Below are 57,671 nucleotides of genomic sequence, written 5' to 3' on the forward strand. Positions count from 1 at the left end.
CGGCTCTGGGCCGCTGAACGGCGGCCCAGAGGCAATGTTCAGTGCGAGACTTGCTCAAGAAATATCAGCTTCAATGGCTCGCTGAGCAAATCATCCGCCGTTGCGGCAAACCGCTGAAAGTACGGCGTCGCAAAATGCGCATCGAGTGCCGCCTGGTCCTTGAAGGCTTCGCGCATGTAGAACGTGCCGGGTTCGTCCCGCAGTTCAAACAGCACATAGTCAAGGTTCCCGGGTTCCGTCCGCGTAGGCTCCACCAGCGACAACAAGCCTTCCTTGAGCGCCTGTTGTTTACCGGGTTTGGCCTTGAGGACTGCGATCGATACCAGCGGCGTGTTCATGACGGTAACTCCGTTAGAAGGCGGGTTTGCGGATACGCTGCTCGCGACAGCAATCATCACTGCGCAGAGCCAGTATCCCAGGGGTTTCAGGGTGGTTTTCATGATGGGTACTCCGTGTGGAATGCGACCATCTTTACTCGCTCAGCCACAAAGAAGAACCGACAAAACGCGCTAACACTTTCATCCCCGGATTGAAAATGAACCCACGTTTTCTTGATTAGAAAAGCAGTCGTTATTTATGCCCAATCAAACCATCAAGACACCCTGCGTCGGCCTGTGCTCCACCGTCTACGGAGACCTGGTGTGCCGGGGTTGCAAGCGTTATCACCATGAAGTGATTCAGTGGAACGGCTACAACGCCGAGGAGAAACAGGCGGTGTGGTTGCGCCTGGAACACCTGCTGGTGCAGGTGATGACCAGCAAGCTGCAGGTGCTGGACCCGCAGCGTTTGCGCCAGCAACTGGAAGACCGCAAGATCCGGTTTGTGCCCCACCAGTCGCCGTATTGTTGGGCGTACCAGTTGATTGCCCGGGGCGCGCGGGTGATTTCGAAGCTGGATGCGTATGGGTTGGCGCTGTTGCCGGAGTTTCGCGAGCGAAGTCTGGCGGATTTGCGGGATGCGATTGACCGGGAGTTTTTTCTGTTGTCCGAGGCGCATTACGAGCGGTATATCGCGCCGGGGTTTCTGCGGGAGTCGTTTGGGGCGCCGTTGATAGCCACGCTCTAAGCCACACCACGAAAAAATGTGGGAGCTGGCTTGCCTGCGATGGCGGTGTATCAGTCAAAAAAGATGCAAGCTGACCCGCCGCTATCGCAGGCAAGCCAGCTCCCACATTTGATCTTCTTCGCTCAGGAGGCCCAAGACGGCTCGCGATCGGTCTGCAATGCGTACCGCTCGATCGCCTGCTGACACACGCCCCGCTCCAGACTCCCCTGCTCCACCAACGCCGTCAGTGCCGCCAGCACGATGTGATGGCGGTCCACCTCGAAGAAATCCCGCAACGCGGCCCGGGTATCGCTGCGACCAAAACCATCCGTCCCCAGCACGGTGTACGCCGAATCCACGTACGACCCAATCATCTGCGGCACCGCCCTTACATAGTCAGAAACCGCCAACACCGGCGCGCCCTTTGGCAAACAGGCCGCCAGATGGCTGTGCCGCACCGGTTGTTGCGGATGCAGGCGATTCCAGCGTTCCACTTCCCGGGCGTCTCGGGCCAGTTCGCTGAAGCTGGTGACACTGAAGACTTCAGCTTCAATCTGCCAATCGTCCGCCAGCAATTGCGCCGCTGCCTGGGCTTCACGCACCAGCGTGCCCGAGCCGAGCAAGCGAACCTTGCCATCGGGCTGCCCGCTAAGCCGGTACATGCCTTTGATGATAGCCGCTTCGACACCTTCCGGCAGGCTCGGCTGCGGGTAGTTTTCGTTCATAAGGGTCACGTAGTAGAACTCGTCCACATCGTGCTCCAGCATCTGGCGCATGCCGTGGTCGAGGATCACCGCAAATTCACCGGCAAACGCCGGGTCGTAGGCGCGGCAATTGGGCACGGTGGCAGCGGTCAGGTGGCTGCTGCCATCCTGGTGCTGCAAGCCTTCGCCGCCCAGGGTGGTGCGCCCGGCGGTGGCGCCCAGCAGGAAGCCACGGGCACGCTGGTCGGCGGCGGCCCAGATCAGGTCGCCGACGCGCTGGAAACCGAACATCGAGTAGTAGATGTAAAACGGCAGCATCCGCAGGCCATGCACCGAATAGCTGGTGGCCGCCGCTACCCAGGAGCTGATGGCGCTGGCTTCGCTGATGCCTTCTTCAAGGATCTGCCCGTCGGTGGCCTCGCGGTAGCTGAGGATCGAGCCAATGTCTTCCGGCTCGTAGCGCTGGCCGACACTGGAATAGATGCCGATCTGCTTGAACAGGTTGGCCATGCCAAAGGTGCGCGCCTCATCGGCGACGATGGGCACGATGCGCGGGCCGAGGGCCTTGTCCTTGAGCAGGTTAGTGAGCATGCGCACAAAGGCCATGGTGGTGGACATTTCCTTGCCGTCCGCCTGGGTGGCAAATGCGCCGTAACCCGACACCGGCGGAACGCTCACCGCAGGCGCCTGCTGGCCACGGCTCGGCACATACCCGCCGAGGGTGGCACGGCGTTGGTGCAAGTAGCGCATTTCGAGGCTGTCTTCGGCCGGCTTGTAGAAGCTCAGGGACTCGGCCTGCTCATCCGACAGCGGCAACTGGAAGCGATTGCGGAAGGCGATCAAGGCATCGCGGTCGAGCTTCTTCTGCTGGTGAGTGGTCATCTTGCCCTGCCCGGCCTCGCCCATGCCGAAGCCCTTTTTGGTCTGGGCCAGGATCACCGTCGGCTTGCCAGTGACCCGGCGTGCGGCGTGATAGGCGGCATGGATCTTGACCATGTCATGGCCGCCGCGCTTGAGGCGGTCGATCTGCTCGTCGCTCATGCCTTCAACCAGTTTGGACAGCGCCTCGCTTTGGCCGAAGAAGTGTTCGCGGTTGTAGGCGCCGTCCTTGGCGGCGAAGGTCTGGAACTGTCCGTCCACGGTCTGCGACAAGGTGCGTACCAGCGAGCCGTCAGCATCCTTGGCCAGCAAGGCATCCCAGTCCGAGCCCCAGACCAGCTTGATCACGTTCCAGCCGGCACCGGCGAACAAGGCTTCCAACTCGTCGATAATTCGCCCGTTGCCCCGCACCGGGCCGTCGAGCCGTTGCAGGTTGCAGTTGACCACCCAGGTCAGGTTATCCAGGCCTTCACGGGCGGCCAGGGTCAGGGCCGACATGCTTTCCGGCTCGTCCATCTCGCCATCGCCGAACACGCCCCACACGTGGCGGTCGGTGGTGTCCTGCAGGCCGCGATGCTGCAGGTAGCGCATAAACCGCGCCTGGAAAATCGAGCTGATGGGGCCAATGCCCATGGAGCCGGTGGGAAATTGCCAGAAGTCCGGCATCAACCACGGATGGGGATAGCTGGACAGGCCACGGGCGCCCACCTTGCCGGCACCGATTTCCTGGCGATAGTGGGCCAGGTCAGCCTCGCTCAGGCGGCCTTCAAGGAAGGCGCGGGCATAGATGCCCGGGGCGGAGTGCGGCTGGTAGAACACCAGGTCGCCGCCGAAACTGTCGTTGCGGGCACGGAAAAAGTGGTTGAAGCCTACCTCAAACAAATCCGCCGCACTGGCGTAGCTGGCGATATGCCCGCCCAGCTCGCCATAGGCCTGGTTGGCGCGTACCACCATGGCCAGCGCGTTCCAGCGCACCACCGAGGCCAGGCGCTCTTCGGTGGCCAGGTCGCCGGGGAACGGCGGTTGCTGCTCCACGGCGATGCTGTTGATATAGGGCGTGCCGTGCCGGGGTTTCCAGGCGATGTGCGGTCCGCCGCCGGCCTCAGCCAGCATGTCGAGGATCTCTCGCGCCCGCTCCGGTCCGGCATTGGCCACCAGGGAGGCCAGGGCATCGCGCCATTCGGCCAGTTCTTCCTGGTCCATCGCTGTCTGACTCACTGCACTCGCGAAACCGTTCATGGGCACCTCCGGGCTTTTTTTCCAGTTTATGTCGGCGCCAGGGGATTTTTTGACTGTTATACGCAGCCTCTCGCATCCTTTTGAGCACAAATCACTGCCAATCGACCAATTCAAAGCACGTTGTGCTTCAAGCCCCGAAAACCCCGCAATTGTGTTTAAAATGCCGCCCGCTCAATGACCGACGCTGCCCAATGACCCCAGACGCACTCGCCACCCTGCACACCCATTTGCTGACCGCCCTGCAAACCGTCCCCGCCGAGACCCGGCGCCTGTTTCACGGGCGTGGCCGCTGCTGGCCGGGCCTGGAGCAATTGACGGTGGATTGGCTGCAAGGGGTGGTGCTGGTCTCGCTGTTCAAGGAGCCTGAAGCTGCGGAGCTTGAAGCGTTGAAGCAGATGCTGGTGCAGATCGACTGGTCGTCCTACGGCGCTCACACCGTGGCGCTGCAACACCGTTACCTGCCGCAAAGCACCACCGAGTGGCTGCTGGGCGAGGCCGTTGACGAACTGACCATCACCGAGGGCGGGCTGCGTTACCTGATCGACCTGGGCAAAAAACAGAACAGCGGGCTGTTCCTCGACATGCGTTATGGCCGCAACTGGGTGCGTGAACAGGCTCAAGGCCTGCGGGTGTTGAACCTGTTCGCCTACACCTGCGGGTTTTCCGTGGCCGCCATCGAAGGCGGCGCCGAGCATGTGGTGAACCTGGACATGGCCCGTGGCGCACTGAGCCGTGGTCGCGACAATCACCGCCTGAACGGCCATGACCTGAGCAAGGTGACCTTCCTCGGCCACGACCTGTTCAAGTCCTGGGCCAAGGTCACCAACTGTGGCCCGTACGACCTGGTAATCATCGACCCGCCCTCGTTCCAGAAAGGCAGTTTCCTGCTGACCAAAGACTACCAGCGCGTACTGCGCCGCCTGCCGGATTTGCTCACGGCTCAAGGCACAGTACTGGCGTGCATGAACGACCCGGCGTTCGGCGAAGACTTCCTGATCGACGGCGTAACCCGCGAAGCGCCTGGCCTGCGCTTTGAGCAGCGGCTGGAAAACCCGCCGGAATTTCCCGATATCGACCCGCAAAGCGGCTTAAAAGCGTTGGTGTTTCGCCAAGGCTGATGCCGAAACGTCCTACGCTTGCTACGCTTACCATTACGCCGGGTGGTGAACCTTATCCCACCCTTCCCGGTCGATACCTGCACACTCTGGCCAGATTCGACGGTGTTACCCCGTCGGCTGCCCTGTTTCACCATTTTGGAGAACGCCCCTGTGATATCGACCCTGCATGTAGCCCGTCTCAAGGCCTGGGGCGCCCACGGTTTTACCGCGACCGGCGTAGTACTGGCCTTCCTGGCCACCCTGGCACTGCTCGACAACCAGCCCAAGGCCTGCCTGTTGTGGCTGGGCCTGGCCCTGATCGTGGACGGGGTGGACGGCTCCCTCGCGCGACGAGTGAACGTGCAAACGGTGCTGCCAAGCTTCGACGGCTCGGTATTGGACCTGGTGATTGATTACCTGACGTACGTGTTTATTCCGGCGTTGTTTATCTATCGCTATATCGCCCTGCCGGACTTCACCCCGTTGTTTACGGTGTCGGTGATTCTGGTGTCGTCGCTGTTCTGCTTCTGCAACGTCAACATGAAGAGCAAGGACAATTACTTCCAGGGCTTCCCCGCCGCCTGGAACGTGGTCGCGCTGTGCGTCTACATCATCCAGCCGGATGCCTGGATCACCTTGCTCACCGTGATCGTCCTGGCGCTGTTGACCGTCACGCCGATGAAGTTCCTGCACCCGTTCCGGGTCAAGCGCTTCATGCCGCTCAATATCGCAGTGACCACTATCTGGTTGCTGTGCAGCCTGCTGCTGGTGATCGATTTCCCGTACACCAATCGCCTGACCCTGGGCCTGTGGTTGCTGATGTCGGCGTACTTCCTGGGGATTTGCATCTGGCGTACCGCACTGGAGTGGGTCGAAACACATAAATAGCCAAGCGGGCACGGTTGAAATGTGGGAGCGGGCTTGCTCGCGAATGCGCAGTGTCAGTCACCGGATAGAGTGGCTGATCCACCGCATTCGCGAGCAAGCCCGCTCCCACATTGGGAATTCATCCCATGACGCTCTGCGTCACCCTTGCGGCAGCAGGACGCGGAGCGTCCAATACGGCATTCCCACGCAGAGCGTGGGAACGATCATAGTCGCAGGCCCACACGCTAATCGGTAAGATACCGGCCTTTCGCGCAGCCCTTGCTGCGCCTTGCCGACTAAGTCTTGCCCATGCCCTTCGAACTCAGCGTTGACCTCACCACCCTGGCGATCCTCGCCGTGGTTGCCTTTATCGCCGGTTTCATCGACGCCATCGCCGGCGGTGGCGGCCTGCTCACCACGCCTGCCCTGCTGACTGCCGGCATGCCGCCCCACCTGGTGCTGGGCACCAACAAACTCAGCTCCACCTTCGGCTCGGCCACCGCCAGCTTTACCTTCTACCGGCGCAAGCTGTTTCATCCGCGCCAGTGGGTGCATGCCATCGTCGGCACGCTGATCGGCGCACTCACCGGCGCCGTCGTCGCCCATTACCTGCCCGCCGAAACCCTGAACAAGATGCTCCCGGTGATTGTGTTCGGCTGCGGTTTGTATTTGCTGTTCGGCGGCACGCCCAAGGCGGCGCTGGATAACGACGCGCCGATCAAGAAGAAATGGCAATCCACCCAAGGCTTCGGCCTGGGCTTCTACGATGGCGTGGCCGGCCCCGGCACCGGGGCCTTCTGGACCGTGAGCACCATGCTGTTGCACCCCATCGACCTGGTAAAGGCCAGTGGCGTGGCGCGCAGCATGAACTTCGTCAGCAACGCGGCGGCGCTGACGGTGTTCATTTTCAATGGCTCGGTGGACTGGATTGTCGGCCTGTGCATGGGCATATCGGTGATGTGCGGCGCGTTCTTTGGCGCACGCAGCGCCATCAGCGGCGGCGCCAAGTTCATTCGCCCGGTGTTCATCACCGTCGTGCTCGGCCTGACGGTGCGCCTAGCCTGGCAGCACTGGTTCAGCGTGGCCTAAGCGACGGGCCAGGTAGAGGTCGATCAGGTAGCGCGCAATCGAGCGGGACGCCGGCAACGGCGGCAGCTCATGGATATTGAACCACTGCGCGTCTTCGATCTCGTCGGCCTGGGGCACGATGTCGCCGCCGGCGTACTCGGCGTGAAAGCCCAGCATCATCGAGTGCGGGAACGGCCAGCACTGGCTGCCCATGTACTGGATGTTCCTGACCTCCACCTGCACTTCTTCACGCACTTCGCGAATCAGGCAGTCCTCGGCCGACTCACCCGGCTCGGCAAACCCCGCCAGGGTGCTGTAGACGCCTGTGACAAAGCGCGGCGAACGGGCCAGCAGGATCTCGTCGCCACGGGTCACCAGCACGATCATGCTCGGCGAGATACGCGGGTAGCTGCGCAGGTCACAGGCCTGGCAGAACATCGCCCGCTCCCGTGGCACCTGCACCATCGCCTGGCCGCAGCTGCCGCAGAAGCGGTGTTCACGGGCCCAGGTGCCGATTTGCGCGGCGTAGCCGAGAACTTTGTACAGCGTGTGGTCGCCTTGCAGCATGAACGCCCGCAGGCCCTGCCAGCCGCAACCCGGTACATCGGCTGGGCTATTGAGCTCCAGCAGGTACACCGGCTCGCCGTCCAGATGGCCGATGCCGTGCTCGGCAAACACCGAGAGGTCCTGGCGCTTGAGCCATTCCCGGGGAAACAGCGGGCCGTTCTGGTCGTGTAAAAAGCCTTCACGGCTGCGGGCCACGGCCCAGCCGCCCGGGGCGTCGTTGTCCAGCAGCGTTGTGGTAATCCAGCCTGGGGTCATGTTCAGTCAATCCACGAAGTCGGGTTTCTGCTTGCTCATATGGGCCGCGATGGCCACGCGCAGGTCGTTGGATTGCAACATAGCTGAGTTCCAGGTGGCAACGTATTCCAGGCCGTCATTGATCGTGTGGTCGCGCATGTAGCTGATCATCGCCTTGGTGCCGGTGACCGCGATAGGGGATTTGGCAGCAATTTCCCGGGCGATGTCCATCACGCCGGCCAGCAGGCTCTGGTGATCGCTGTACACGCGATTCACCAGGCCGATGCTGCGGGCCTCTTCGGCACCGAACTGGCGGCCGGTGTAGGCCAGCTCGCGCAGCATGCCGTCGCCGACGATGCGCGGCAGGCGTTGCAGGGTGCCGACGTCGGCGGCCATGCCGATATCGATTTCCTTGATGGAGAATTGCGCGTCTTCGGCGGCGTAGCGCATGTCACAGGCGCTGATCAGGTCGATGGCGCCGCCGATGCAGTAGCCGTGGATCGCGGCGAGCACCGGCTTGCGGCAGGTGTCGACGGCGTTGAAGGAAGCTTGCAGTTCGAGGATCTTGCGCCGCAGCAGACGCGCGTTACGGCCTACGTCCTTGCCGAATTCGTTGGCCACCGAGGCCAGCATCATCAGGTCGATGCCGGAGGAGAAATGCTTGCCGGCACCACTGATGACTACGGCACGCACCGCGTCGGTGTCTTCGACCCATTGGAAGATGTCGATGATCTCGGTCCAGAACGCTGCGTTCATCGCGTTGATCTTTTCCGGGCGGTTGAGCTGCACATGGGCGACGTTGCCGCTGAGTTCGACGACAAAGGCTTGGTATTCGGACATGGCAGTGATCCTTGACTGGCGGCTGGAATAAGGGCCGAACTATATCAAGGGTGTGTGACGGCAGGTAAGGCTGTGCATGCGCCAAAAGCGGGACTGAAGACCGATGAAGATCACATGTGGGAGCTGGCTTGCCTGCGATGGCGGAGTATCAGTCAACAACGATGCAAGCTGACCCACCGCTATCGCAGGCAAGCCAGCTCCCACAATGGTTTTGTGGTGTTCTTCAGCTCGGCAGCCAGAGCCGGAACCGGGCGCCGCCCAACGGCGAGGCTTCTGCCGTAAGGGTTCCGCCCTGGGCCTCCAGCGCCCGCCGGCTGATGGCCAAGCCCAGTCCAAACCCGCCGGTGGCGCGGTCACGGCTGCGGTCCAGCCGGTAGAACGGCTCGAAGATCCGCTCCCGCTGATCGACCGGAATACCAATGCCGTCATCGTCCACCCAGATCTCACAGCCCTTGGGGCACACCTTCACGCCCACCTGAATCCGCCGCTCGCAATAGCGCATGGCGTTGCGCAGCAGGTTTTGCAGGGCCCGGGCGGTCAGGCGCGGGTCCAGGGTGAAGCGCTCCACCGCGCAATCCAGCACCACATCCATCACGATATCCGGGTTTTCCAGCTCGTCGTCGACGCTGCCCAGGATGCTGTCGATGAACTCATCCAGCACCACTTCCACCTGCTCGGGTGTTTGCGCCGGGTTTTGCAGGCGGCTGTAAGACAGCAGCTCCAGCACCAGCTCGTCCAGCTCACGAATGTGCGCCACCAGCCCCTGCAGGCGCTCGCGGCTGGCCGCAGGTAGGTCGTCGGACAGCGCCAGGGCCAGGCCGAAGTCCAGGCGGGTCAGTGGCGTACGCAGTTCATGGGAGACCGCATTGAGCAAATCACGCTGTTGATTGAGCAACTGTTCGATGTCGTTGGCCATGGTGTCGAACACCGCCGCCAGGCTGCCGATGTTGGAGCTGGGGGGGATTTTTGTGCGGGCCGCAAGGTTGCCTTGCCCCAGTTGCGCGGCGGTGTTTTTCAGGCGTTCCAGGTCGCGCCAGTGGGGCCGTAGCCAGACCAGCAGGCACGCCAGCAGCGCCGCGCCGATCAGCACGTTCATGCTCCAGTACAACAGGTTCATGTCCAGCGGGTCCGGCGGGACCGAGACCTTGACCACCAACTGGTCGTCCAGGGGTGAACTGACGTCGTCCGCCCAGCCCCACTCCCCCAGGCGCACCACCATCTGGTTCTTTTCGAGCAGGCGCTGCTCTTCCGGGGTGTAGCTGGCGTCCTGGATGCGCAGCAGTTGCACCTTGAGCGGGGCAAAATCCGCCGACAGACGCACGGTGACATTGGCCCACTGCTCCACCGGCACCCGCTGGTATTCCTTGACGATCAGGCTTTGCATCCCCCGGGACTGCTCGATGTTGTAGCTCATGTAACGGTGTTCAAACAGCTGGATCACCGCCCGCGGAACCAGGTAGATCGCGGCGGCGAAGGTGACGATGGTGATCAGGTACAGCCGAATCAGGACGCGAAACATGGCTCAGCATTCCCACTCGGAACGGCTGAACAGGTAACCCTTGCCCCACACGGTCTTGATCTTGCGCGCCTCGCCTGCGTGGTCATCGAACTTGCGCCGCAGCTTGGAGATCGCCACGTCCACCGAGCGGTCGGTGCCGTTGAATTCGATGCCTCGCAGGCGTTGCAGGATCTGGTCGCGGCTGAGCACTTCGCCGGCGTGCCGGGCCAGCACCACCAGCAGGTTGTATTCACCGCTGGACAGCTCAACCGGCTGGTCGCGCCAGGTCACGGTGCGTTCCGACAAGTCGATGCACAGATTGCCCATCAGGATCTGGTCGTTGGCCACCTGGGGTTCGGTGAGGCTGCTGCGGCGCAGCAGGGTCCGTACACGGGCCAGCAATACCCGGGGCTCGCAGGGTTTGGTGACGTAGTCGTCGGCGCCCATTTCCAGGCCGAGCACCTGGTCGTGGCTGTCGTCCCGAGCGGTAAGCATCAGGATCGGCAGCGTGGCCGAGTCGGCCCGCAGCAACCGGCAGACTTGCAGGCCGTCGAGGCCCGGCAGCATCAGGTCGAGGATCACCAGGTCCGGTGGATTGAGCCGCGCGCGCTCACGCACATGGTCGCCACGGCTGAGCACGCTGACGTGATAGCCGTTGCGTTCCAGATAACTGGCGATTAATTCGGAGAGCGCGGCGTCGTCTTCCACCAGAAGAATGTTGGGCATGGTATTTCCAAATAATACAATTTCTGAGTAGTACGCAAATCCAATGTGGGAGCGGGCTTGCTCGCGAAAGCGGTGTGTCAGGCGCCGTATGCGTTAACTGAAACACGGCTTTCGCGAGCAAGCCCGCTCCCACATTTGATCTTCGGTGTCAGGAAGATCGTGTAAGGTTCGGCGGTTATGAAGGATATACGCCCGCGTGCATCTGTGGGCCGCACCTTACATTTCTTCACACACCACCTACAGAGCTTCACAGCACTGTGGCGGGGGCGACCGTAGGATGCGCCAGTCAATATTGGGATATGAGCATGTCGAAGAATCTGTTTGCGCCGTTTTGCCTGTTGGCCCTGACACTGGCGCTGAGCGCGTGTGGCAAGCCGGCGGACGAAGCTGCCGAGGCACCGCTGGCCAAGGTGCGGATCGAAACCCTTGAAGCCAAGCCCCTGTCCATCACCAGCGAACTGAGCGGGCGCATTGCCGCGCCGCGCATCGCCGAAGTGCGCGCCCGGGTGGCCGGCGTGGTGTTGCAGCGGGTGTTCAAGGAAGGTCACGACGTGAAACAGGGCGATGTGCTGTTCCGGATAGACCCGGCGCCGTTCAAGGCCGACCTCGACAGCGCCCAGGCCAGCCTGCGCAAGGCCGAGGCCAATGCGTTCCAGGCACGCCTGCAAGAGCAGCGCTACAGCCAACTGGTGGAAGGCAACGCCATCAGCGGCCAGGAATACGACAACGCCCGCGCCGCCGCCCGGCAAACCGCAGCCGATGTGGCCGCCAACCAGGCTGCCGTACAGCGGGCCAAGTTGAACCTGGGCTATGCCACGGTCACCGCGCCGATTTCCGGACGCATCGGCCGCGCGCTGGTGACCGAAGGCGCCCTGGTGGGCCAGAACGAAGCCACGCCAATGGCGCTGATCCAGCAACTGGACCCGATCCACGCCGACCTGACCCAATCCACCCGCGAGCTGAATGACCTGCGCCGAGCCTTCCGCGCCGGGCACTTGACGCAAGTCGGCCAGGACCAGGCCAAGGCCACGCTGATCCAGGATGACGGCAGCCTGTACCCGCTGCCGGGCAAGTTGCTGTTCGCCGAGATCAGCGTCGACCCGGGCACCGGGCAGATCATCTTGCGCAGCGAATTCCCCAACCCGGACCTCGACCTGCTGCCCGGCAGCTTTATCCGCGTACGCCTGGAGCAAGCCGTCGACCAGCAAGGCATCAGCGTGCCGCAACGGGCGATCACCCGCGACAGCGCCGGGATTCCGATGGTGTTGCTGCTGGACGCCGAGCAAACCGTGAGCCAGCAACCGGTGGAACTGGGCTCGGTGGTCAATGACCGCTGGGTGGTCAACAGCGGCCTCAAGGCTGGTGACCGTATCGTCGTCGAAGGCCTGCAACACGCCCGCCCTGGCGAAAAAGTCCAGGTTGACGACAGCCCCGCGCCAATCGCCCAGGTATCCGGCCAGTAAGAAAGGGATAGTTCACAATGCCGCAGTTCTTTATTGACCGCCCGATCTTCGCCTGGGTGGTCGCCCTGTTTATCCTGCTGGCCGGCGCCCTCGCCATCCCGCAGTTGCCGGTGGCGCAGTACCCCAACGTCGCGCCGCCGAAAGTCGAGATCTACGCCGTGTACCCGGGTGCCTCTGCGCAAACCCTGGACGAAAGCGTGGTCAGCCTGATCGAGCAAGAGCTTAACGGCGCCGATCACCTGCTGTATTTCGAATCCCAGAGCAGCCTCGGTTCGGCCACCATCACCGCGACCTTCCAGCCGGGCACCGACCCGGAGATGGCCCAGGTTGACGTGCAAAACCGTCTCAAGGCCGTGGAGCCGCGTCTGCCCCAAGCCGTGACGCAGCAAGGCTTGCAGGTGGAGAAAGTTTCCGCCGGCTTCCTGCTGCTGGTCACCCTGACCTCCAGCGACGGCAAGCTCGATGACGTGGCGCTCAGCGATTACCTGGCGCGCAACGTGATGAACGAACTCAAGCGCCTGGACGGCGTGGGCAAGGCCCAGCTGTACGGCGCCGAGCGTGCAATGCGAATCTGGATCGACCCGCAGAAGCTGATTGGTTTCAACCTGACCCCCGCGGACGTCAACGCGGCCATCGCGGCGCAGAACGCCCAGGTGTCGGCGGGCAGCATCGGTGATTTGCCGGGCACCAAGACTCAGGAAATCACCGCGTCGATCCTAGTGAAAGGCCAGCTGTCGACCCCGGCTGAATTTGCCGACATCGTGCTCAAGGCCAATCCGGACGGTTCAACCGTGCGCGTCGGTGACGTGGCACGGGTGGAAATCGGCAGCCAGGAATACCAGTTCTCCACCCGCCTGAACGGCAAGCCGTCCACTGCGGTCAGCGTGCAATTGTCGCCGGGGGCCAACGCCTTGAGCACCGCGACCCTGGTGCGGGCGAAGATGGACGAACTGGCGCGCTACTTCCCGGCCAACGTCGAGTACAAGATCCCGTACGACACTTCGCCGTTCGTGAAGGTCTCGATCACCAAGGTGGTGTATACCCTGGGCGAGGCGATGTTGCTGGTGTTTGCGGTGATGTTCCTGTTCCTGCAAAACATCCGCTACACGCTGATCCCGACGCTGGTGGTGCCGATCGCCTTGATGGGTACTTTCGCCACCATGCTGTTGCTGGGCTTCTCGATCAACGTGCTGACCATGTTCGGCATGGTGCTGGCCATCGGTATCCTCGTGGACGATGCGATTGTGGTGGTGGAGAACGTCGAGCGGATCATGGTCACCGAGGGCCTGTCGCCCAAAGAGGCTACGCGCAAGGCCATGGGCCAGATTACCGGGGCGATTGTCGGCATCACGCTGGTGCTGGTGGCGGTGTTCCTGCCGATGGCGTTCATGCCGGGTTCGGTGGGCGTGATCTATCAGCAGTTCTCGTTGTCGATGGCCACCTCGATCCTGTTCTCGGCGTTCCTCGCCCTTACCTTGACCCCGGCCCTGTGCGCCACCTTGCTCAAGCCGATTGCCAAGGGCGAGCACCATGAAAAAGGCGGCTTCTTCGGCTGGTTCAACCGGCGCTTCGAGCAGTTCACCGACCGCTATGAAGGCTGGGTGGCCTACGCCCTCAAGCGCAGTGGCCGCTACCTGCTGATCTATCTGGTGCTGGTGGTGGGTCTTGGGGTGTTGTTCGCCCGCCTGCCCTCCTCCTTCCTGCCGGTGGAAGACCAGGGCTACACCATCACCGACATCCAACTGCCGCCGGGTGCGAGCAAGAACCGCACGGTGCAGGTGGCCGAGCAGATCGAGGCGCATAACGCCGGCGAGCCGGGTGTGGGCGATACCACGATGATCATGGGCTTCAGCTTCTCCGGCTCGGGGCAGAACGCGGCGCTGGCATTTACCACGCTCAAGGATTGGTCGGAACGCAGCAGCAAGGATTCCGCCGCCGCCATTGCAGACCGTGCCAACGCGGCCTTTACCGAGCTGAAGGATGCGATCGCCTACGCGATCCTGCCGCCGCCGGTAGATGGCCTGGGCACTTCCAGTGGTTTCGAGTTCCGCCTGCAAGACCGGGGTGGCGTGGGCCATGCCGCATTGATGGAGGCCCGTACCGAACTGCTGGCCGCCGCCGAGAAAAGCCCGATCCTGGCCAACGTGCGTGAAAGCGCCCTGGCCGAGGCGCCTCAGGTGCAGCTGGAAGTTGACCGCAAGCAAGCCAACGCCCTGGGCATTTCCTTTGCCGACATCGGCAACGTGCTGTCCTCGGCCATCGGCTCGGCCTATATCAACGACTTCCCCAACCAGGGCCGCATGCAGCGGGTGGTGGTGCAGGCCGAAGGTGATCAGCGTAGCCAGGTGGCGGACCTGATGAAAATCCATGTGCGCAACAACGCCGGGAAGATGGTGCCGCTGTCGGCCTTCGTCGAAGCGCGCTGGATCCAGGGCCCTGCCCAGTTGACGCGTTATAACGGCTATCCGGCCATCGCGATTTCCGGTGAATCGGCGCCGGGCCACAGTACGGGCGAGGCGATGGAAGAGATTCAGCGCCTGGTCAGCCAGTTGCCTGCGGGCCTCGGCCAGGAATGGACTGGCCTGTCGTTGCAGGAGCGCTTGTCCGGCTCCCAGGCACCGCTGTTGCTCGGCTTGTCGCTGCTGATCGTCTTCCTGTGCCTGGCGGCCTTGTATGAGAGTTGGTCGATTCCGACCTCGGTGTTGCTGGTGGTGCCCCTCGGCGTGCTCGGCGCGGTATTGGCCGTGAGCTTGCGCGGGATGCCCAACGATGTGTTCTTCAAGGTCGGCCTGATTACCATCATCGGCCTGTCGGCAAAGAACGCGATCCTGATCATCGAGTTCGCCAAGGACCTGTATGACCAGGGCGAAGACCTGATCGATGCCACGCTCAAGGCTGCACGCCTGCGTCTGCGGCCGATCATCATGACGTCCCTGGCGTTCATCCTCGGCGTGGTGCCTCTGGCGATCGCTACCGGTGCCAGCTCGGCGAGCCAGCAGGCGATCGGCACCGGGGTGATCGGCGGGATGGTTACCGCGACGCTGGCAGTGGTGTTTGTGCCGGTGTTCTTCGTGGTGGTGATGAAGCTGGTGAAAAAGCGCCACAAAGACAGCTGAACAAAGGACTCAGGTGGGCTAAGGTAACGCAAACCCTGGCCCATCGAGTTCCCATGCCCTTCCTCGCCCGCACCCACCCTCGCCTGTCCACCGCCGCCGTATTGGGCCTGGCGGTGGGCCTCCTGGCTCCGGCCGATACGATCATCAGCAAAATCCTCATCGGCTGGAACGCAGGCGTCTGGACCTACCTGGTGCTGATGCTCTGGCTGACCAGCCACTCTCGCGCCGACGATGTAAAACGCATCGCCGAGATCGAGGACGAGAACGCCGGCCTGGTGCTGTTCATGGTGTGCATCGCGGCGATTGCCAGCCTGGCGACCATCACCTTGAACCTGGTGGGCACCAAGGACCTGAGCGATAGCCAACGCCTGTTGCACTACGGCTTTACCGGCCTGACGGTGGTGGGCTCATGGTTGCTGATCGGGGTGATTTTCAGCGTGCACTACGCGCGGCTGTATTACACCTGGGACGGCCCGGAGCCGGCGTTGCGTTTTGCCGAGGATTTGCGCACTCCCAATTACTGGGACTTCCTGTACTTCTCGTTCACCATCGGCGTGGCGGTGCAAACCGCGGATGTCGGGGTTGCCACGCGCACCATGCGCAAGGTGGTGCTGGGGCAATCGTTGATCGGATTTCTGTTCAATACGGCGATTCTGGGGTTCTCGATCAACATTGCCGCCGGGCTGTTTGGTTGAGCTGCACAAAACTTCTAGACGAGCGCCCGCCCGGGCGCGCTAACTGGCGACAACGTTTACCTGTCATCGGTGCTTTATGACCGCCCATAACTGGATCGACCTGTCCCAGGACGCCGACACCGGCATCGAGACCCTGCGTGCGCATTTCGAGGGCCATGCCTACGATCCGCACTGGCACGACAGCTACCTGGTGGGCGTCACGGAGCAAGGCGTGCAGCAATTCAATTGCCGCAGCACCCGGCACCAAAGCACCCCCGGCAAGGTATTTCTGCTGGAGCCAGGGGAAATCCATGATGGCCACGCCCCCACCGAAGCCGGGTTTACCTACCGCATGCTGTACCTCGACCCGCAGTGGTTGCAGCGGGAAGTGGCGGCGGTGTTCGAGGAAGCCCCGGCCAACAGTCAGCTGGGGTTTGCCACCACCCTTGCCAGCGATCCTCGCCTGGCGCTTGCCACCAGCCAGGCGTTTCAAAGCCTGCACGACGGCGAGCTGCGCATCGTGCGCCAACACGCCCTCGACTACTTGCTGGAACGCCTGACCGGCCAGTTGCACTGGCGCCAGCGCTATCACCAGGACCCGCGCCTGCCTCTGGTGGCCCATAAGGCCCGCGAGTACCTGCACGCCCATCTGCATCAGGACGTCGGCATGGATGAGTTGGCCCTGGCAACCGGCGTAGACCGCTTCCGCCTGACCCGTGCCTTCAAGAGCGCCTTCGGCCTGCCGCCCCATGCCTATCTGGTGCAACTGCGCCTGGCCCGTGCCCGCCATTTGCTGGCCAAGGGCGAACAACCTGCCGAGGTCGCCAGCAGCCTGGGCTTTGCAGACCAAAGCCATTTGGGCCGCTGGTTTGTGCGGGCCTATGGCATGACACCGGCGGCGTACCGCAAGCGCTGCTCAAATCTTCCAGACAGGTAGCGGGCCGCTTGTGAAGATCGACTCCATTGCCTTGCTGATTGGAGTCACACCACTATGTTCCCTACCCTGCTGCCCTTTCTGTTATTCGCCTTCGTCGCCTCCATCACCCCCGGCCCGACCAATATCCTGGTGTTGAGCAACAGCGCGCGTTATGGGCTCAAGGCTGCATTGCCTATCGTATTGGGTGCTTGTATGGGCGCGGCGGGGATTGTGTTGCTGGTGGGCTCGGGCGTGGGCCAGTCGCTGGCGCAATTGCCCAGAGTGCAGGCCGCGATGCAATGGGTGGGCGTGGCCTGGCTCAGCTATCTGGCCTGGCAGATCTTCCGCGCCCCGGCCGAAGCCATCGACCCGAACACCCCGCAAAAACGCCTGGGCCTGGCGGGTGCCGCCAGCCTGCAATTGATCAACCCCAAGACCTGGATGATGGCCCTGGCGGTGGTCAGTGTGTTTGCTGGCAACGGTGAGGCGCGCCAGAGCCATGTGCTGTACCTGTCGTTGGCGTTTTTTATGATTTCGTTGCCGTGCCTGGGGGTGTGGGCTCTGCTGGGGGTGGGGTCGAGCCGGGTGTTTCGCTCGATCAAGGCCATGCGGCGTTTTAACCAAGGCATGGCGTTGCTGTTGTTCGGCTCCGCCTGGCTGAGCGTTTTAGCGGTGGCATAGAAAAGGCGACGAATGGCGAGCAAACCTGTGAATTCTGACAGTTGTGGGCAAGGCGTTAATGGCGCTGAATAAAGCCACTTGTCAAAAAGCACGGGCCAGGCCGGGTATCAGGACCTGCGGGAGCACGCCATGTCACCACCCGTTCCGTTAAATAAGAACCTGATCCTGAATGGAAACTTTATCGACCATGGAACCCACTGGACAGCCACCGCGACACTTCCCGGCAGGGTGGATTTTTCCCAACGCAGTTGCATCGTCAGAACTCAAGGAATGGCCGAGCAAACGGTGCGGGTGGTTGACGCAACGGCCTATACCCTCAGCCTGTTTACGCTGATTACTTACAGAGGTACGGGCTCCATAACGGTGGTTTTTCAGCCTTCGGGGGTGAATGAGTCAATATCGATGTCCGGCAATCAAGGCTGGTTGCGTCAGTCATTAACGTTCACGCCTCCCACAGGCACTGTCAGCGCAACCGTGCAATTGACAGGAACGTCGGGGGACGTCTGGTTCGATAACGTCAGGCTGGTGGAGGAAGAAGGCACGACCATACCGATTGAGTTGATCCGTAACGGGGACTTCTCACGCAACAGCGATGAATGGACTTCGTCACCGCCGCCCAATTTGGCGACCTTCCACGATCAACGGTGTCAGCTGAATCTCGGCGCTTATATCGAGCAGGACATCAGGGTCGTTCCCGGGCAGGCGCTTGTCTTCTCTATCGATGCGCAAACGCCAACCGGCGGCCATGGGCTTGTAAAGTTTCATATAGCCCCCGATCACGTACCTGAGCTCGAGTTACGCGGAGAGGGAGGCTGGGACACATACACCTACTTATTCACCACCCCCGCCGGGGTTCATGACATGACGCTGCAAATACAGGGCATTACTTTTCTGGTCGTCGACAATATTTCAATAAAAGCAATGGAATGAAAGCGCGTGCAAACGAGGCAAACGTAGACCGTCGTATTTAACAGGCTTGTCCCAAGTGGGTAATGATCCCATCACAGGACATTTATTGACGATAGCGGGAGACTATAACCATGAGTACTGCAACTGCATCTGCGGTAAGTGAAAACAGCCGATCCACTGCCCAAGTTTACTTCCAGGGAACGATCGCGACTCAGGCGTTCAAGGACGACTTCCCCAAACATGAACTCAAATCCGATTATTGGTGGGTTGAGGCCACTCAGCGGGATTTAGGCATTGGCAACCGCCGGCGAATCGTTGTTTTCAAGTATCTGGCGGATCGGGAAACATTGCCCTCCGGCCGGTACACCCTGAGGCCCGACGAATCCGACGAGCGTTTTTCGGTTATTTATATGGAGCTCAATGACGCGCCACCTCCCGCTTATACAGCCGAGCGCGGCACGATCGAGTTTATCCATAACGAGCAAACCAACCATGTCAGTGGTGCCTTGGACGTTTACTACGTTGACGTCGGCGGGCAGGAGCAGCGTATGCAAATCCTGTTCAATGTTTGACCCACAAAAAATGCCCCGGAAACCGGGGCATTTTTTTATCACTTGATCCAGGGCATTGTTGATTACCAGCTATAACGCACGCCCACGTTGGCACCCCAGGGCTGATCAATACGCTTGCCTTTCGCATGTTCAAAGTCGGCATGCAACTGCAGGTTCTGGGACAAGGACACCGCAACCCCCGCACCGAATTCCGCACGGCTGCCCGAGAGATCGTTATTGAACGCCTGGTTATTCACCGACACCTTGTTGTTCTTGGCAAATTCATGAGCGACCGCACCGCGCAAGTAAGGCTGTACAACGCTACCGCTATCGAGCACAAAATCACGGCCGACAGTCACCCCCAATTTACCCAGGACCGAGTGGGTGTGATCGCCCTTGGCCTGCATCCCGTTATCCAGTTGGTAGCTCTTGCCCTTGGCAGTCATCACCGACGCTTGGGCAAACGGTTCAACGAAGAACCCATCATCTAACCTGATATTACGCCCGACCTCTGCCGAAACACCCAAGGCATTAGTAGCGTAGTCACCCTTAGCCTGTGTGCCATCGCTCAACCCCACCTTGGAGTCATTGCGCAGGTGGTTCACCTTGGCCACACCGTCAAAGTAGTAGCCACTGTCTTCGTCCATCCAGGTGGCGTAGGCACCAACGTAGTAACTTTTGATAGTGCCCGACGTTCCACGGCCAACATCCAGATCTGATTCGCTATGACCGGCCATGACCCCCAACAGCCATGGACTGTCCATCACCGGCATATCCGCACCGAGGGAAAAACCGCGTTGCGATTGCGTGTAGCCATTGCCTGCACCGCCTTTCGCCTCGTACTTGTTGCCATAACTGCGGACCCATCCGCCGGACTCGGCACCGTTGTGACGCAATTCACCCATGCGGCTACGCAGAGAGGACAGCTCGCCATACCACACAGTCGGTGCGGCATTGAACAGCGCCAGTACCGAGCGGGTGCCAGGGCTGATGACCCGCGACGACGGGTCGAGGAACCAGTCGTTGCCGTCTTGCTTGAGCCCATAGGACCACGCCCCCACATCGACCGCACCGCCTACCAGCGAAAACTGCGCATCACCGCCACCGGTATGCACAATACGCACCTCACTCGCACTGACCGGCTCGACGCCGCTGCTGGATAGCAGCAATTGATGGTTGCCGCTGGCGGAACCCGTGATGTTGAGGAAGTCGGTCAAGCCCCGAGCAAAATCGGTGCCCATCACAAACGTGCCGTTACCGGACAGGCTGGCCAGGTCCAACTGGTAAAAGGCGTCACTCGCACCAAACCTGATCATCCCGTCCGACAGGTTCAATGCGCCGACCTGGCTGTTGCCGGTCATGTCCCACAGCGACTGGCTACCGATACTCAACGACGAAACATTTTCCAGGCGACCGGTCAACGCGGCGCGGTTCTGCAAGTCCAGGTGTGTGATACTGCCCGACTCAACAATCACGTTGCCCATCAGTTGGCTGTTGTCGACCCGTACCGTGGCCGAAGACCCATCCTTGACCTCAAGGAGGTTGCCGTTGCCACCGGACAGTGTCGAGCCATTGAGCACCTCAATCGTTGCATTGGCCCCTCTACCCGACAGACCTCTCACCACAATCGCCGCACCGGTTTCGCCGGTCACGTGGGTATTGTCCAGTACCAAGCTATTGGCAAGCACACTACGGGGTTCATTCGTCAGGACTACACCATTGAGGCCGCCCGTGATGACACTTTGGCGGGCATGGGCCTCTGCGCCCTGCAACTGCAAACCGAAACTGCCAGCGTCTATACCCTGCAGGATGCTGCGGTCCAGGTTCAGCACGCTATGGCCTCCGACCACCGCGCCACCGGTAGCCCCGGAAACCACGCTGTCATTGACGGTCGCGCTGGAACCCACGGTGGAGCCTGAGAAACGATTGACCACCAACCCATGGTAGTCGGCACTGGAAATCACGCTGCCATTGATCAACGCATTACTGCTGTACAGCGTGATTCCCGAATTGAAATCACCCTGCGCCACAACGCGACTGGAGTCCACATTGACGTTCGAGCCCGCCTGCGCAACAACGGTGCCGAGGACGGTACTCGACTCGCTCAGGTTCAGGTTGGAGCGGGCGGCATAGACGCTCTCGGTGCGTCCCTCTATCACGTTGAGTGTGGCATTTTCCAACGTATAGCTGTCGAGCACGTCGTGAAAGTCAATGGTCTCGGTTCGATTTTCGATCAGCCTTGCCTGAGCGTGCGGGGCGAGAGCCAACAATGATGCAATCGACGCGACTTTAACCACGACGGCCAAAGGATTTAACTTAAAAAGAGACTGGGTAATCATGATCACTCACTCGTTGAACAGGCGTTCCATCACAGAAAAATTCGGCCTGTTTCGAATGCAGTGGAAACTGGCCAGTTACGGCCCGCAAAATTACCGATGAGCGCTAACGATAGATGTAGGAATTATCTGAACACCCTAAGGAAAACCGCGTATCAATGGCGGGAATGGAGAAACGTAACGACGCAAGGAAGCTCCTGACAGGTGAATAGCAAAGGGCGCCTAAGCGCCCTTTGGACAACACGTATTACGCTTCATCCTCCCCGAGAACCGGCAGTTCCTCGCAGTACAGCGGCGGCGTAGCCCGGTTTGCGAACAGCGTCCTTGTAAAGCCCTTCTCAGACGGCTCCTCAACGCCATTCACCGTCGCAAAGTATTGAATGGTGACTGAGTTGCGCCCGGCAGGCCTGATGACGGTGGTGTAAGGCTCAATCGTCAGGAAGAAACCATTTGAAACCATATCCGGTGTCAACGGGTCCGAGTCGAACGGTACAGGATCCCCCAATGGCATAGTGCCGGCCTCGTCGCTGCACACCTGCCATTCCAGGCGGACGACAGCGCCATTCTGGAAGTAGGTGGTATTGCCCGGCACTCTGACACGTGCGGAAAAGCTGAACGGATTCAGGTCCGTACAGCCCATACTCGCACCAGCCTTGACGAAAGTCGGCTTCTCCATGACGACTACGTTGGCCTCGACCACGACATTCTGGGAACGAGATCGCTGGAGGTTGTCATTGACGTCCCAGCTCAAGGTATAGAACACCGGAATCGTGCCATTGCCAACCTCCTTGATGATTGACCAAGGCACGGTGAGGGTAACGGTGTCTCCACCGGTTTCGCCATCCAGCTCGGTTGGATCGAAGGGGTGCGCAAAACTGCCCCAATAACCGGTAATGGTGATACCGGGTACCGGCGGAGGAACCTCCCACAGCACGATCTCGACGGTCGCGTCGTTACCGAAATCGCCCGGCAGCAAACGGTTTTCCTCGTCGGGGTCACTGCCGTACACGGTCACCAGGTTGAGCCGAGAGTTTTCCGGGTCTGGCGTCGGGTCGGGGCCGGGGCCGGAAAGATCCACCTTGATGGTTAGCGTGGGCGCGGGGTATTCGTTGCCGTTACGATCAACCACGTAATCGATAACCGTGTCCTCCTCCCCGGTGCCGGCACCATACACGTCGAAGATGATATCGGTATCAACCGGCAGCCTTAGAGGAAACGGCGTGTAATCCCTGACGTTGAAGCGCCCCACGCTTTCGCCGCCCCAGGTGAGGTCAATGACATCCAGCTCCTCTCGCGCATTGGCGTACTGAAGAATTTCCACCGTCACGCCACCGGGCTCGTGAGCATCCGCCAGATCAATCAGCCCGTCAGCCGGCAACAGCGCCAACGGCACCCTCGCCTGCAAAGGATCAGGAACCCCCACCAAGTTCAGCCGGACGGGGCGGGGAACAGATTCCCTGCTTTTGTTACCGGCCAGGTCTGTCAGGATATAAAACAAATAGTAGGCGCCCGCTTCCAGCACTTCGATCCGGTCCCATGGAATAACAAACTCAAGGCTATCTTCCACCGGCACTGTGTCGATCGGTGTAGCAAGCTGCGATGAGGAATACTCCGAGAAATAGACGGTGATCGTGTCACCGTCTGCTCGACCATAGTTCTCGTAATTCGGGTAGGTGCAAACCAATCCCTCATCATGCTCGTCTACATAGAGTTCGTCGATTTCCGGCCCCAGGTCTGTCGGTAATAAAGGAGCAAACGGATGGATATCGTGCTCTTCATCGTCGTCGACATTGAATTTATAGGGTGCCGTCAGATCCACCGCCAATGGCGCGGTGTCTGACTGCGTAGGGAGACTGCCTTCATACAAGATATAGGCAATTTCATACTGCCCCTCATTCAGGCGGGAGGCAGGAATATCCTTTTCAATAATGTCGCCCACATTGATTGCACCGGCTCCCGAATAGCGAAACGTATACAGAGGTGCTCCCCAATTTGTCACACCGCTATCACGCATCACCAATTCCAGCCGGGCTTCTATAGCAGGTACTTCAAGCGACGGGGCTACAAACGTAACGGGAAGATTTCTTCTTGAAGCCGCTGCCGAGATCAGCCCGTCTGCGTTTAGCGAGCTGAACGTCGGCGCCTCAAACTCAAAAATACCGCCCCCATACTTGGAGACATACTCTCGATTGAGTTTTCGAGAGGCAAGCGCGGCCTGTTGCTTTTTATTAAAGATAGTCATCTACGTTCTCCATAAGCGAATTATTAACGCCGGTTACCACTTCAATGTCACAGACGAAACGAGAAATCGCTCGCCTTGAACCGAATAGTTGGCCCCGCCTCTAAAACACTTGAGACCACTATCGAAGCTCAACTTTATGACTGGGCTGACTCACAAGCTCGCCAGGCTAGTCCTGCTCCCCATCTTCGTCAGGACCGCAATAACGCCCACTGGAATAGCGCTGATCAATCTTGACTTGCCGCTCTCGTGCCCGGCCTATGATCCTGGTGCCACGGAGCACTTCGTAAGACACCAGTGCCGAACTCCCCACGCTTGCCGGATTGTCCGACCGTATGGGTTTTATCTTTTCTTCATAGTTATCTTGCTTAAATACATAGCCGTTCTCCACTTCTTCCGCCGAAAGGAAATGCAGCAAAGAGTCTTCGGTCCCCTCAATGGGGCCGGTAAAAAACCCCTCATAACCCTGCCAACTCAACGTGACCGCATCGCCCTCCCTGAACTGTGTATTTGCCGCAATTTCCACGGGGATATGGTCCCACATGGGGGGCACAGTCTGACAATTTACCCACACATCTGGAGTTGCACTGGGAAACCGAACTTGTGTAAGACTCAATATAGGAACCACGGTCACTGTTACGATGGTGAAGTTGGCCAATTGTTCATTAACGCCATTAGAGGTTGTGTAATAAACAGGCATTCTGTCGTCATTGCCTGCCCCCATAATCACACTCCACGGAATATCACTGAACTCGACAATACTGCCTTCCTCATCCCCCTTACTTACATCCACCGTATAGTGTGCAACCGGCACAGTGTTAATGGGAAAGTTCCCCCAATACAACGTCAACTCTTCGCCATCCCGAGGCCGGTGGTACAACGGAACACTGGCGTAAATACGCTGATCCTGATCACGTATATCAATATGGTTCTCTGTCGTGGAACCCTCGCCCCAGACCATCACGGCAGGCAGATCGAGATTCAGCAGTTGCGGTGCACCGCTGTGGTCTTGCCCCGCCACCGTGAAGTTCCATTTGATCATCGTCGGTGGGCTGGGAAGGGTGGGGAGCGTTCCACCGGCGCGAGTAATGGAGTACGTGGCAACCCCGGAAGCTGGCCCCGCCCCCTGGGCAATCAACGTTTCCCAAGGAATTCGGACATCAAAGGGCAACTCTGTGACCCGCTGTGGCGATAACGTTGTAGAACCCCATGTCACCGTGACATGGTCATCCTCCTGCCAATTGTCGTACAGCACCTTCCCCACAACCCCAAGGCGCGCATCCTGGCGATCAATCAAGCCGTTAACCATCGCCGGAATGACCAGTGGCTGGAGGTCGGAGGGCGACGCGTCCAGGTTCACAACGACCGTTATCTGGTTTGATCGCGGCCCCGCGTTACCGGAACGATCGCGCAACACAATATGCATGTATTGAAGACCGTTTGGATAAAGGCGAAACAAATCCCCAGGGACGGGAAAAACCAACGGTTCAGTTTCAGTAGGAAAGTCAAAAAACCCATCAGGCGTATTCCGGTCGTGTGGTGGTGTCACATTCGATAGGTAATACTCAACCCGGTCCCACGCGCGACGGCCGGTGTAAAAGGGTACCCGCATGTTCACAGTCGGGTTCTCAGCCAGATAATCCTCATCGATGAGACTCACGGGAAATTCAGGCCCCTGGGGGGAGATATTATTGTTGGGGGGCGTACGGTCCAGCACTAACACGCGCGTTGGTGAGGGGGTGGGCAAGTTGCCCTGTTCAAGCACCTCATAGCTCAGCAACACGGTGCCGTCGTTCTCCAGATACCGTCGCTCGACTGGAATACGCAGTGGAAAAAGATCTGGATCAATCGGGCCATTGAACCGCCGGCGCAAGAGCGGCTCCCCCTCACTACCACTACGCCGCCAATGAACGACCAGGATGTCGAAACTCCCAGCCGGCGCGGACTCTGGCCAAAGCTCCTCGATGACCACCTCCATATCGGAATCAAGGTACTCGCGTGGGATATACCCCTCGAGGATGGGGGGTACGGCATCATCAAGGATAGGCACCTTGATCTCGGAAAATGACAAAATATTGCTTCTGGAGACACGTCTGCGACGAGCGTTGGAAGTGTTCATATAAATGTCCTGCCGACGATGCACTGGGAGATGCCCTTGGCAAGGATTAAGCACCCAAATACCACGCTTGGGTACTGTCAAAACTAACAGGTAGGCATGGCCGCTCGTCGGTTTCGACACCTGTGTCGGCGCCGCATTGGCTTGACGGATCTTCTGAGTTGGTGTTTCCTGAAACCGGTTTCAGACATCCTTGCCGGTGCTTGATGACCTCCAACTCCAATAAGAAAGGCCCTGCACCGTGACCTCTTTTTCCGCCGCCCAACGCAGCCGCGTAACCATGCTTGACGTAGCCGAACGTGCCGGTGTGTCCAAGGCCAGCGTTTCGCGCTTTATCGGCGACGACCGCGCCCTGCTCTCCGACGCCATCGCCCTGCGCATCGAGCAGGCCATCGATGAACTCGGCTACCGCCCCAACCAGATGGCCCGCGGCCTGAAACGCGGGCGCACCCGCCTGATCGGCATGCTGGTGGCCGATATCCGCAACCCCTATTCGATTGCTGTGATGCATGGCGTGGAAACTGCCTGCCGCCAGCACGGCTACAGCCTGGTGGTGTGCAACACCGACCGCGATGACGAGCAGGAGCGCCAGCACCTGGCCGCCCTGCGTGCCTACAACATCGAAGGGTTGATCGTGAACACCCTCGGCCATCACCTCGACCAATTGCTGGAGCTGCAACGGGAAATGCCCCTGGTGCTGGTGGACCGCAAGGTCGAGCCGCTGCACAGCGACCTGGTGGGGCTGGATAACCCGGTGGCGGTGCGCATGGCCGTTGAGCACCTTGAACAGCAAGGCTATCGCGAGCTGCTGTTGGTGACTGAAGCCACCGACGGCACCAGCTCGCGGCTGGAACGCCTGGACAGTTTCAAGGCAGAGATTGCCAGCCGTCCGATGTTGACCGGCGCGGTACTGGAGTTGGACGCCAAACTGGAACAGCGTCTGCGAAAGTTTCTAGCCAAATCCGGCCCCAAGGCGTTGTTCTGCGCCAACGGAATCGCGGCACTGGCGTGTACCCGTGCATTGAAAAATCTAGGCTGCGACCTGTTTGCGGACGTGGGCCTGATCGCCCTGGATGACCTCGACTGGTACCCGCTGGTGGGCAACGGCATCACCGCCCTCGCCCAGCCCACCGAGGCCATCGGCGCCAAGGCCTTCGACTGCTTGCTCAAGCGTTTGCGCGGCGATACCGAGCCGACACGTACCCTGGATTTCTTGCCGCAACTGATCATTCGAGGCTCCACCAGGCGCCCGTAGCAGCTGTCGAGCCCGGGCGAGGCTGCGTTTGCGATGTGTCAGGTACACCGCCGACGCAGCCTCGCCCAGGCTCGACAGCTGCTACGGCTGGTTCAATTCAACATTTTGCGAATAAAAACGAAACCGGTTTCAGAGGTCCACAACAATGCATAAATACCCCGTCTCCATCAGCCTTTCCAGCTACGGCGCCGACCTGGTCCGCCAGCAGGGCCAGCTTAGTTTCGTCTCGGTGCTGGCCGCCGCTGGCGCGCAACGTATCGAATGGCGCGAAGAACTGCTGACCACCGAACAACCGCTTGAACTGGCGCAAGCCGCGGCCGATCAAGGCCTGGAATGCGTGTTCTCCTCGCCCCTGGAACTCTGGGTGGCCGGCCGCTCGCAACCCAACGCCGAACTGGCCGCCACCCTCGACCGCGCCCAGGCGTTTGGCGCCCGATGGCTGAAAGTCTCCCTCGGCTATTTCACCGACACCAACGACCTGGACAGCTTGAGCGCCCTGCTCAATCGGCATCCGGTCAAGCTGCTGGTGGAGAACGACCAGACCCTGCACGGCGGGCGCATCGAGCCGATGCAGCGTTTTTTCAACGAAGTCGAACGCCTGGCCGTGCCGGTAAAAATGACCTTCGATATCGGCAACTGGCAGTGGCAGGACCAATCCGCGACCACCGCTGCACGCCTGCTGGGCCGCCACGTGGATTACCTGCACTGCAAGGCCGTGGCCCGCCGCGCCGACGGCAAGCTGGTGGCCCTGCCGCCGGGCGCCGCCGACCTGCATCTGTGGGAACAACTGCTCAAGCATATGACTCAAGGTATTACCCGGGCCGTGGAATTTCCGCTGCAAGGTGATGATCTGGTGCAGATCACCGCGCAGCAGGTCGCCGCCCTCGCCGTCCTTGGCCAGCCCCGCGTGGAGAATGCCCATGTCTGAGATCGATATCCTGTCGTTTGGTGAAACCATGGCGATGTTTGTCGCCGAACAGACCGGCGACCTGGCCCAGGTCGCGCAATTTCACAAACGCATTGCCGGCGCCGACAGCAACGTCGCCATCGGCCTGTCGCGCCTGGGTTTCAACGTGGCGTGGCTGAGCCGGGTGGGCGCCGATTCCCTCGGGCGTTTTGTGGTGGACACCTTGCAGAACGAGGGCCTGGACTGCGGGCATGTGGCGGTCGACCCGCTACACCCCACGGGTTTTCAACTCAAGTCCCGCGAAGAGGCCGGCGACGATCCGCAGGTGGAGTACTTCCGCCGTGGCTCAGCCGCCAGTTACCTGTCTGTCGAGGCGATCAAGCCCGAGCTGTTGCAAGCCCGCCACCTGCACGCCACGGGCATCCCGCCGGCACTGTCGGACGCCACTCGCGAGCTGTCGCGCCAGTTGATGACGCAAATGCGCGAGGCTGGCCGCAGCGTGTCCTTCGACCCGAACCTGCGTCCGTCCCTGTGGGCAAACGAGCAACGCATGATCAGCGAAATCAACGCCCTCGCCTGCCTGGCGGATTGGGTGTTGCCGGGATTGAGCGAAGGCCGTTTGCTCACCGGTTTTGAAGACCCGGCCGACATCGCCGCGTTCTACCTCGACCAAGGCGTGGAAGCCGTGGCCATCAAGCTCGGCCCCCACGGCGCGTATTACCGCACACAACTGGACCAGGGTTTCGTCGCCGCCGTACCCGTGGCCAAGGTGGTCGATACGGTCGGCGCCGGCGATGGTTTTGCGGTAGGCATGATCAGCGCGTTGTTGGAAAACCTCAGCTTTGCCGAGGCCGTGCAGCGCGGCAACTGGATCGGTAGCCGCGCGGTACAGAGCCGTGGCGACATGGAAGGCTTGCCGTTCAGGACCGATCTGCCCCACACACAGAAAGCCGGTTAGTCCGCATCACCCAGTTACCTGTTGCCACAACTACAACAAGCTCAGGAGCAACCTTATGGAACCGTTGAAACTCGCCACCCGCCGTTGGTGGTACATCATGCCCATCGTGTTTATCACCTACAGCCTGGCGTACCTGGATCGCGCCAACTACGGCTTCGCCGCCGCCTCCGGGATGGCCGAAGACCTGATGATCACCCCGGGCATGTCGTCGCTGCTCGGCGCGCTGTTCTTCCTCGGCTACTTTTTCTTCCAGGTGCCGGGGGCGATCTACGCGCAGAAGCGCAGCGTCAAGAAGCTGATTTTCGTCAGCCTGATCCTCTGGGGCGGCCTGGCCACCCTGACCGGCATGGTGTCCAACGCCTACATGCTGATCGTGATCCGCTTCATGCTCGGGGTGGTGGAAGCCGCCGTGATGCCGGCGATGCTGGTGTACCTGTGCCACTGGTTCACCCGCGCGGAACGCTCCCGGGCCAACACCTTCCTGATCCTCGGCAACCCGGTGACCATGATGTGGATGTCGGTGGTCTCGGGCTATCTGGTGCAGCATTTCAGCTGGCGCTGGATGTTTATCATCGAAGGCTTGCCGGCGGTGATCTGGGCGTTTATCTGGTGGAAGTTGGCGGATGAAAAACCGGCCGATGCCAAATGGCTGAGCGCCCAGCATAAAAAAGACCTGGAAACCGCCCTCGCCGAAGAACAGGTGGGTATCAAGGCGGTGAAGAACTACGCCGAAGCCTTTCGCTCGCCCAAGGTGATCATCCTCGCGCTGCAGTTTTTCTGCTGGAGCATTGGCGTGTATGGCTTCGTGCTGTGGCTGCCGTCGATCCTCAAGGCCGGTTTGAAAATGGACATGGTCGAGGCCGGCTGGCTGTCTGCGCTGCCATATCTGGCGGCGGTGATCGGCATGCTGGTGGTGTCCTGGGGCTCGGACAAACTGCAAAAGCGCAAACGCTTTGTGTGGCCGCCGCTGTTGATCGCTTCCATCGCGTTTTATGCGTCCTACGTGCTGGGCGCCGAACACTTCTGGTGGTCGTACACCCTGCTGGTGATCGCCGGGGCGTGCATGTATGCGCCCTACGGGCCGTTTTTCGCGATCGTCCCCGAGATCCTTCCGGCCAACGTCGCCGGCGGTGCCATGGCACTGATCAACAGCATGGGCGCCCTCGGTTCGTTTGGCGGTTCGTACCTGGTGGGCTATCTCAACAGCAGCACCGGTTCTCCCGGCGCTTCGTACCTGCTGATGAGCGGTGCGCTGCTGGTGTCGGTGGTGTTGACGATCTTTCTCAAGCCAGGCGCCAGTGACCGCGAGCGCGCCCCGCTGCATTCTCTTGAATTGAAGGTAAAGACCTGATGAAAAAGTCTGTCGTGCTCTACAAGAAACTCTCTGCGCCGCTGATGGCCCGCCTGCATGAACAGGCCGAGGTCACGCTGATCGAGGCGCTGGATGAAAGCGGCCTGGCCAAACTGCGTGAGGCCTTGCCTACGGCCCAAGGGTTGCTCGGTGCCAGCCTGCGCCTGGATGCGAAACTGCTGGATCTGGCACCGAAGCTTGAGGCCGTGGCCAGCGTGTCCGTCGGCGTCGACAACTACGACATCGACTACCTGACCGGGCGCGGCATCCTGCTCAGCAACACCCCCGACGTACTGACGGAAACCACCGCTGATACCGGCTTCGCGCTGATCCTCGCCACTGCCCGGCGCGTGGTGGAACTGGCCAATATGGTGCGCGCCGGCAACTGGAACCAGAACATCGGCCCACTGCATTTTGGCAGCGACGTGCACGGCAAGACCCTGGGCATTATCGGCATGGGGCGTATTGGCGAAGCCTTGGCCCAGCGTGGGCACTTCGGGTTTGGCATGCCGGTGATCTACCACAGTCACTCGCCAAAACCTGCAGTGGAGCAACGTTTTGACGCGCAATACCGCAGCCTGCCGGACCTGCTCCGGGAAGCCGACTTTGTGTGCCTGACCTTGCCGCTGACGGCTGAAACCGAAGGTTTGATTGGCGCTGAAGAGTTCGCGCTGATGGGCCCGGAGACGATCTTTATCAACATATCCCGAGGCAAGGTGGTGGACGAGCCGGCGCTGATCGAGGCGTTGCAACAGCGCACTATTCGCGCGGCGGGACTGGACGTGTTTGTGCGCGAGCCGCTGCAGCATGATTCGCCGTTGTTGCGCTTGAGCAATGTGGTGGCGACGCCGCACATCGGTTCAGCGACTCATGAGACGCGGGAGGCGATGGCCAAGTGCGCGGTGGACAATCTGCTGGCGGCGCTGGCGGGTGAAAAGCCGAAGAACCTGGTGAATCCAGCTGCCTGGAAACACTGATTACCGTGGGGGCTGGCTTGCCTGCGATAGCATCACCCCGGTGTACCTGATGTACCGAGGCGTCCGCATCGCAGGCAAGCCAGCTCCCACATTTTTGATCGCATTTCAGATCAGATGACGAACCTGGCCACCATCCCGTTCAAATCCACCGCCAGTCGCGACAGCTCATGGCTGGCAGCTGAAGTCTGGTTGGCACCCGCCGCCGACTGGGTCGCCAGGTCGCGGATATTCACCAGGTTGCGGTCCACTTCGCGGGACACCTGTGCCTGTTCTTCCGACGCACTGGCGATCACCAGGTTGCGCTCGTTGATCAGGCTGATGGACTGGGTAATCTGCTCCAGGGCCACCCCGGCGGCACGTGCCATTTCCAGGGTGCTTTGGGTGCGCTGGTTGCTCTGCTGCATGGATTGCACGGCTTCACCCGTACCACTCTGAATGCCAGCGACCATTTTTTCGATTTCCTGGGTCGATTGTGCCGTGCGATGGGCCAGGGCCCGCACTTCATCCGCCACCACCGCAAAACCACGCCCGGCTTCACCGGCACGTGCCGCTTCAATCGCCGCGTTGAGGGCCAACAGGTTGGTCTGCTCGGCAATCGCGCGAATCACGTCCAGCACCTTGCCAATGTCCCGGCCTTGAGTAGCCAGGCCCTCGATCAGCACCGAGGTGTTTTGCACGTCCTGGGTCATCGTCTGGATCGCACCCACGGTTTCCACTACCCGGTCGCGCCCTTCCCGCGCAGCCTGGTTGGATTGGCTGGAAGCCTCGGAGGTGGACACCGCGTTGCGCGCCACTTCTTCCACCGCGGCGGTCATTTCGTTGACCGCGGTGGCGGCCTGGTCGATTTCGTTGTTTTGCTGTTGCAAGCCTTTGGAAGCCTCTTCGGTGACGGCGCTGAGTTCTTCCGCGGCGGAGGCCAACTGCGTGGCCGAGCCGGCGATGTGCTGGATGGTCTGGCGCAGGTTGTTCTGCATCGCGGCCAAGGCGCCGAGCAGGCGAGCTGGTTCGTCCTTTCCGTCGACTTCAATGAGTTTGGTCAGGTTGCCACCGGCGATAGTTTCGGCAGCTTCAACGGCTTTTTGCAACGGGGTAACGATGCTGCGGGTCAGCAGCCAGGCCAGCAGCACAGTCATCAGTGCAGCGACCACAGCCACCGCGATGATGCCGGTGATTGCGTTCTGGTAACTGTCGCCCGCTTCAAGCGAAGCGACCTTGGCGCCTGCACTGTTGATGGCAATCAGCTTGTTCAACTGTTCGCCCATCAAGTCGGTACCGTCCTTGATCCGCGAGTTGATCAGTTTGAGCATGTCATCGGTCTTGTTCTGGCGCGACAGCTCGATCATTTCCTGCTGGGCCACCAGGTAGGCGTCCAGGGTGCTGGCAAACTGTTTATAAAGTGCCGCCTCTTCGCCTTCGGCCGGCAACGCCGCATAAGCTGTCTGGGCCTGGCGCACCTTGTCGGTCAACACGCCCATGCGTGTCTGGGCCTCTTGCAAGCCGGCGGGGTCACGGTTGAACAGTACACGGAAAGACAGGATGCGCAAACGCAGGACGTTTTCCGTCATCACCCCCAGGAAACCGACGCTGGGCAGCTCATTGGTTTCCATCTCCGTGGTGGCCTGGTGAATCACAGCCATCCGGTTGACCGCAAACACTCCCAGGACAACGACGAGTAACGCAATGAAGGCAAAACCGAGAAAAGCTCGAGGTGCGATATTCAGGTTACGAAGGGACATAGGGGGCGCTCTTAGAAGTAGTGGCTGCGAGCATCCCTGCCGCGACACGGTCAGTGGGCGTCAACGCGCCGCTCTGACCGGCTGGCGCCACTGTTGTAATAGGTATGTGGGCCTATAAACGGTATCGGCCGACTTGAGGATTTAATGGGGGATGTTTCGAAATATTTTTTCACACTTCTGACAACTGGCACTTTCTGGCATCCTGCGCCTCCTTTTTCCTACCCGGGCCCGTATTTTGTCTGACACTCAAACCCCTCGCCCCCGTTATAAATCCGACCTGATCTACGGCCTCGACGACCGCCCCCACTTCAGCGCGGCGATATTCGCCGCCCTGCAGCATGTGCTGGCCAGCTTTGTCGGCATCATCACTCCGACGTTGATCGTCGGCGGCGTGCTGGGCCTGGAAAGCGAAGTGCCGTACCTGGTGAGCATGGCGTTGTTTGTGTCGGGCCTCGGCACCTTTGTGCAAGCCCGCAAGTTCGGCCCGGTGGGTTCGGGCCTGCTGTGCCTGCAAGGCACCAGTTTTTCGTTTATCAGCGTGATCCTGAGCGCCGGTTTCATGGTCAAGGCCCGGGGCGGCGGCACCGATGAGATCCTGTCGACGATCTTCGGCATCTGCTTCTTCGCGGCGTTTATCGAAGTGGTGCTCAGCCAGTTCATCGGCAAGCTGCGCAAGCTGATTACCCCGGTGGTCACCGGCACCATCATCACCTTGATGGGTTTGTCGCTGATCAAGGTGGCGGTCACCGACATGGCCGGCGGCTATGGCGCCAGCGACCTGGGCGCCGCCGGCAACATGGGCTTGGCAGCCCTGGTGTTGCTGACCATCGTAGTGCTCAACCGCTTCAATAACCCGTTCCTGCGCCTGGGTTCGATCGTGATCGGCCTGACCCTGGGTTTTGTAGTGGCCTGGTGGATGGGCCGCGTCGACCTGGCCGCCCTGCCCCAACTGCCGCTGATCAGCGTGCCGGTGCCGTTCAAATACGGTTTCTCGTTCGACTGGGTAGCGTTTATCCCAGTGGCGGTGATCTTCCTGATTTCCCCGCTGGAAGCCGCCGGTGACCTGACGGCCAACTCGATGATTTCCCAACAGCCGGTCAAGGGCCCGCTGTACATCAAGCGCATCAAATCCGGCCTGCTGGCCGACGGCCTCAACTCGGTGATGGCGGCCACCTTCAACAGCCTGCCCATGGTGACCTTCGCCCAGAACAACGGCGTGATCCAGTTGACCGGCGTGGCCAGCCGTTACGTGGCGTACTTCATTGCCGGGCTGCTGGTGCTGTTGGGCCTGTTCCCGATGATCGGCGCGGTGTTGCAACTGATGCCCAAGCCGGTGCTGGGCGGCGCCACCCTGATCATGTTCGGCACCGTGGCCGTGGCCGGGATCAAGATCCTTGCCGAAGCCGGCCTGCACCGGCGCAATGTGCTGATCGTGGCAATCTCCCTGGGGATGGGCCTGGGCGTGGCGGCAGTCCCGGAAGTACTGCGCGAGCTGCCCAAGGCCCTGCACAACATCTTCGAGTCGCCGATCACCGTGGGTGCGTTCTGCGCTATCGTGCTGAACATCTTCCTGCCTGAGGAGTTCATAGAACTGGAAGAAGATGAATTTGATCCGGAAGCCTCCACCCTCAAAGTGATGCAGGACCCGGACGTCACGCAATAGGAGAACCCGTTTTATGCGCAAGCTCATGGTTTTGTCACTGCTGCTACTCACCCTGAGCGCGTGCGCGCTGTTCCCCAACCGCGACCCGGTGAACATCAACGTGGTGGGCATCGAGCCGCTGCAAAGCCAGGACCTGGAAGTGCGTTTCGCGGTGAAGCTGCGGGTGCAGAACCCGAATGAAACCGCGATCGACTACAGCGGCGTGGCCCTGGATCTGGAGGTCAATGGCCGGCCGCTGGCATCCGGGGTGAGTGACCAAGGGGGTTCGATCCCACGTTTTTCGGAGACGGTGCTGACGGTGCCGGTGAGTGTTTCGGCGTTTTCCGTGTTGCGTCAGACCCTTGGCTTGAGCCAGACCCAGAGTTTGAATAACCTGCCCTACGTGTTGCGCGGGAAACTCGCGGGTGGCCTGTTCGGCACCATGCGCTTTGTGGATCGCGGGACCCTGGACTTTCCCAACACTGCCACTTGGTAACGACATGGATGTGCAACCTACGCTGTATACCGAACGCCTGATCCTCAGGCCGCTGACGCTGGAGGATGCCGAGGGTGTCCAGCAGCAGTTTCCGCACTGGGAAGTGGTGCGTTATCTGAATGCTCAGGTGCCTTGGCCGTACCCGGCGGATGGTGCGCGCAGCTATCTGGAGCATGTCGCGTTGCCGGCCATGGCGCGGGGGGAGGAATGGCATTGGTCGATCCGCCTGAAGAGCGCGCCGGAGGTGTTGATTGGTAATGTCAGCCTGATGGATGAGGTGGATAACAACCGGGGCTTTTGGCTGGCGCCGCAGTGGCAGGGCCAGGGGTTGATGGCCGAGGCCAGTGCGGCGGTGACTGAGTATTGGTTTGAGGTGCTGGAGCGGCCCGTGATGCGCGTGCCCAAGGCGGCGCCGAACGTGGCGTCTCGCAGGATTTCCGAGCGGACGGGGATGCGGTTGGTCAGGACGGATGAGGGGCAGTTTGTCGCTGGGAGTTTGCCCAAGGATATCTGGGAGATTACCCGGGAGGAGTGGCTGGAGGGGCGGCGGGGCTGAGGTGGGTTTTGGGTGTATATCCGTTATTTAGGTAACGGCCGCCTATGGTTCCGCTCTTACAGCGGCTCACTTTTGAACAGCGCAAAAGTAAGCAAAACGCTCTTGCCCCACCACTCGGCACCTCGCCTAGGCTCGGTGTGCCCTCACTCCGGCTTTGGACCGTGGGCCGCCGTCATGGGCCATCCCTGGCCCAGGACGGCTAACCTGGCGTCCTGCCAGGTTACCCACGCTCCAAAGCCTGCGTTCGGCCAGCGTGGTTTAACGGGGCGCCTAAGATCAAGATCAAAAGCAAGAGCACAGCGGCCTCCCGGCCGGCTTGAGTGTTAAAAGCAAAGGCACAAGCCAAATCAAAAGCGGGCACGGTCAAATGTGGGAGCTGGCTTGCCTGCGATGGCATCAACTGGGTGTACCTGATGCACCGAGGTGTCTGCATCGCAGGCAAGCCAGCTCCCACAGAAAAGCAGAGCTGCATCAGCTTCAGATTTGGCTTTCGCTCTGGCTTTTGATCTGGCTTTTAACACTCAAGCCGGCCGGGAGGCCGCTGCGCTTTTGCTTTTGCTTTTGATCTTGATCTGACTGCCCCAATAAGCCCGAGGCCGAACGCAGGCAGTGCGGAGCGGGTAAACCGGCAGGACGCCGGTTTAGCCGCGCCGGGCCATGGATGGCCCGTCGCGGCGGCCCGCGGAGCAATGCCGGAGTGAGGGAACACCGAGCCTAGGCGAGGTGCCGACAGGCGGGGCAGAGCCCTTTGCTTACTTTGGGGCTTTTCCAAAGTGAGCCGCTGTAAGAGCGGAACCATAAGCCGCCGTTACCTAAATAACGGATATGTACTCAACCCAAAAACCGCACACCGGGCTTAGCACGCTCATCCACCGTCAACTCGAAAATATCCGGCCGGGCATAGTGCCCAACCACATCATAGTCATACCGCGCCCGCACCAAATCATCCGTGTCAATCCGCGCCACCAGCAACCCCGCCCCACCGAGCAATGGCCCGGCAAGAATGTCCCCCATGGGCCCGACAATCACACTGCCCCCCGCGATCAAAGGCCGATCCACCGGCCAGTTCGCAATCTCCACGCCCAACGCTTGGGGTGACGCCTGCACCTGACACGCACTCACCACAAAACACCGCCCCTCGTGCGCAATATGTCGCATGCTCACCTGCCACATTTCCCGCTCATCCACCGTCGGCGCACACCACACTTCCACACCCTTGGCGTACATCGCAGTGCGCAACAACGGCATCATGTTCTCCCAGCACACAGCGCCACCGATGCGCCCTACCGCCGCGTCAATCACCGGCAACGTCGAGCCATCGCCCTTGCCCCAGATCAGCCGCTCAGTGCCGGTAGGCATCAGCTTGCGATGCTTGGCCACCAACCCGCCCGCCGGCTCGAAATACAGCACCGTGCAATACAGCGTGCTGCCACTGCGCTCGATCACGCCCAACACCAGGCTGGCCCCGGTGCGCGCCGACAAACCGGCCAGCGCTTCGGTCTCCACACCCGGCACATCAATCGCATTGGCAAAATAACGGGCAAAGGCTTCACGCCCCTCAGGCAGGCGATAACCCAGTTGGGTGCCGAAACCTTCACCCTTGGGATACCCCCCGAGCAACGCTTCTGGCATCACCACCAGTTGCGCACCGCTGCGCAGGATTTCGTCCTCGTAGGACAGGATCTGTTCCAGGGTCTCAGCCTTGCCACCCGGCAAGGAACCGATTTGCAGCGCAGCCACGGTAGAAACAGGCATCACGATCACTCCGAATCAATGGGGGTTGCCCATTCTCCGGCCAGCGTCAGTCATGAATAAAGCCCACTTCGCTGCTAACTGATATGAGCCAGATAAATATCATCACCCTTCAAGTCAGATCTTTCAGGGATCCGATCAGGGTTTCGATAAACAGCTCCAGGGCCACCGGTAAAGCGCGCTTGGGCATGGTCAGGACTTGAATCGACCGGTCCGAAAACTGCGGGTTCGACAGCGCAACGGACGTCAGGTCGTCGCTTCCATTCGCCCGATGACTGATCGCCCCACCAAACGCGATGGTGTCCGTGTGGCGAACGAACTCATGGATGGCGCCCGAATAATTGCAGGTCATCACGTGGTTAAACGACAGCCCTTCCATCTGGCAAACCAGGTCGAACAATTGCCGCTGGGTAGAGCCTTTTGGCGTCAGCGCCAACGGGTAAGGTGACAGCGACCGAAGAGGCACCTGCTTGAGCGTCGCCAATGGATGTCCCACCCGCATCACCGCGCGGATCGGTGAGCGGCTGGAATGCCGGACTTCGACACCGTCGATAGGCTCGGTACTGAATACCAACCCCACATCGGCTTCGCCGCGCCTCACTTTATCCGCACATTCGTGGGGCGACATCACTTCCAGCACATACTGGAAAGCGGGATTTTGCTGGTAATGCCGGATCAGCACCTGAGGCAGGAAGTAGCGGGACAGCCCCTCGGTGGACACCAGCCGTACTACTTTCGCCCCGGGATAATCACCCGCCCGTAGCTCCGACAGCAGGCTTTGTTCCTCCAGCGAGGCACGTCGTGCGTGGTCGGCCAAGGCGTTGCCGGCAGCGGTTGGCTGCATGCCCCTTGGCCGGCGCTCAAACAGTGGCACCCCGATGGTTTCTTCCAGCAGGGATATCTGGCGACTCACAGCACTGGACGCAATGTGCAAGCGTTCGCCGGCAGCAGCCAGCGATCCTGTATCGAACACGGCCAGGAAATAACGATAATCCACAGTTTGATTCCTTCACCAAAGCATCTATTTATTAGAAGGCAAACGTCAAAAAACAGCAATATACAGACCGGTACGTGACTTCTATATTGGATTGAATCTCAGCCCGCACCGGAACGATCATGTCCAAGCAACAAGCGCTCGCGAATGTTCGTCAGTACCTGGCCGACGGCCATTTTGAAGCCGATTTACGTCGCCGGATCGCCATTCGCAGCGAAAGCCAGAACCCCGCCCAAGCACATGAACTGACGCGGTATCTGCAACGGGAAATACAACCCGCGCTGATCGAAATGGGCTTCGAATGCCAGTGGCTCGACAACCCCTCGGGCGCAGGGCCTATGCTGTTCGCATCACGCCACGAAGGGGCTGATTTGCCGACGGTATTGACGTATGGACATGGCGACGTAGTGCTCGGGTATGACGAGCAATGGCGGGCGGGGCTCAGCCCTTGGGCGCTGACCGTAGAAGGTGACCGTTGGTATGGCCGCGGCACCGCGGACAACAAGGGCCAACACAGCATCAACCTGACCGCCCTCGAACACGTCATCAAGCAACGCGAGGGGCGTTTGGGCTTCAACGTTAAAGTGCTGTTCGAAACCGGCGAAGAATGCGGTTCTCCCGGGCTGCGGGAGGTTTGCACAACGCACCAGGCGCTGTTGCAGGCCGATGTATTCATCGCCTCGGACGGGCCGCGCTTGAACGACAGCCGCCCGACGATATTCCTGGGCTCCAGAGGTTCTGCGCTGTTTTCCCTTGAAGTCAATGCGCGCGACAAGGGCCTTCACTCCGGCAACTGGGGCGGCGTGATGTCCAACCCCGCCGTGGTACTGGCCAATGCCCTGGCCAGCCTGGTGGACAAGAACGGTCGTATTCGCTGCCGAACGCTGGTGCCTGGCGCCATACCCGACTCAGTCCGCGAAGCCATCCGCGACCTGGGTATCGATCAGAATTCCCTGGGCCGTCCTTTGGATGTGCACTGGGGCGAGCCCGACTTGACCCTGGGCGAGCGACTCTTCGGCTGGAATACCGTGGAGATCCTGGCGTTTACCGCAGGCAATCCAGCCAAACCGGTCAACGCCATTCCACCCCGCGCCATTGCGCATTGCCAGTTGCGCTTTGTGGTCGGCACAGACTGGCAAAACCTGCAAACGCTGCTGCGCGAACACTTGGACGCCAAGGGTTTTCAACAGGTCGATATCGTGATTGACCGTTGCACACCTGCCAGCCGACTGGACCCCGATAACCCGTGGGTGCGCTTCGCCAAGCAGTCGATTGCCGACGTCACCCACCGGCCTATCGCCGTGTTACCGAACCTTGCGGGCACCCTGCCCAACGATATATTCGCTGACATCTTGTGTTTGCCCACCTTGTGGATACCCCACTCCTACCCCGGCTGTTCACAACATGCTCCGGATGAGCATCTGCTGGGCTCGGTAGTCCTCGAAGGGCTGCAAATCATGACCTCGCTTTTCTGGGACCTGGGTCACCTCACCCCCGTCAAACCACAATAAAAAATCGGGGTCCGCTCGACCCTTTTTATCTGCCGCTCACCCCCTTATAAAATCAGGAGCGTCAAGCATGTCAGCGTTATCGTCCCCCACCGTTTCACCCACGGTTGCAAAGGCAACGCCCCTTTGGAAACCCGTCGGCGCGGCCTTGATCGGGAATACCCTTGAATGGTTTGACCTGTCGGTGTACGCCTATTTTGCGCTGACCATCAGCAAGGTATTTTTCCCGGCCGCCGACCCGGCCGTCTCGCTGTTTCTTGCCTTTGCGACCTTCGGCCTTTCGTTTCTGATTCGGCCATTGGGTGCCGCCGTGCTCGGTTCCTATGCCGACCGGGAGGGACGCAAGAAAGCGTTGACGCTGTCCATCATGCTGATGCTGATAGGGACTGCGATGATCGCGGTGATGCCCAGCTATGCAGCCATCGGGATAATTGCGCCAATTGGTATTCTGTTGGCCCGTCTGCTCCAAGGCTTCTCGGCAGGCGGTGAATTTGGCAGTTCCACCGCCTTCATGATGGAACACGCACCGCAAAAGACCCGCAATTTTGTCGCAAGCCTGCAGTTTGCAAGCCAGGGCTTCGGCGTGGTCATCGCCTCATTGTTCGGCTACTTTTTGACCACCAACCTGAATGATCAACAGATGTTCGACTGGGGTTGGCGCGTGCCATTTTTCTTCGGCCTGATCCTCGCGCCGGTGGGCCTGTACATACGGCGCACAGTGGATGAGTCGCCCGACTTCAAGGAAAGCCAACCGGGCTCCCGGCCGTTGCGGGAGGTGCTGCTCTCGCAGAAGACCTTGTTGCTTGTGGCGATGGGCGTGCTGATCGTGTCGACGGCGTCCAACTTCATGATCAAGTACATGCCGTCTTATGCCTCGACCACCTTGGACATTCCCCAATCCACAGGCTTTCTGGCCACGCTGTCGGGCGGGCTCATCCTGACCGTGGTGACGCCGGTGGTGGGGTTCATCACCGGTTATGTCAGCCGGATCAAAATCATGTTGTGGGCGTCGAGCATCTACATCCTCGCAATCTTTCCGGCATTCGCCTGGCTCAACAGAGTACCGAGCGCCACCTCGTTGTTATTGGTGGTGTCGATGATGGCGTTGATCAAGGCCGTTTACTTCGCACCGCTGGCATCACTGATGGCGGATGTGTTTCCTGTCCGCACCCGAGTCACTGGGATGTCACTGAGCTACAACTTGGCCGTGACGATCTTCGGTGGCTTTGCTCCGGTGATTGCAACCGGGCTGATCGCGCTGACCGGCTCGCAGCTGGCGCCGAGCTTTTACCTGATAGCGGCGGCAGCCCTTAGCATTGGCGCGCTCGTGGTGGCAAAGAGAACGTTGCGGCTGGTGTAGCACCTGTCGAGACGTTATATATTCGGGACATATCCAGGACACATGATATGAACCCAATGAATATCGCCAACGTTGATCTCAACCTGCTGAAAACCTTCGAGGCCCTGCACGACGAATCCAGCGCCAGCCGCGCCGCCCTGCGCCTTGGCGTCACGCAGTCGGCGATCAGTGCGGCGTTGCGCCGCCTGCGGGATGTGTATGGGGACCAATTGTTCGTGCGCACCGGTCGAGGCCTGGCGCCGACCTTGCGCGCCAACCAGTTGAAACCGGTGATCAGCGAAGCCCTGGATCGCTGCCGCCAAAGCCTGGCGATGGTCGACCCCCAGGGCAGCCAGTATCAGGGCCGTTCGGTGGTCGTGGGGTTATCGGATGATTTCGAGATCGCCTACGGCCGCCGGCTGATTGAAGAGATCGCCCGGCGTGCGCCAAAGCTGCGGCTGATTTTCCGCCAGACCCACAGCCAGATCGTTGCCAGCGCCCTGCTCGACCGCAGCCTGGACCTGGCGATCACTGCCGGCGGGTTTGCCGAGCGCCGGTTGAGCCGCCAGGTGCTGGGGGAAGGCCATTATGCGTGCCTGGTGGACGCCGCCAGCCTGGCGCCGGGGCAACAGGCCATCGACCTCGACGAGTTCGTCAGGCGTGAACATCTCTTGGTGTCATCCGGCGGGTTCATCGGGATTACCGACGAGGGCCTGGCCGCGCAGGGGCTGAGCCGGCACGTCGGCGCCTCAACCACACACTTCGCGGCGCTGCCGTTTCTGCTCAAGGGCAGCCAGGCGGTGGCAACGATTCCCGGGCATGCGGCCCAGGCCATCGCGCAGATGACCGGGCTGAAGGTACTGCCCTGCCCGCTGGCGTTGCCGCGATACCCGGTGGAGCTGGGCTGGCGCACCCAAGTGCAACTCGATCCGTTGCTGCTTAAGGTGCGCGAGGCGATCGTCGCCTGCTTTGCGCTTATTTCGCCGCCATCAGGCGATTGACTTCACTGCGCACCATGTTCGAGAACTCCGGCGGTGACATGCCGTCCAGTTCCGCACGCACCCATTCGGCCCATTTGCCCTTGCGCTTGGCGCGCTCGCCAAACAGGCGGGCGGCCTCGCCCTTGGCTTTGCCCAGGTTGCTTTGCCACAGGTCGTAGAGACGGGACTTTTCATCTTCCAGCGCGGCGCGCTCGGCAAGGGGCTTGTTGGCCAGATTGAAGCTCATGTTGAATTACCTGCTGCACAAATAGGTGACATCTTACACTGTAGGTCGAAATTTCCTGGCCTGGATTTCACCTAAGCTGACCGTAGGAAAAAAACTGCAACTTTTGCCTGCTTCAAACACTCCATTCTTCATCAAGCGCATTCATTGCCACATTCACCCGCAAGGAGTTAACCCAATGGCCCGCAAATCTGCCGCCCAAGCCGTCGAAGACCAAATCAAGGATCAAGCCTTCAGTGAACTGACCGCGCTGATCGAAGAATCGGACAAGCTGCTCAAAAGCAGCGCGTCACTGGTGGGGGAAGAAGGTGAAACCCTGCGTGAACAGGTCGCCATCAAGCTCAAGCAAGCCTTGGACTCGGTGTCCAACGTGCGCGAGCGCAGCAAGCCGGTGGTGGATGCCACCGAAACCTATATCGGTGGCCATCCATGGCAGACCGTAGCGATTTCCGCCGGGTTTGGCCTGGTGGTCGGCCTGTTGCTGGGCCGCCGCAACTGATCTGATGTAACGGCTGCGCCCTCCCCGGGCGCAGCTCGCTTCAGGCCTGTGCCAACACCCGCAACCGACTCAACTCCTGCGTTTCGATCTCAATCCCGCCTGACAGCGACTTCGCCCGTGTGCGATGGCGCCGATCCCCCGGCAAACGCCGCAACCCTGCCGCATGCATCTGTCGCACCAATTCCTGGCTGCGCTCGGCGAAGCTTTGCCCGGCGGTCTTGCTCGGGTCGATCACGATCAGCAACTGGCCGGTCCATGGTGTACGGGCGCCGGGGTGATCGGACCAGTTGAACTCAAACGAGAAGTTACCGCCCGTGAGGGCTGCCGCCAGCAACTCGACCATCATCGACAGGGCCGAACCCTTGTGCCCGCCAAACGGCAACAGCGCGCCGCCTTCGAGGATCGCCTTGGGGTCCTGGGTCGGCTGGCCGAGGCTGTCCACCCCCATACCGGGTGGCAGGCGTTCGCCCTTGCGTGCGGCAATCTGTACATCGCCGTGGGCAATGGCGCTGGTGGCCAGGTCAAACACGATGGGCAGACCATCGGCGCGGGGCGCGGCGAAGGCAATGGGGTTGGTGCCGAACAGTGGGCGGTCGGCGCCGTGGGGCACCACGCAGGTCATGCTGTTGACCACGCTCAGGGCCACCAGGCCTTCCTCGGCGAAGGGCTCGACATCCGGCCAAAGTGCCGCGAAGTGGTGGGAGTTATGGATGGCCAACAGGGCAATCCCGGCACTGCGGGCCTTTTCCACCAACAACGGGCGGGCGGCTTGCAGCGCGGGTTGGGCGAAGCCATTACCGGCATCCACCCGTACAAACCCGCTGGCCACATCCTCGACCACCGGCACGGCCTTGCCGTTGACCCAGCCACTGGCGAGGGTCGAGACGTAACCGGGAATACGGAATACACCGTGGCTGTGGGCGCCGTCGCGCTCGGCGCTGGCGCAGTTCTCGGCCAGCACTTGGGCCACTTCGGCCGAGGTGCCATGGCGCACGAATACCTGGCGCAGCAGGTCGGTCAATTGCGCAAAACTGAGTCGCTCTGATGAAGACTCGACATCCAAAGGCGATGCAGACATCTGAAGCTCCCGTTTAATTATTGGAATGGGCAACAGCGTACAAGAATCGGTCCGTCGATTAGACAGGGTTTGCCCCATGGCTGTCGACAGGGAGTGCCAGACATATCTAGCCCCTCGTGGCGTCAGGCCTGGATAGGTTTCAGACACGCAACTCTTCAAGGATCAGGATGATGAGCCACACCCCACTCCCGTATTTTTTCCCCGAAGCCATGCGTGTGGGCTGGAGGGCACTGGCCCGTGAGCGCCAGCTGAACATCGACAGCAGGGATATCGAGTTTCTCGGCAAGGTGTTTTTTGCCAGCGATGCAGGCCGTCGCCAACAGGCGCCGCCAATGATCGCGCAGCGCATCTGGTTGAATAAAAACACCGTCAATGCCGTCGAACTGGCCGGCAGCTTCATGATGAGTTCCACCATCGCCTACCCACATGCCTGGCTCTACACCCCGTACGGCGGCCTGGAAAAATTCGACAGCCCTACCCACGTGCTCGCAGCGTTGACCCAGCGTCTGAAAATCCCGACCGACGCCACGCGACTGCTGTGTTTCCTGCCCTTGCAACAACAGGCATCGCAAGTGCTGGACAACCACCTGGTGCTAACACCGGAGGCGATGCTCGATGACGTGTTTGGTGAACAGGAGAAAACCCTCAAGCGCTATCAGGCGGTCAATCGCCAGGCGCTGCTGGCGGAGTTGAAACAGTTGCCGTCATTGGGCGCCCTGCTTTCAAACCTGCTTGAAAGCATCTGCCGCCCACTCTTCCCCGGACTCGCCCCCAGCGAAGCCCATGTCAGTTTTTTCGCCAGGCAACTCGCCGGGCACACGATGCCGCGCTGGCTAGACTCGCTGCCACTCAATGACGCTGTGCTGTTGTATTACCGTGAGCAAGCCTGGCCAGCCGGGCAAACCCGGGTGTTTTTCCATCCCAAGCGGCCTGAGGACGTCAATGACCCTGAACGCAAGGCCCGCGACACCCAACGCTGGGAAAGCGCGATCAAGCAAGCGGCCGGCCAACTGATCCCGTTCCTGCACAGTGCACTGGAGACGTTCTGGAACACCGAGATCACTCCGGGCGTCTCACGTCGGGCCTGGTTCGCCCAGGCCATGGCCACCAACGCGCGCCTGGATCTGCTGTTCAAGCGCCAGCAATCCATCATCAGTCCAGAGCAAAGCCAGGTCTTGGCAGCGCTGTACTCATCTCAGGCGCCTCTAGGTGGCCAGACACTGCACGTGGAGAACGTGAAGATCTGGGAGCAGCCGGCCAACGCCGTCGAGCTGGTCAGCACCTTGATGATCGGTAACTCGCAGACCTTTCTCTACACCCCCGACAAGGGTTTGCAAGTACTCGGAACCTACGACGACCTGATGGACACCCTCAAAGCCATGGTCAAAGCGCCTGGGTACGAAGACGACCTCTACAACCTGATGTCTCTCGAGGAGCGGGCGTTGTTTGTCGGGTTCAAGACGCCGCAGTTTTCCGGCACTCCCATCGCCGGCAATCTGTTTGAGCAAGTGCTCGAAGCCATCATCGGCAAGCAGCAACAGAACCTTCGCTATGCGCTCGATCTGTACCGGCGCACCCGCGCCGGTATTGAACCCTCGGCCTTGCTCGACTACGCGCTGGACGTGCGGTACATGATCGACAGCCACCTCCCGGGCCTGGATACCGCGGGACGCTGGACGCCTCATTCGGTACTGGCCGACCCGACCCGCCCGGTGTCACTGGCCGGCGACCGGGCCGCTCTGCTGCACAAGCAGTTGGCCAACATCCGGGACACGCTGGCAGCCCAGGTGCACGCCCAGCCCACGCTGGCCAACACCGTCAATCAGGCACTCACCTTAGAGTTCAACCGCCGGCGCCTGACTGGCCAGGACCCCGAGAAGATCTACGTCAATCGATACGCCGCCGGCGCAAGCGCGACTCAGGCCACTGAGCCCTTGGAAAGCCAGAGCCTGCGCAGTTACTTTCTTGCGCGCCTGATACAGGGGCGCGGGCCAATTCCGCAAACGCCACACTACGGCCTTTACGCCAATCAGGGCAGTGGGCTCGTCACACCGCTGACCGGCCTCGACATCTCGCAAGCCAACGCAGTTCTCGATGCCGCACTGATCAAGTTTCATAACTACAACATTGCTGATATTCCTCGCGAACACCTGGAACAGCTCAAGGCGCCGATGGCCCATGCCATGGCGGTGGCGATCCAGGGCGAAGCCAGGCTCAGGCGCCTCAACAACAGCCTGGACGCCCGTGATGAGTCAATCGTGCAAACGGTGTTTGATCTTCAACACCCTGATCGCCACCGGCGCCAGGGCCTGGGCGGATTCATTCCGGATGCCTATGCGTTGACCGTCGAACCCGAGGGCCTGACGCAACGGGTGCCCCTGGCCCATTGCCTGATGCTCACCGAGCGCGGCGGCCTGGACCCGTCCCACTCAGGCCGGGCCGTGCTGTGGACTCCGGCGCGCGGCCTGGAGAGTTTCGCCAACGTCAGCCAATTGCAGACAGAACTGCAACGGCGACTGGCTGCCCCGGACCTTCGCAGGCAGCTACTGGCCAATCTCGACCCGCGCTATCTCAAGCCGCACCAGGCCTGCCCACTCGGTCAGTTCATGCTGATCAACGGCGCGGTCGCGCAAGACCGCCAGCAGTCCTGGATTGATCACTACAGGGGGCAACGGGCCCACTGCCTCAGCCTGACGTTATCGGGGGACGCCTTGCTGAAGCGTCTCGGCGAGCTGGAAAAGGCCTTGCCGGCCAACGACCTGGGCCATGCCTCACAAATCGCCCAGACCTTCATGGCGCAACAATCACTGCCCGCCTGGTTGGGGATGGCGTCGGTCAGCCAACAGCGTCGCCATGTCGAAATCCTTGAGCAATACCGCCATAGCCTCACGGGTGACAAAGACTACCTGGACGATCTCCTGTCGCTGCCACAATACGTTGGCAGCAAGCTCGGCGAGCTGTTGCAGACCTATGACGTACGCCCCCAAGACGTCTACATCCTCCCCAAGCTGGTATTGGCCGGCCAGCGACAGAACCTGGTGGACTACGCCCTCAATCACGTCAGCCAGCAAGCTGCTGCATTCGATGTCGAGTCTGCGGCTGCTGGCCTGACACCTGCTGTGGTGCGCCAGATCCTCGCGCGCCTGCCCCTCAAGCAAGACCACCAGGCTTGCCTGGTCGAAAAACTCACCCCGGGCAAGCCGGGCGCAGACGTCCGGGAGCAACGGTTTATTCGGCAACTGCCCTGGCAACTGTTGCAAAACGCCCACGCGCTGAGGCTGCAGGAACTGCTATCACCCGCGGGCCTGAGCCTGGTCGAACAGGTCCTCGACATGCCGGACGCTCTCGCCCGCGCGGCGGTCAAGGGCGTGACCTCGACAGTGCGTCCGCTGGAGTTGATTGCCACGGCGGGGGCCCGGTCCATCAAGGCCCTTGGGGTCTACTTGATCAGCGCCGTCGAAAGCACTCCGCTGGTGATGTATGCGCCCTATGGTCCGCAACAGGCGTTCCAGGAGTTCGAGAACGAGGCGGATTTGATTCGCCGGCTCAACCTGCCCGGCCCCTTGCAGGACTGGGTGATCGGTCGCCTGCCAGAGGCTGAGCAAGCCACGTATAGACACCTCTGGGCCAGCACGGTCGGGGGAACCTCGGAAATCACTCTGGGGGCCAATCCGATCAAGGGCCACGCGCTCAAGCAGTTGTACCGCGACAACATCGGATTGATCTCGAACCTGTTTGAACAGCAATCCCAAGCCAACGGCCGGTCCGCCTGGGACACCCTCAAAGCCTTGTTCAGCAGCGGACTGCAGCACGCGCAGGCGTTGCTGCCGGGCAAACTGATGGTGCCGCTGGTGATCTGGCAAAGCTACAAACTGTTCAAGGCCTCTGCCGAAGACTTGCAGCAACACCGCTGGCGCGAGGCACTGCAAACCTTCATCGGCGGTGTCGCGCAAATGACTTCGATACGCGCATTGATGGATGAACCACCCACGCCTGGCGCTGCTCCATCGCCGCCCGCACCGACGCAAACAGCCAAAGCCTGGCAAGACATCGATATCACTGCCCAAGCCCGGACCCGGCTGCAAGCGTACGAAGCCAACGACATCAGCCTCGAGAACCTGACGGCAGGCAGCTCCGGGGTCTACACAGCGACAGACAATCAGCATTACCTGCCTTGCGCAGGCAAGGTCTATCGAACCAAACCGGTTGAAGGCCATTGGCGGCTTTTCAGTGCACGCTCCAAAGGACCGTTCGTGCGCCTGGATGCGGAGCGCAAATGGACCCTGGACCTGGGTGCATCGGTTCGCCGCCATGGCCCCGGATGGAGTGCAATGATGGACCGCCGCGAGGTGCGGACAGCGGTGGGCCAGGTGATGAACGTCGAGGCCCGCGGCCTGGCCGAGATTCGGCGTGTGTCGCCCCCCAGGGCCCAGGCGATCGTCGAGGCGCTGGACCTGGCAACCTTTTACCTGCACAACTGCCAGCAGAACCTGAAGCTGCTCGACCACCAGTATCCGCCCGTGACCCGGGTGCACCGCTTCATCAATCGCTTTTTTGGCATTCCGATAGACGCCGACACCGGCCCGGCCAAGTTTCCGGAAGTCCTCGCGCAAAAGCTCATGGACACGGTGGCCGCCCTTCTCGATGAGGCGCTGGAGCCGGCACTCTACTCGCTCAATTCCCGGCGTTTCGTCTCCGGTGCGCATATTGCCGAACCCGAACGGCATTGGGCGTTTACCATCGACGGCGACCCGGATCGGCGCATCTACCTCACTGAAAACTTCTTCAACCCGCCTACGGCCGATTTCGAAGGGCGCCTGATCAATCACTTCGACCAAAGAGCCCATGCCCGAGCGACCACCTTGATTCATGAGTTGACTCATATCGTGAGCAATACCGCCGACGTCGCCCACCTCAATTCCACATCACCTTTTTCCGACTTGATTGAAGTACAGACCCAAGCCGGTCGCGACCTTCAGGACTGGCTGCGCAACGTGCAGGAGAATGCGTACTCGATCAGCACGCCAGTGGGGCAATTGTTCAAATCATCGGACGCGTGGGGGGCTACCGGATCTGATCTGGGAACCGACCCGGAAGATGACTACATCAGGCAGCAGATTCTCGCCACGACCGGAGGCGTGGACTTGAGCAATGCACGGGGAATTTTCAAAACCAACCTGACTCGGCGGTTCAACACACAGATGGATAACGCCGACTCACTGACCTTATTGATCACAACCCTGGGGCGCCAGCTGGACCCCGTGCCTTCGATTGCCGAAGCCACACCGTAACAAACAGGGTGCGGGCCCAACGCCCGCACCCTGTCAGCTCATTCAGTCTTTCTGATCACGCAACACATTGCCCGACTCACCGTCGATGCGGAACTCATAGACGACGCCATCGGCCTTGCGCCCCTCACCTTCCCAGTAGCCGTCGTTATCGGCTTCGATCTTGTAGATCTCGACGTAGCCGGCTTTGGTCTTGGCGGTCTCGATGGCTTTTTCAATGGTGATCCAGCCTGCGCCTGGTTTGTCCGCGAGGGCGGCTCCAGCACTGAACAAGGCGGTGGTTGCGACAATGGCGGCTAAGGTTTTCTTAAGCATTTTCGTGCTCCATTAGGGATTGAGTGTTAGCTGTCCTGATTTTTAGGGCCTTGCAGACGAGAATTAGTTCCAATTGATGTGCATTCGCCATGATGGTTGTTCTCGCCGTCCTGCTGTGGAGGTTAGAATGTGCGAAATCAGGATGAGTTAATGACAGATAAGTCCCTATCAGAAGCCGAATATGACGCCATCACCGATGCCGCTGCGCACTGGTGCATGCGTCTGCATGCCAGCGATTGCACGACGGCCGAGCGTCGGGCCTTCGAACAGTGGCACGATGCGCATCCACTGCATGCCTTCGAATACGCGGCGATGCTGGAAATCTGGGACGTTGCCGATCACCTGCCCCGCAGCGAACCGGCCCCTGCCGTGGTGCGACTCCAGCCTCGCCGCCGTTTAAGCAACTACGCAGTAGCGGCGGCGATATGCCTGGTGGCCTTGCCACTGGCGGCCTTCACCGGCTGGGAAGCCGGTTGGTTGCCCAGCGCCTATAAGCATTACGAAACCGAAAACAGCCTGCGCCAGGTCACCCTCGATGATGGCAGCCAGGTTGAGCTGAACCTGGGTACCGAGCTGGTCTACAGCCATTACAAAGACCAGCGCCGGGTCACCCTGAAAAAGGGTGAGGCTTTTTTCAACGTCAGCCATGACCCGCAACACCCCTTCATTGTCCACGCCGGCGATGGTCAGGTTCGGGTGACCGGCACTCAGTTCAACGTGTGGAAATACGAAGACCATGTGCGGGTCATGCTGCTGGAAGGCTCGGTGCTGGTGAGCAGCGATGACGCCCACAGCGGCCTACGCCTGTCGCCCGGGATGCAGGCCAGCTACAACCGTGGCGACGCCAGCCCCCTGGCCCAGCCAATTGCCCCGGGCGACACGGCCCTGGCCTGGCGTGAAGGCAAGCTGATCCTCGACAACCTGGCCCTGGCCGACGCGTTGCCGTTGATCAACCGCTACCTGAGCAAACCGGTGATGCTGGCCGACGCCGGCACCGGCGCGATCCGCATTGGTGGCATCTACAACATCAACGAGGTGTCCAACCTCGTCCCCTCCCTGCCCAAGGTCCTGCCGGTCTACCTGACCCAGAACCAGGACGGCAACCCCGTACTCAATTCGATTCCGCGTAAAACACCAAAGGGCTGACCCTGGAGACAGGGCGCATGCCCTCCTCCACCGACGTTCTCTGCCTGGAACTGTCCACTTTTGAAACACTTGCACCGGCTGAGCTAACAGCCGGCTGCGGGCTGCCAGGTTTATGGCGGCCGGTGTTTCATTCCTGAGACAGCTGCCGAGCGAGTTGAACGCGGGCCGGGTGTCTCACCGTTGAAACACATCCCGCCGGCCTTTCTTTTTCAGCGCCTCCAACCCTTTGAATTAATTAACAAAACAAAAAGCGGCACAGCTCCTGCTCTCTTCCTGACAACGCTGTTTAGGGTCAGCGCCAAGAATAAGGAATGCCGTCGTGAAGACACTTAATCCAGGCTCATTGAGCCTCCTGCTGATCAGCTGTGTACTGAGTACCAGCGTGAGCCTCCCAGTGCTCGCGGCAGGCGACGGCGTGATCGTGATTCAACGCACCGTCCACGGCCACATGGCCGGCCGCTCTGCCGGCGTTGACCCCAACCCCACTACCGTGAACGCCAACCCGGCTCCCCAGATCCTGCGGGCCACCAGCGAGCTGAGCGACAACGACTACGCCAACATCAGCAGCGGCTCCAGCATCACTCGCGCCATCCTGCCTGGCGGCAACCTGCCCGGCCTGACCAACAACGGTGGCGGCGCGGGTCTCGGTGGTGGTGCAGCGGCCGGTCATGGCGGCGGCTCCAGTCTCTCCGGCCAGATCAACGGCTCAATCTCCCGTGGCATGGCGCCCCTGAACAACATCGGCAGCCTGATGGGGGGCCAATGAGATGAAACATTCCTGGTTATTCCTCGCGATCCTGGGCTGCTCGGCCGCCATGGCTGACAACAGCGCAGTGATCGACAACTCCGGCAAGCAATACAACGGCGTCGTCTCGATCAACCAGGCGGCCGGCGATCAGCAGCAACAACTCAACAGCCGCGCCATTTCAACAGGCACTAACACCCAGGCTGGCGGCTCGATCAGCCAGACCCTCGGCGGCGCACCAGCCGACCGCTCCCAGAACGCCAAAGTAGCGATCCAGGGCAACTCTTTCAGCAATGGCAACGGTGTGCTGGGCGTCAACCAGTCGGCCGGGGCCAACAACCAGATGATCAATGCCGTGCGGATCAGCGTAAACGCTGGCCCGCAAAGCATCGACGACAGCGCCATGTCGCAACAGAACGTGGCGCTATCACCAAACTCAGGGTTCACCTCTACCACTGGCAGCCGCCAGGTCGTCACAAGCGACCAGGCCTTCACCGGCAGCCGTGGAGTGGTACAGGTGAATCAGAGTGCCGGGGTGGGGAACCGCATGGCTAACGCCCTGAACGTACAGATCCAATGATTCATTGGAGCTTGAAGCTGGACCGTACCAACACTTAACCAACTAATTAGAAGCAAGGGGAAATACCATGAAAACTACAATGGCTCTTAAACCACTGGCCTTCGCTCTCGCTGCAATCGTCGCCAGTGCCGCACACGCCGGTGGCTATCACCACCCTCAACCTGCTCCTACCTCGGTAGTGGCAGCGGTTTCCGATGCACAGTCGACCAGCAGCAACAAAGTGCTCAACCTCGGCACTCAGAACAACGCATCGGCCAACAACTCATTGAACGGCAGCAGCGGCAACGCCCAGGCCAACATCGCCGCCGGCGACGGCAACCAACAAGATAACCAGACAGCCATTGCCGCCGGCGATGCAGCTACCGTGTTTGCCCTGGGCACCATTACCCAAGACAACCACAACAACACCTCGATCCAGGTGGCTACCCACAACAACGCGTCGCTCAACAACTCGGCCAACGGCAGCTCCGGCAACCTGGGTGTGAACGCTGCGTCGGGTAACTTCAACCAACAGAAAAACCAACTGGCAATTGCTACTGCCAGTGGTGCCGCCGCCGCTGCATCGAGCAACACCACTCAAACCAGCGTCGACAACACCTTCCTCAATACCGTGGCTACTCAGTCCGGCCACTGGGGCAGCACCACCTACCTGCCTGTCGTGAACAACGCCAGCGCCAACAACTCGCTTAATGGCTCTTCGGGCAACCTGGGCGCCAACATTGCTGCAGGCGTGGGCAATCAACAGGGCAACACCACTGTGATTTCCTCCGGCGTACGTTTCTGATGCAACGGGGCCTTGGCAACAAGGCCCCTTTTTATTCCAGTGTCCACCAGGCCATTCGATCATGCGGATCATCGCCCTCACCCTCCTGTTATTGCTCACCGGCCCGACTTGGGCGGGGCAAATGGCGATTGCTGCCATGCCCGGCGGTGGCGTGATCTTCAAGAAGGTCGAGAGCATCCGTGAACGCAAGTTCGCCAACCTGGTGGAACAGAAAACCGATTTCAGCTGCGGTGCCGCCGCCCTGGCCACCATCCTGCGCCAGGCCTACTGGATGGATGTGGATGAAGACCACATCATCAAAGGCATGCTGGTCAACGCCGATCAGGACCTGGTCCGCACCCAGGGTTTCTCCATGCTGGACATGAAGCGCTACCTGGAAAGCATCGGCATGCGCGCCCGGGGTTACCGGATCAACGCCGACACACTGCTCACGGTGAAAATCCCGGTGGTGGTGCTGCTGGAGATCCGTGGCTACAAGCACTTCGTGGTGATGCAGCGTGCCGACAAGGACTGGGTCTACATCGGCGACCCGGTATTGGGTCACAAACGCTATGCCAAGGACGACTTCGTCAAAGGCTGGAATGGCATCGTCTTCGCCGTACTGGGCGAAGGCTATGACAAAACCAACGTGCTGCTTGACCCGCCCACACCGCTGACCGCCAAAAACAGAATCAATGAGTTCAGTCCGGTTCGGGACAGTGAGTTGATGGACTTCGGTTTTATCCAGAGCGACTTCTTCTAGAAGCGCAATAAGGAGCAGGACGCTCCAGGAGCAAACGATGAACACTTACCGTTGGCTGACGGTCATGTGCCTGGCAGCCTCAATGCCCGCTTACGCGTCATCGGTGTTCAAGCCGATTGAAATAAGGGACTCGGAACTGGCCGACTTGCGCGGCCGCTACGTCATGCCGGGGCGGATCATCAGCTTTGGCATCGTGATGAGCAGCACCTGGACCAATGCCGCCGGCGACAGCGTGACCGGCTCGGCCAGCATGAACGTCAACGCGTCGACCGTCACCCCGCAGTTTTATGTACAGGTAACCGACAGCCCCACCAAAGTCTCGCCCAACCAACCCAATGGCACCGGTACGGTGGTCGGTGGCGCAGGCCTGGGCAGTGGCCAGGGCGTGACCCAAAGCGTGCGCGCCGCCGGCGATGGCAACACCGCCAGCAATAACGTGAATATCCATGTGAACCAGAACGGCTTGTCACCGGCCAATATCGTGCAATCCGGGCAAGCGCTGGTGGCTGGCCAATCGGTCACCGGCAGCACCGGCGCCGGCCAGGTCACGGTATCGGCCGCCAATGGCGGGCTGCAAATGGCGATCCTGGCCAACAACAACCAAGGCAACTCGTTGCAGCAGATCGGCGCTGGCAATGTCTTGCAAGGCACGGTTTTGCAGGGTAACAGCAACTTTGTGAGCAACATGACGCAGCTCAATGTGGTGCTGGGCAACAACGGTTTGAACAATTTGGGTCAGAACCTAAACCTGAATCAGCTCAAGGGCCTTCGCCCTAACGGATATTGAACTACGCTGTGCCTCGACACTTGCGCATTAGAAAGGGACGGCTTATTTCATGCATCGATCGCTATCGCTCCGGGCTGTAATTTGTTTAAGCACGCTCCTGCCCGCATCCATGTTGTATGCAGCGCCGGACGCCGACATCGACACATTGAAAAAGGAATTGCTGGAACTCAAGCAACGCTACGAAGTGCAGCAAAAAGCACTGGCGGTGCTGGAACAACGGGTACGCCAGGTTGAAGAACAGCCGGCGGCCCCGCCGCCGAAACGCCTGGCCAAATCCCCGGCAGATTTCCAGAAAGGCGGCACCACCGTGGCGGGCAACACGCCTGGCGTCGGCGCGGCTGCGGCCTCGGGCGGTGCAGCCGGTGGCGCATCCTACGGCCAGTCCCTCAAGGACGATTCAGCCCCGGCGCAGAGCGTGAGCAACCTGTATAACGAAGCCAGCGGATTCTTTGGCAACGGCAAGTTCAGCTTCGAAACCGGCGTGACCTATTCCCGTTATGACGCGCGCCAGTTGACCCTCAACGGCTTTTTGGCGCTGGACTCGATCTTCCTCGGCAACATCAACCTGGACCGGATCAAGTCCGATAACTGGACCGTCGACCTCACGGGCCGCTATAACCTCGACAACCGTTGGCAGTTCGACGTGAACGTGCCGGTGGTATACCGCGAGTCAACCTACCAGTCCGGCGGTGCCAACGGCGGCAGCGGCACGGCGACCTCGGAACAATCGGTCACGCGTAATCCAACCATTGGTGACGTCAACTTCGGGATTGCCTACAAGTTCCTCGACGAGAGCGTCAACCTGCCGGATGCGGTGGTATCGGTGCGGGTCAAGGCGCCCACCGGCGAGGACCCGTTTGGCATCAAGCTGATCCAGTCGCCGAGCAACACCAACCTCTATGTGCCGGAAAACCTGCCGACCGGCAACGGCGTGTGGTCGATCACGCCGGGGATTTCGCTGGTCAAGACCTTCGACCCTGCCGTGCTGTTTGGCTCGCTGTCGTATACCCATAACATCGAGGACTCGTTCAGCGATATCAGCTCCAACCCTGTCGAGAAAGTCCCCGGCAAGGTACAGCTGGGCGACAGCTTCCAGATCGGCGCAGGCGTGGCGTTTGCGTTGAACGAGAAGATGAGTATGTCGTTCTCGGTGTCCGACCTGGTGCAACGCAAGAGTAAGCTCAAGCCGGATGGCGGCGACTGGCAGTCGGTGGTTTCCAGCGACGCCAACGCGGGTTACTTCAACGTGGGCATGACGATTGCGGCGACCGACAACCTGACGATCGTGCCGAACCTGGCCATCGGGATCACGCCGGATGCGCCTTCGTTCAGCTTCAGCCTGAAGTTCCCGTACTACTTTTAAGGCGTGACAACGGGAAAAGCCCCGCAACGATAAAGGTCGTTGCGGGGCTTTTCGGTTTACCCGCCCTAGCGGATCTGGTGTTTGTGCAGCAACCGGTAGAACGTCGGCCGGGAAACCCCCAGCACACGGGCCGCGACACTCAGGTTGTCGCTGTGCCGGTTGAGCACATCGCACAGCGCCTGACGTTCGGCACGGTGCTTGTAATCTTCCAGTGTAGCCATCGGCAGCGCGATTGCCTGCTGGCTTTGCAGTCCCAGATCAACGGCTTCGATTTGCCGCCCTTCAGCCAGTACCAGGCCACGCCGCACGCGGTTGGCCAACTCGCGCACATTGCCCGGCCAACCGTGCTCGCCCATGGCCACCAGCGCGTCTTCACTGAAGCTGCGGGGACGCCGGCCGGTTTCCTGGCTGTAGAAGTGTGAGAAGTGGTTGGCCAGCATCGCCACGTCACCATGGCGCTCGCGCAACGGCGCAGTCACCACTTGCAGGACGTTAAGCCGGTAATACAAGTCTTCCCGAAAGGCGCCCTTTGCCACCGCGGCTTCCAGGTCAACGTGGGTGGCTGCCAATACGCGCACATCCACCGGAATCGGCTGGCTGCCGCCGACGCGCTCGATCTGTTTTTCCTGGAGAAAACGCAGCAGGTTGGCTTGCAGCTCCATGGGCAAGTCGCCGATCTCATCGAGAAACAACGTGCCGCCGTGCGCCGCCTCGATCCGCCCGATCTTGCGCTGATGGGCACCGGTAAAGGCGCCCTTCTCATGGCCAAACAGTTCGGACTGGATCAGGTGCTCGGGGATCGCCCCGCAATTGATCGCCACAAACGGTTTGGCGTGGCGCTGGGATTGGCGATGCAGTGTGCGGGCGACGAGTTCCTTACCGGTGCCGCTGTCGCCGCGAATCAACACCGGGGACTCGGTCGGCGCCAGTTTGGCGAGCAGTTTGCGCAGTTCGCGAATGGGGCGGCTGTCGCCCAGCAATTCATGTTCCGGCTGGCCGGCAGGCGCGTTGTTGCCCTTGCCCCGCAGGCGCGCCATGCCAAAGGCGCGGCCCAGGGTGACCTGCACCCGGGACACATCGAACGGCAAGGTATGGAAGTCGAAGAACCACTCGCAGACAAAATCGCCGACATTCTGCAGGCGCAGCACTTCCTGGTTAAGCACGGCAATCCACTCGGTGCCGCTGCGGCTGATCAGCTCCTTGACCGCTTCAGGCCGCTCCAGATGGAACGGCTGCAGGCGCAACAATCCCACGTCGCAGGAGCGCTCGCCCACCGACTCGAGGGCACAGCTGTCCACGTCCCACCCCGCGGTGCGCAAACCCGGTAATAGCCCGTGGCAGTCATCACAGGGATCGACCACAAGCAGACGGCGCGGCGCAGGTGCAACAATCATGACTATTCCTTGGCGTCAAAATCGTTAAAGTTATTCAAAAACAGTTATTTGGAAAGCCTGCTGGCAACACTAGCAAGATTTTGACGCTACCTTTGTACCCATTCGTTATAAGCCGCACACAAACCTGCCCTTTTCCAACAGTCGGGTGCGGTCAAATGTCGCGGCGTAACTTTCATGAGGCTTTCAACATAGCCCCTTACATGACTTTAATCAGGGAAAGTTAAAAAATCTTCTTCTAACATGTGACCCGTACCCGGTGATCGTGCATCAGTACAAGTAACCAGTCGTTAGGCACGCCCAACCAACGACTTCACTTGAATGGGCATTTAGAGAGAAGACCCCATGAACGCCCCGCTCCGCATCAACGAAGCTCTTTTGATCGCAGACCGTGCTTTCCAGCCCTTTCAATGTGTGGCCTGGCACGACGGCAACGGCGCCCTGAGCCTGAGCGTCATCGACCGCACCAATACCCGTATCGGTAGCAAGCAGCT

General features: G+C 60.5%; 48 protein-coding genes (1 of these 48 running past the window's edge). 32 read left to right on the forward strand and 16 right to left on the reverse strand.

The window, feature by feature from the left end:
* Window positions 1-38 precede the first annotated feature (38 nt).
* On the reverse strand, window positions 39-338 hold the full coding sequence (locus JFU58_RS08275; protein ID WP_177072179.1) for a putative quinol monooxygenase: 300 nt from the start codon (window positions 336-338) through the stop codon (window positions 39-41).
* 238 nt (window positions 339-576) lie between these two features.
* Here JFU58_RS08275 and JFU58_RS08280 point away from each other — a divergent pair, with 238 nt between their 5' ends.
* Window positions 577-1,065: a DUF1289 domain-containing protein gene (locus JFU58_RS08280; RefSeq protein ID WP_093209394.1), complete on the forward strand. Its 489-nt coding sequence runs from the start codon at window positions 577-579 to the stop codon at window positions 1,063-1,065.
* Window positions 1,066-1,187: 122 nt separating this feature from the next.
* On the opposite strand, the gene mdeB is transcribed toward JFU58_RS08280, so the two are convergent.
* Complete coding sequence (gene mdeB / locus JFU58_RS08285; protein WP_201140244.1) at window positions 1,188-3,866, reverse strand: alpha-ketoglutarate dehydrogenase; 2,679 nt, start codon at window positions 3,864-3,866, stop codon at window positions 1,188-1,190.
* A 191-nt stretch (window positions 3,867-4,057) separates the two neighbouring features.
* Here mdeB and JFU58_RS08290 point away from each other — a divergent pair, with 191 nt between their 5' ends.
* From JFU58_RS08290 to JFU58_RS08300, 3 genes are all read left to right on the forward strand, one after another.
* On the forward strand, window positions 4,058-4,984 hold the full coding sequence (locus tag JFU58_RS08290) for a class I SAM-dependent methyltransferase (RefSeq protein ID WP_201140245.1): 927 nt from the start codon (window positions 4,058-4,060) through the stop codon (window positions 4,982-4,984).
* Between the two features lie 150 nt (window positions 4,985-5,134).
* The gene (pcsA, locus tag JFU58_RS08295; protein WP_063029564.1) at window positions 5,135-5,851 is read left to right on the forward strand and encodes a phosphatidylcholine synthase; all 717 of its coding nucleotides are present in this window, start codon (window positions 5,135-5,137) and stop codon (window positions 5,849-5,851) included.
* A 288-nt stretch (window positions 5,852-6,139) separates the two neighbouring features.
* Window positions 6,140-6,919, forward strand: coding sequence for a TSUP family transporter (locus tag JFU58_RS08300; protein WP_093209385.1), 780 nt, complete (start codon window positions 6,140-6,142; stop codon window positions 6,917-6,919).
* Here JFU58_RS08300 and nudC read toward each other — a convergent pair.
* The 4 genes from nudC to JFU58_RS08320 form a co-directional block, all read right to left on the reverse strand.
* Window positions 6,887-7,720 carry an NAD(+) diphosphatase gene (nudC, locus tag JFU58_RS08305; RefSeq protein WP_063029560.1) on the reverse strand — a complete coding sequence of 278 codons (834 nt, stop codon included), beginning with the start codon at window positions 7,718-7,720 and terminating at the stop codon, window positions 6,887-6,889. The two genes, JFU58_RS08300 and nudC, sit on opposite strands and share 33 nt — an antisense overlap.
* Window positions 7,721-7,726: 6 nt before the next feature.
* Complete coding sequence (locus JFU58_RS08310) at window positions 7,727-8,539, reverse strand: crotonase/enoyl-CoA hydratase family protein (RefSeq protein WP_093209382.1); 813 nt, start codon at window positions 8,537-8,539, stop codon at window positions 7,727-7,729.
* Window positions 8,540-8,762: 223 nt separating this feature from the next.
* Window positions 8,763-10,058 (reverse strand): ATP-binding protein, encoded by a 1,296-nt coding sequence (locus JFU58_RS08315; RefSeq protein WP_201140246.1) that lies wholly within the window; start codon window positions 10,056-10,058, stop codon window positions 8,763-8,765.
* A 3-nt stretch (window positions 10,059-10,061) separates the two neighbouring features.
* Window positions 10,062-10,763 carry a response regulator transcription factor gene (locus JFU58_RS08320; RefSeq protein WP_003214048.1) on the reverse strand — a complete coding sequence of 234 codons (702 nt, stop codon included), beginning with the start codon at window positions 10,761-10,763 and terminating at the stop codon, window positions 10,062-10,064.
* Between the two features lie 305 nt (window positions 10,764-11,068).
* Between JFU58_RS08320 and JFU58_RS08325 the strand changes: the two genes are divergently transcribed.
* The 7 genes from JFU58_RS08325 to JFU58_RS08355 all read left to right on the forward strand — a co-directional run bounded on the left by JFU58_RS08325 (window position 11,069) and on the right by JFU58_RS08355 (window position 19,094).
* Window positions 11,069-12,226, forward strand: coding sequence for an efflux RND transporter periplasmic adaptor subunit (locus JFU58_RS08325; RefSeq protein ID WP_201140247.1), 1,158 nt, complete (start codon window positions 11,069-11,071; stop codon window positions 12,224-12,226).
* A gap of 17 nt (window positions 12,227-12,243) precedes the next feature.
* Window positions 12,244-15,342 (forward strand): efflux RND transporter permease subunit, encoded by a 3,099-nt coding sequence (locus JFU58_RS08330; RefSeq protein ID WP_177027424.1) that lies wholly within the window; start codon window positions 12,244-12,246, stop codon window positions 15,340-15,342.
* A gap of 53 nt (window positions 15,343-15,395) precedes the next feature.
* The gene (locus JFU58_RS08335; protein WP_017477410.1) at window positions 15,396-16,037 is read left to right on the forward strand and encodes a DUF1345 domain-containing protein; all 642 of its coding nucleotides are present in this window, start codon (window positions 15,396-15,398) and stop codon (window positions 16,035-16,037) included.
* 76 nt (window positions 16,038-16,113) lie between these two features.
* Window positions 16,114-16,953, forward strand: coding sequence for an AraC family transcriptional regulator (locus tag JFU58_RS08340; protein WP_093209373.1), 840 nt, complete (start codon window positions 16,114-16,116; stop codon window positions 16,951-16,953).
* Between the two features lie 54 nt (window positions 16,954-17,007).
* Window positions 17,008-17,613 carry a LysE family translocator gene (locus tag JFU58_RS08345; protein WP_093209370.1) on the forward strand — a complete coding sequence of 202 codons (606 nt, stop codon included), beginning with the start codon at window positions 17,008-17,010 and terminating at the stop codon, window positions 17,611-17,613.
* A 129-nt stretch (window positions 17,614-17,742) separates the two neighbouring features.
* A complete protein-coding gene (locus JFU58_RS08350; protein WP_177027426.1) occupies window positions 17,743-18,543 on the forward strand; it encodes a hypothetical protein in 801 nt (266 codons plus the stop codon).
* Between the two features lie 110 nt (window positions 18,544-18,653).
* Entirely contained in the window at window positions 18,654-19,094 is a 441-nt protein-coding gene (locus tag JFU58_RS08355; protein ID WP_177027427.1) for a hypothetical protein, read from the forward strand.
* A 62-nt stretch (window positions 19,095-19,156) separates the two neighbouring features.
* Here the strand turns inward: JFU58_RS08355 and JFU58_RS08360 are convergent, their stop codons facing one another.
* The 3 genes from JFU58_RS08360 to JFU58_RS08370 form a co-directional block, all read right to left on the reverse strand.
* A complete protein-coding gene (locus JFU58_RS08360; RefSeq protein WP_373568950.1) occupies window positions 19,157-21,271 on the reverse strand; it encodes an autotransporter outer membrane beta-barrel domain-containing protein in 2,115 nt (704 codons plus the stop codon).
* A 385-nt stretch (window positions 21,272-21,656) separates the two neighbouring features.
* Window positions 21,657-23,651, reverse strand: a complete 1,995-nt coding sequence (locus tag JFU58_RS08365) for a hypothetical protein (protein ID WP_201140248.1) — start codon at window positions 23,649-23,651, stop codon at window positions 21,657-21,659.
* Between the two features lie 166 nt (window positions 23,652-23,817).
* Window positions 23,818-25,767, reverse strand: coding sequence for a hypothetical protein (locus JFU58_RS08370; protein ID WP_201140250.1), 1,950 nt, complete (start codon window positions 25,765-25,767; stop codon window positions 23,818-23,820).
* A gap of 238 nt (window positions 25,768-26,005) precedes the next feature.
* Here JFU58_RS08370 and JFU58_RS08375 point away from each other — a divergent pair, with 238 nt between their 5' ends.
* The 5 genes from JFU58_RS08375 (at window position 26,006) to JFU58_RS08395 (ending at window position 31,212) form a co-directional block, all read left to right on the forward strand.
* Window positions 26,006-27,019, forward strand: a complete 1,014-nt coding sequence (locus JFU58_RS08375) for a LacI family DNA-binding transcriptional regulator (protein ID WP_342215219.1) — start codon at window positions 26,006-26,008, stop codon at window positions 27,017-27,019.
* Window positions 27,020-27,164: 145 nt separating this feature from the next.
* On the forward strand, window positions 27,165-27,947 hold the full coding sequence (locus JFU58_RS08380; RefSeq protein WP_201140251.1) for a sugar phosphate isomerase/epimerase family protein: 783 nt from the start codon (window positions 27,165-27,167) through the stop codon (window positions 27,945-27,947).
* The gene (locus tag JFU58_RS08385; RefSeq protein ID WP_063029538.1) at window positions 27,940-28,884 is read left to right on the forward strand and encodes a sugar kinase; all 945 of its coding nucleotides are present in this window, start codon (window positions 27,940-27,942) and stop codon (window positions 28,882-28,884) included. Before JFU58_RS08380 ends, JFU58_RS08385 begins: the two co-directional genes overlap by 8 nt.
* Before the next feature lie 55 nt (window positions 28,885-28,939).
* Window positions 28,940-30,235 carry an MFS transporter gene (locus JFU58_RS08390; RefSeq protein WP_063029537.1) on the forward strand — a complete coding sequence of 432 codons (1,296 nt, stop codon included), beginning with the start codon at window positions 28,940-28,942 and terminating at the stop codon, window positions 30,233-30,235.
* Window positions 30,235-31,212, forward strand: a complete 978-nt coding sequence (locus JFU58_RS08395; protein ID WP_177072172.1) for an NAD(P)-dependent oxidoreductase — start codon at window positions 30,235-30,237, stop codon at window positions 31,210-31,212. Before JFU58_RS08390 ends, JFU58_RS08395 begins: the two co-directional genes overlap by 1 nt.
* A gap of 110 nt (window positions 31,213-31,322) precedes the next feature.
* Here the strand turns inward: JFU58_RS08395 and JFU58_RS08400 are convergent, their stop codons facing one another.
* Window positions 31,323-32,948, reverse strand: coding sequence for a methyl-accepting chemotaxis protein (locus JFU58_RS08400; protein ID WP_201140252.1), 1,626 nt, complete (start codon window positions 32,946-32,948; stop codon window positions 31,323-31,325).
* Between the two features lie 235 nt (window positions 32,949-33,183).
* On the opposite strand from JFU58_RS08400, the gene JFU58_RS08405 reads away from it, so the two are divergent.
* From JFU58_RS08405 to JFU58_RS08415, 3 genes are read left to right on the forward strand one after another with little or no spacing between them, the layout of a single operon-like run.
* Window positions 33,184-34,611, forward strand: a complete 1,428-nt coding sequence (locus tag JFU58_RS08405) for a nucleobase:cation symporter-2 family protein (RefSeq protein ID WP_017477424.1) — start codon at window positions 33,184-33,186, stop codon at window positions 34,609-34,611.
* A gap of 13 nt (window positions 34,612-34,624) precedes the next feature.
* Window positions 34,625-35,086, forward strand: coding sequence for an LEA type 2 family protein (locus JFU58_RS08410; protein WP_063029533.1), 462 nt, complete (start codon window positions 34,625-34,627; stop codon window positions 35,084-35,086).
* A 4-nt stretch (window positions 35,087-35,090) separates the two neighbouring features.
* Window positions 35,091-35,642, forward strand: coding sequence for a GNAT family N-acetyltransferase (locus JFU58_RS08415; protein WP_201140253.1), 552 nt, complete (start codon window positions 35,091-35,093; stop codon window positions 35,640-35,642).
* Window positions 35,643-36,473: 831 nt separating this feature from the next.
* On the opposite strand, the gene JFU58_RS08420 is transcribed toward JFU58_RS08415, so the two are convergent.
* The gene (locus JFU58_RS08420; protein ID WP_063033954.1) at window positions 36,474-37,397 is read right to left on the reverse strand and encodes a carbon-nitrogen hydrolase family protein; all 924 of its coding nucleotides are present in this window, start codon (window positions 37,395-37,397) and stop codon (window positions 36,474-36,476) included.
* 109 nt (window positions 37,398-37,506) lie between these two features.
* Window positions 37,507-38,391, reverse strand: coding sequence for a LysR family transcriptional regulator (locus tag JFU58_RS08425; RefSeq protein WP_177027556.1), 885 nt, complete (start codon window positions 38,389-38,391; stop codon window positions 37,507-37,509).
* Window positions 38,392-38,510: 119 nt separating this feature from the next.
* On the opposite strand from JFU58_RS08425, the gene JFU58_RS08430 reads away from it, so the two are divergent.
* The 3 genes from JFU58_RS08430 to JFU58_RS08440 all read left to right on the forward strand — a co-directional run bounded on the left by JFU58_RS08430 (window position 38,511) and on the right by JFU58_RS08440 (window position 42,236).
* A complete protein-coding gene (locus tag JFU58_RS08430; protein ID WP_177027557.1) occupies window positions 38,511-39,899 on the forward strand; it encodes a M20 family metallopeptidase in 1,389 nt (462 codons plus the stop codon).
* 67 nt (window positions 39,900-39,966) lie between these two features.
* Window positions 39,967-41,256 (forward strand): MFS transporter, encoded by a 1,290-nt coding sequence (locus JFU58_RS08435; protein WP_177027558.1) that lies wholly within the window; start codon window positions 39,967-39,969, stop codon window positions 41,254-41,256.
* A gap of 56 nt (window positions 41,257-41,312) precedes the next feature.
* Window positions 41,313-42,236 (forward strand): LysR family transcriptional regulator, encoded by a 924-nt coding sequence (locus tag JFU58_RS08440; RefSeq protein WP_177027577.1) that lies wholly within the window; start codon window positions 41,313-41,315, stop codon window positions 42,234-42,236.
* Here JFU58_RS08440 and JFU58_RS08445 read toward each other — a convergent pair.
* Window positions 42,211-42,462, reverse strand: a complete 252-nt coding sequence (locus JFU58_RS08445) for a hypothetical protein (RefSeq protein ID WP_003217960.1) — start codon at window positions 42,460-42,462, stop codon at window positions 42,211-42,213. The genes JFU58_RS08440 and JFU58_RS08445 overlap by 26 nt on opposite strands.
* Before the next feature lie 175 nt (window positions 42,463-42,637).
* Between JFU58_RS08445 and JFU58_RS08450 the strand changes: the two genes are divergently transcribed.
* Window positions 42,638-42,958, forward strand: a complete 321-nt coding sequence (locus JFU58_RS08450) for a DUF883 family protein (RefSeq protein ID WP_003217958.1) — start codon at window positions 42,638-42,640, stop codon at window positions 42,956-42,958.
* 40 nt (window positions 42,959-42,998) lie between these two features.
* On the opposite strand, the gene JFU58_RS08455 is transcribed toward JFU58_RS08450, so the two are convergent.
* The gene (locus tag JFU58_RS08455) at window positions 42,999-44,036 is read right to left on the reverse strand and encodes an Ldh family oxidoreductase (RefSeq protein ID WP_063029522.1); all 1,038 of its coding nucleotides are present in this window, start codon (window positions 44,034-44,036) and stop codon (window positions 42,999-43,001) included.
* A gap of 170 nt (window positions 44,037-44,206) precedes the next feature.
* Here JFU58_RS08455 and JFU58_RS08460 point away from each other — a divergent pair, with 170 nt between their 5' ends.
* Window positions 44,207-49,327, forward strand: coding sequence for a dermonecrotic toxin domain-containing protein (locus JFU58_RS08460; RefSeq protein ID WP_201140254.1), 5,121 nt, complete (start codon window positions 44,207-44,209; stop codon window positions 49,325-49,327).
* A gap of 42 nt (window positions 49,328-49,369) precedes the next feature.
* Here JFU58_RS08460 and JFU58_RS08465 read toward each other — a convergent pair whose 3' ends face one another.
* Window positions 49,370-49,639 (reverse strand): PepSY domain-containing protein, encoded by a 270-nt coding sequence (locus JFU58_RS08465; RefSeq protein ID WP_063029520.1) that lies wholly within the window; start codon window positions 49,637-49,639, stop codon window positions 49,370-49,372.
* A gap of 150 nt (window positions 49,640-49,789) precedes the next feature.
* Between JFU58_RS08465 and JFU58_RS08470 the strand changes: the two genes are divergently transcribed.
* The 7 genes from JFU58_RS08470 (at window position 49,790) to JFU58_RS08500 (ending at window position 55,786) form a co-directional block, all read left to right on the forward strand.
* Complete coding sequence (locus tag JFU58_RS08470) at window positions 49,790-50,785, forward strand: FecR family protein (protein WP_063029518.1); 996 nt, start codon at window positions 49,790-49,792, stop codon at window positions 50,783-50,785.
* A 319-nt stretch (window positions 50,786-51,104) separates the two neighbouring features.
* The gene (locus JFU58_RS08475; RefSeq protein WP_063029516.1) at window positions 51,105-51,551 is read left to right on the forward strand and encodes a hypothetical protein; all 447 of its coding nucleotides are present in this window, start codon (window positions 51,105-51,107) and stop codon (window positions 51,549-51,551) included.
* Window position 51,552: 1 nt separating this feature from the next.
* Window positions 51,553-52,110, forward strand: coding sequence for a hypothetical protein (locus JFU58_RS08480; RefSeq protein ID WP_063029514.1), 558 nt, complete (start codon window positions 51,553-51,555; stop codon window positions 52,108-52,110).
* A gap of 79 nt (window positions 52,111-52,189) precedes the next feature.
* Window positions 52,190-52,894 (forward strand): hypothetical protein, encoded by a 705-nt coding sequence (locus JFU58_RS08485; protein ID WP_081253133.1) that lies wholly within the window; start codon window positions 52,190-52,192, stop codon window positions 52,892-52,894.
* Window positions 52,895-52,955: 61 nt separating this feature from the next.
* On the forward strand, window positions 52,956-53,636 hold the full coding sequence (locus JFU58_RS08490) for a C39 family peptidase (RefSeq protein WP_017477050.1): 681 nt from the start codon (window positions 52,956-52,958) through the stop codon (window positions 53,634-53,636).
* Window positions 53,637-53,673: 37 nt separating this feature from the next.
* The gene (locus tag JFU58_RS08495) at window positions 53,674-54,423 is read left to right on the forward strand and encodes a hypothetical protein (RefSeq protein ID WP_093209307.1); all 750 of its coding nucleotides are present in this window, start codon (window positions 53,674-53,676) and stop codon (window positions 54,421-54,423) included.
* Between the two features lie 49 nt (window positions 54,424-54,472).
* Window positions 54,473-55,786 (forward strand): hypothetical protein, encoded by a 1,314-nt coding sequence (locus tag JFU58_RS08500; RefSeq protein WP_063029509.1) that lies wholly within the window; start codon window positions 54,473-54,475, stop codon window positions 55,784-55,786.
* Between the two features lie 65 nt (window positions 55,787-55,851).
* On the opposite strand, the gene JFU58_RS08505 is transcribed toward JFU58_RS08500, so the two are convergent.
* The gene (locus JFU58_RS08505) at window positions 55,852-57,180 is read right to left on the reverse strand and encodes a sigma-54 dependent transcriptional regulator (protein ID WP_063029507.1); all 1,329 of its coding nucleotides are present in this window, start codon (window positions 57,178-57,180) and stop codon (window positions 55,852-55,854) included.
* A 342-nt stretch (window positions 57,181-57,522) separates the two neighbouring features.
* On the opposite strand from JFU58_RS08505, the gene JFU58_RS08510 reads away from it, so the two are divergent.
* On the forward strand, window positions 57,523-57,671 hold the 5' portion of the coding sequence (locus tag JFU58_RS08510) for a hypothetical protein (protein ID WP_063029505.1). 112 nt of this gene lie beyond the right edge of the window; the window shows 149 of its 261 coding nt (coding positions 1-149); the start codon lies at window positions 57,523-57,525; the stop codon falls past the right edge of the window.

Source organism: Pseudomonas sp. TH34, from assembly GCF_016650865.1.
Classification (GTDB): Bacteria; Pseudomonadota; Gammaproteobacteria; order Pseudomonadales; family Pseudomonadaceae; genus Aquipseudomonas; species Aquipseudomonas yamanorum.

Bases quoted from the DNA above. Each gene is read 5' to 3' on its own strand.
- JFU58_RS08275 (WP_177072179.1), bottom strand. From the start codon at position 338: ATGAACACGCCGCTGGTATCGATCGCAGTCCTCAAGGCCAAACCCGGT.
- JFU58_RS08280 (WP_093209394.1), top strand. From the start codon at position 577: ATGCCCAATCAAACCATCAAGACACCCTGCGTCGGCCTGTGCTCCACC.
- mdeB (WP_201140244.1), bottom strand. From the start codon at position 3,866: ATGAACGGTTTCGCGAGTGCAGTGAGTCAGACAGCGATGGACCAGGAA.
- JFU58_RS08290 (WP_201140245.1), top strand. From the start codon at position 4,058: ATGACCCCAGACGCACTCGCCACCCTGCACACCCATTTGCTGACCGCC.
- JFU58_RS08300 (WP_093209385.1), top strand. From the start codon at position 6,140: ATGCCCTTCGAACTCAGCGTTGACCTCACCACCCTGGCGATCCTCGCC.
- nudC (WP_063029560.1), bottom strand. From the start codon at position 7,720: ATGACCCCAGGCTGGATTACCACAACGCTGCTGGACAACGACGCCCCG.
- JFU58_RS08310 (WP_093209382.1), bottom strand. From the start codon at position 8,539: ATGTCCGAATACCAAGCCTTTGTCGTCGAACTCAGCGGCAACGTCGCC.
- JFU58_RS08315 (WP_201140246.1), bottom strand. From the start codon at position 10,058: ATGTTTCGCGTCCTGATTCGGCTGTACCTGATCACCATCGTCACCTTC.
- JFU58_RS08320 (WP_003214048.1), bottom strand. From the start codon at position 10,763: ATGCCCAACATTCTTCTGGTGGAAGACGACGCCGCGCTCTCCGAATTA.
- JFU58_RS08325 (WP_201140247.1), top strand. From the start codon at position 11,069: ATGTCGAAGAATCTGTTTGCGCCGTTTTGCCTGTTGGCCCTGACACTG.
- JFU58_RS08330 (WP_177027424.1), top strand. From the start codon at position 12,244: ATGCCGCAGTTCTTTATTGACCGCCCGATCTTCGCCTGGGTGGTCGCC.
- JFU58_RS08335 (WP_017477410.1), top strand. From the start codon at position 15,396: ATGCCCTTCCTCGCCCGCACCCACCCTCGCCTGTCCACCGCCGCCGTA.
- JFU58_RS08340 (WP_093209373.1), top strand. From the start codon at position 16,114: ATGACCGCCCATAACTGGATCGACCTGTCCCAGGACGCCGACACCGGC.
- JFU58_RS08345 (WP_093209370.1), top strand. From the start codon at position 17,008: ATGTTCCCTACCCTGCTGCCCTTTCTGTTATTCGCCTTCGTCGCCTCC.
- JFU58_RS08350 (WP_177027426.1), top strand. From the start codon at position 17,743: ATGTCACCACCCGTTCCGTTAAATAAGAACCTGATCCTGAATGGAAAC.
- JFU58_RS08355 (WP_177027427.1), top strand. From the start codon at position 18,654: ATGAGTACTGCAACTGCATCTGCGGTAAGTGAAAACAGCCGATCCACT.
- JFU58_RS08365 (WP_201140248.1), bottom strand. From the start codon at position 23,651: ATGACTATCTTTAATAAAAAGCAACAGGCCGCGCTTGCCTCTCGAAAA.
- JFU58_RS08370 (WP_201140250.1), bottom strand. From the start codon at position 25,767: ATGAACACTTCCAACGCTCGTCGCAGACGTGTCTCCAGAAGCAATATT.
- JFU58_RS08380 (WP_201140251.1), top strand. From the start codon at position 27,165: ATGCATAAATACCCCGTCTCCATCAGCCTTTCCAGCTACGGCGCCGAC.
- JFU58_RS08385 (WP_063029538.1), top strand. From the start codon at position 27,940: ATGTCTGAGATCGATATCCTGTCGTTTGGTGAAACCATGGCGATGTTT.
- JFU58_RS08390 (WP_063029537.1), top strand. From the start codon at position 28,940: ATGGAACCGTTGAAACTCGCCACCCGCCGTTGGTGGTACATCATGCCC.
- JFU58_RS08395 (WP_177072172.1), top strand. From the start codon at position 30,235: ATGAAAAAGTCTGTCGTGCTCTACAAGAAACTCTCTGCGCCGCTGATG.
- JFU58_RS08400 (WP_201140252.1), bottom strand. From the start codon at position 32,948: ATGTCCCTTCGTAACCTGAATATCGCACCTCGAGCTTTTCTCGGTTTT.
- JFU58_RS08410 (WP_063029533.1), top strand. From the start codon at position 34,625: ATGCGCAAGCTCATGGTTTTGTCACTGCTGCTACTCACCCTGAGCGCG.
- JFU58_RS08415 (WP_201140253.1), top strand. From the start codon at position 35,091: ATGGATGTGCAACCTACGCTGTATACCGAACGCCTGATCCTCAGGCCG.
- JFU58_RS08420 (WP_063033954.1), bottom strand. From the start codon at position 37,397: ATGCCTGTTTCTACCGTGGCTGCGCTGCAAATCGGTTCCTTGCCGGGT.
- JFU58_RS08430 (WP_177027557.1), top strand. From the start codon at position 38,511: ATGTCCAAGCAACAAGCGCTCGCGAATGTTCGTCAGTACCTGGCCGAC.
- JFU58_RS08435 (WP_177027558.1), top strand. From the start codon at position 39,967: ATGTCAGCGTTATCGTCCCCCACCGTTTCACCCACGGTTGCAAAGGCA.
- JFU58_RS08440 (WP_177027577.1), top strand. From the start codon at position 41,313: ATGAATATCGCCAACGTTGATCTCAACCTGCTGAAAACCTTCGAGGCC.
- JFU58_RS08445 (WP_003217960.1), bottom strand. From the start codon at position 42,462: ATGAGCTTCAATCTGGCCAACAAGCCCCTTGCCGAGCGCGCCGCGCTG.
- JFU58_RS08450 (WP_003217958.1), top strand. From the start codon at position 42,638: ATGGCCCGCAAATCTGCCGCCCAAGCCGTCGAAGACCAAATCAAGGAT.
- JFU58_RS08455 (WP_063029522.1), bottom strand. From the start codon at position 44,036: ATGTCTGCATCGCCTTTGGATGTCGAGTCTTCATCAGAGCGACTCAGT.
- JFU58_RS08460 (WP_201140254.1), top strand. From the start codon at position 44,207: ATGAGCCACACCCCACTCCCGTATTTTTTCCCCGAAGCCATGCGTGTG.
- JFU58_RS08465 (WP_063029520.1), bottom strand. From the start codon at position 49,639: ATGCTTAAGAAAACCTTAGCCGCCATTGTCGCAACCACCGCCTTGTTC.
- JFU58_RS08470 (WP_063029518.1), top strand. From the start codon at position 49,790: ATGACAGATAAGTCCCTATCAGAAGCCGAATATGACGCCATCACCGAT.
- JFU58_RS08480 (WP_063029514.1), top strand. From the start codon at position 51,553: ATGAAACATTCCTGGTTATTCCTCGCGATCCTGGGCTGCTCGGCCGCC.
- JFU58_RS08485 (WP_081253133.1), top strand. From the start codon at position 52,190: ATGGCTCTTAAACCACTGGCCTTCGCTCTCGCTGCAATCGTCGCCAGT.
- JFU58_RS08490 (WP_017477050.1), top strand. From the start codon at position 52,956: ATGCGGATCATCGCCCTCACCCTCCTGTTATTGCTCACCGGCCCGACT.
- JFU58_RS08495 (WP_093209307.1), top strand. From the start codon at position 53,674: ATGAACACTTACCGTTGGCTGACGGTCATGTGCCTGGCAGCCTCAATG.
- JFU58_RS08500 (WP_063029509.1), top strand. From the start codon at position 54,473: ATGCATCGATCGCTATCGCTCCGGGCTGTAATTTGTTTAAGCACGCTC.
- JFU58_RS08505 (WP_063029507.1), bottom strand. From the start codon at position 57,180: ATGATTGTTGCACCTGCGCCGCGCCGTCTGCTTGTGGTCGATCCCTGT.